Raw genomic sequence first — 46729 nt, 5'->3', positions numbered from 1 at the left:
CAAAATCTGTACAGCGTATTCTTCAATATTTCCTGCTATAAAAGATTTATGTACTAACAAATCTCTGGGTTTGTTAATAGCTACAAGATACTTATCCTGATATAGTATTTCCAACATCTGACAAAGATAAAAGTATTCCGGTTGATATTAGAAATTGAATCTCACAGAAAACAAAACCTGTGTCGGTCTTAATTTAAACCAAGTAGTCGACGTTTGAATATTGTTGATGATTACCTCTTCATATTCTTTGGTATTCAAAATGTTTTGCCATTCAATTTCAAAATCTATTTTCTTTTTATCCCATTTAAACCGATACATCAGATCCATAAACCGATTGGCAAATGCTTGATGATTAAACCTGTTTTCCTGATAATCCAGCTTCCAAACAAGGCTGTGATTTTTTATCGGAAAAGCATCTATCCTCGCATTATGGCTTCCTGAATAGGTGTTGGTATTTCTATTAAAATCTTTTCTCTGCGATTGCCTGTAACTGAAATCATATGTAAAGTTTAACCAATCAAAGTGATTGTTTGTCACCTGAAATCCGTATGTATAATGGTACATTTTTACTTTTCTCAGCATTTGATTGAGCAAAACATCTGCTTTGTTTTTGTTTACTCCAAAACTTCCTTTGACATTGGTGCTAAATTCGCTAAAAAATTTTCCAACATTGATATTTGCCGTCTGTGAAACGGTTTCGTTTTTTTGTTCTAAAGCTTCGATAATCTGCTGTCCGTTTTCGTCAATCTGGCTTCCGTATAATAAATTATTTTTAACAATGCTGTAACTTGTGCCTCCGTTTATAAAAATCCCGTTAAAGGGATTTTTAAATTCAAAACGCAAACCCGAAGTATAACTTTTTGAGTCTTCTATTTTACTTTGATAAGCCGTAAAATTCAATCCGCTAAAAATATAATGCGGGTAAAGCTGATTCAACGGAGTAAAATCCGTCTTCACATTAGCATATCCTCTCAAAGTGAGCATATGTGATAATTTATATGAAGTATAAAAAGACGGTTGAAAAACGGCTCGGTTTACAGTTTTTTTTGCATTTGATGTATTATCTTTTAACGAAATTGCTACCCAATAAACCGGCAAACCTATATTCAAATCCCATTTTACACCTTTGTAGTTCAGGCTGGTATTGGCTACATTGGAAAACTTACTATAATTTAAATCATTTTGATATAATCCGCCAATTTGTATTCTTTGCGCTTCAAAACCGTACAAATCAGTTTCTATTTTACTGTTTTCATACAACACACTGTATTCTTCCGTAAGCGTCCACTTTTTTATTTTCCAAGACATAGATAAAGCATTTTGTGTATAAAATGTATTATCTGTATAAGTTTGCTCCATTCCGATATATTGGTTGATGGATTCATCCGGAAAATTGAGAATATCCGTGGCGTTGACACCGTAATTTTGTCTGTCGCGCGTAAAGTCAATAATAGATTTAAAGTTGGCAAATTTGTTGTTCCCAACCGGAATTAACGTACTGATTGAGTTTTGAATATCAAATGAGGGCGACATTACACTTTGCGCCAACGAATTGTCGTTTAACAATAAGTTTCCTCTGCTTTTTTGTTTTTGAACAGATAGCAAAAGAACGTTTTTTAGATAATTGTTTTCGGTATTTTTTGTCAGCGTCAAATACGTCTTAAAATTTTCGGAAAACCTAAAACTGTTATTTTTTCTTCCATATCGAATGACTTTGCCTTCATTTTCTCCGTCAAAAGCGTTTTTAACTTCTGTGTATTGCTCACCTGTGCGTTCATTCTCGTCGTTGTAATAATACGCATTTATCTTCAATTCCAGTTCTTTGGACAAATTAGTTAAGACATTTCCGGATATCAAATGCGATTTGTTAAATAGGTAGCGAGTTGATGAAATAGACGGCAAAGCGGTTTCTGCAATTGCCAATTCATTTCCGGTAGCTTTGTGATACGTATAAATATCAAAACTACTAAAAACACCGTAATTATTAAGTTTTGACGCTACATCATCACCTGTATTATTGGTTTCATAATTAATCAGATATTGTAATTCTTTGCTAAAAAGCATGGGAGATACCGAACTTTTCCACAAAAACGGATTTCCGCCAACTCCTACTTTCCCGCTTCCACTAAAACTTATATTTTGTTTTAACCGAATGTTTATCGCCGGATTTTCGGAAGCCACTTTATTCTGAAGCATTTTTATCGGCTGATGATTTTCCAAAACTTCCAATTTACTCACGTGCATATTGGGCAAAGCTTTGGTTATTGAAGTATATTTTCCGCCCATTAAATCTTTGCCTTCTACATAAAACTTATTGATTGGCTTACCCTGATAGGTAATTTGTCCACCCAACCCAACTTCTATTCCCGGCATTTTTTTGAGCACATCTTCCAAAACTCTGTCATTTTTTCCGGCAAATGCATCTAAATCAAACACAATAGTATCGTTGCGCTGCGTAATTACAGAAGCTTTAACAAAAATTTCTTCCAGTTGAGTGGCTTCTGCTTTAAGCTCAAGAATCAACTCCTGTGAATCACTTTTAATCAATTGATTAAAAACAGCATAATTAATCGCTGTAACTCTGATATTTACTTCGTCTAAATCGGTTTTTAAAGCAATTTCAAAATTCCCTTTTTCGTTGACTAATTCATAAGCCAATACTACTTTTGTAACCGGATTTTCGACAGAAACCGTAGCGTAGTTGACTGGATTGTTTTCTTCGTTTACAACTTGCCCTTTGAATACAATTTGTCCGTGTACAAACACGGAAAGTAACCCCAAAAGTCCGGCTAATAAATATTTCATTCAGCATTTTTAAATTAATACAACTCTATTGGATTAGGTTCTTTTCCAATTTTTTTGGTCATATGTTCACGCACTTTGACATCTTCTGTAGGGTTTGCCCAGCGACTGCCTCTTTCTTCTATAATTTGAAGCAAATTTTTATTTGCGTTGGCTTCTTTAATGCGTTTTAGCTGTTTATCTGTAACTTCTTCTGCTTGCGGGAATTCTGTAAGCAAAAATGTCGATGCTTTTTCGCTCTTTAAAAATTCAAACAGATAATCCTTGTCGCTGTCAACCGCTTTTACCACAAATCCTGGTAGGTTTTTAAATTTATATGGTCCGTCAATCAACGAAATTTCCTGCGTAAACCAAACCGTCCAATGACGTCCACCAAATTCGGCTTCGGCTTTTTGTACTTTCAATCCGTTATAATCTCCCTGTTCTGGCAAAATATTCCATTTTATCAAGTTTACATCTTGTTTTACGGCATATATTTGCAATGAGTTCAGTTTTTCAACCGTTGTCATATTTTTATTTTCTTTAAACACTGCCAACCACTTAAACTGAGATTCCGGAACATCTGCTTCTTCATCTTTAATCTCTGCTTCTATGTCAATCAACAAGTATTCGGGCATAAACCGAGATTGTGTATCCAAAACATCCAAAAATATTTTTTCAGTTATTTCAGCTGGTTCTATTCCTTCTATTTTTTCAAATGGTTTATATGTCAGTTGATATTCGTAACGCATTACGTTTTGAAATTCCTGTGCGTAACTAATTACAGTAAAGCACATAACTGCTAAAATGATAAATATTTTTTTCATTATAATCTTTCGATGTAATTAGTATTATCTCCTTGTTTTTGGTTTAACTGTTGTTCGCCTTCCGGGTTATTTTCCAGATTTATTTTGATTCCCTGCTCGTCCAGTATTTGTTTAAATGTTTTTTGTGCATTGAGTTTTCTTGCCTTTTTTAATCCAGAAGCTGGTACTATACTTGCTTTTTCATAACTCTCGTATTGCAAAATAGTTTGCGCTTTTTCACTTTTGGCAAACTCAAACAGATAATCGTTTTCGCTATCAACGGCTTTTACCACAAATCCCGGCAGGTTTTTAAATTTATACGGTCCGTCAATCAGCGGTATTTCCTGCGTAAACCAAACTGTCCAATGGCGTCCGCCAAAATCAGTTTCTGCTTTTTGAACTTTCATCCCTTCATATTCCTCTATTTCGGGAAAAATTTCCCATGTGATAATACCTATCGGTTCTTCGGTTTTCATAAAAGAAGGACCTACTTTGGTAAAGTAATACATCTTAGCTCCTTCTTTGGTTACCACCCAATTTCGTCCCGTTGTTGGGGTATCGGGAGTTCCTACAGATTCGTTTCGGTAGATAGCATTTTTATCATCGGCGACAAATTCAATAAAGGTTACTCTTTCCTCAGAAGCAAACCGGGAATTGTTATCCCATACGTCCAAATAAACATTTTCCTTTATAAATTCATCTGGATTCAAAACAGATCTGAATGTCATCGTATATTCGTAACGCATTACATCTTTAAATTCCTGTGCATTAAGAATAAAAGTGAAACAGCATATAAAAGCAGATAAGATCTTTTTCATAAAATTTTATTTTAAGTTTTATATAAAAACAAACATACACCTATTAAATTAGTTTTCAAAAATTGAAATAATAATAGTTTGATAATTACACATAAAAATCAGATTTCCCGCTGTGTTGTACACAGCGGGAAATCTGATTTTAAAGCTTATACTTTATATAGGTTTAGATTATTATAGCAAAACCACAGGGTTCTGTTTTGCTTCAATTTTAGAAGTGTCAAAACCTCCAAATTTTTTTAGATAAGTTCCAATCGAAGTTCCGAAACCATCTCTAAAACGGCTTTGTCCGCCACTGTATAAAAACTTTTTTACAGACCCTGCTCCTCCTAAGTGAGCCGCAGCTAGAATTCCTGATTCTGTAATAGAAATGCCGGCGATAGTTTTACCGACAAACTTCTGAATTTCATCCTTTAAAATCCATTTATTTTTTGCTAATAAAGCATCAAATGCTTTTTCCTGCAACAAAGGATCTCTTAAAAATTCCTTTGTATCAATGACACCAATTGCTTTTAGAGCTGTTTTTCCAAATTGATATTTCCCCATATATCCGTAAGGATTTACAATATCATACAATCCGTACGATTCTCTGATTCCAATTGCTTGCTTAAACCCTACATAGGTTTTACCGGTAAAAGGTACTTTTATCCAATCTCCTCCATTTTCATTGGCATGAAGTGAGGGTAAATCGTAGGTAAGGCATTTATCCGAAATTAGTTTATATTGCTCTAACCGCAATGTTTCATATTTTTTAAATCCCGAAATTACTCCTCCGATTACAAGCACTGTACCGATAATTAAAGAACATTGTTTTCTCATTAATTACAATTTCTCAAGCCCTGTCACCACTTGAAATTTCTAACCGCAAATGTACTGCGTTTTTTTATTCGTACTATTAATTTACAACATATTCTTTGTTTTTTAACTTTTAAAAAAACGTAAAAATCACTAAAACAACAACTTAACAAAAATAACTTTAACTGAATTAAATTTGGTTTTATTAATAATCCTTAATAAATTAAAGGGCAAAAACTAATTTTTAACGTATAAAAAAGCTATTATTCTTCCATTTTTGAAGAAAGTTCAAACCATTTTTCTTCTTTTTCTTCTAATTGATGTATCACTTTTTGGAGTATTTTAGCTTGCTTTTCTATTTCATCATCTCCTAATTTTCCTTCTGCAAACAACTTCTCTATTTCTGTTTTTTCTTGCTCAAGTTTAGCTATTTCCCGTTCCAGTTTTTGGAATTCTTTTTGCTCTTGAAAAGTCAGTCCGTTGCGGACCTGATTTTCTTTCCAATTTACTTTTTCTTTGGGTTGTTCTTCTTTAACAGGTTCAATACTGTCTTCATATATTCTGAAATCAGAATAATTTCCCGGAAAATCTTCTACCACTCCTTCTCCCCTGAAAACAAATAGGTGATCTACAATTTTATCCATAAAATACCGATCGTGAGAAACCACCACCAGGCATCCGGGATAATCCAGTAAAAAACTTTCTAACACATTGAGTGTTACAATATCCAAATCATTAGTGGGCTCATCCAAAATAAGAAAATTCGGATTTTGAATAAGAACGGTACACAAATACAACCTTTTGAGCTCCCCTCCACTCAGTTTTTCAACAAAATCGTATTGTTTTTTACGGTCAAACAAAAAGCGCTCTAATAATTGAGCTGCCGAAATAAAACGTCCTTTAGTTAAAGGAATATATTCGCCGAACTCTTTAATAACGTCAATTACTTTTTGCTCCGGCTTCACTTCAATTCCATTTTGCGTATAATAACCGAGTTTAATAGTCTCACCAATAACTACTTTTCCACTGTCCGGCTGAATAGCCTGTGTCAGAATATTTAAAAAGGTAGATTTTCCGGTTCCGTTTTTCCCGATAATCCCTACTCTTTCTCCTTTGGTAAATGTATAATTGAAATCTTTGAGAATTGTTTTTTCGTGAAACGATTTGTTGAGCTTATGGAGCTCTACAATCTTGCTTCCTATCCGCTCCATATTTATTTCCAGTTCTACCTGATGTTCCCTTCTTCTGCTGTGCGCCTTTTCTTTAATGACATAAAAGTCGTCAATCCTAGATTTTGATTTAGTAGTACGGGCTTTGGGCTGGCGACGCATCCAATCCAGCTCTTTTACATATAAATTTTGCGCTTTGTCTATACTTGCATTTTCAGCTACAACCCGCTCTTCTTTTTTTTGAAGGTAATAGGAGTAATTTCCTTTATATTGATATATTTTTCCGTTTTCAAGTTCGACAATCTCGTTGCAAACCCGCTCCAAAAAAAAGCGGTCATGCGTAACCATAAACAGTGTTATATTTTCTTTGGCAAAATAATTTTCGAGCCATTCAATCATTTCTAAATCCAAATGGTTGGTAGGTTCATCCAGTATCAGCAAATCGGGCTTATTGATCAATATAATTGCCAGCGCCAATCTCTTTTTTTGCCCTCCCGAAAGGTTTTTAACTTTTTGTTTGAGATCTTCCAGCTTTAATTTTGACAATATCTGCTTGTATTGGGTTTCGAAATCCCAGGCATTATGCAGTTCCATCTGCTCAAAAGCTTTTTGATACGCTTCTGCATCTTCCGGATTTTCTAAAGCTTTTTCATATTGCTCAATCACTTTTAAAATATCGTTATCCGAAGCGAATATGCTTTCTTCTACTGTTAGTTCGTCCTGTAAATTAGGTTCTTGAGACAAAAATTCCATACGGATTCCCTTGCGCATTACTACTTGTCCACTATCAGGCGAATCTTGTCCGGTTAATATTTTTAAAATTGTTGTTTTTCCTGAGCCATTTTTAGCAACAAAAGCAATTTTTTGGTCTTTGTTGATCCCAAAAGAAACATCTTCAAAAAGCGTACGCGCCCCAAAAGATTTGGCTATATTTTCAACTGATAGATAATTCACGTCATTCTATTTTGCACAAAAATAGGCTTTATTTTAATATAAAGATTAGTATCTGTAAACTCGGTAATTTGTAAAGTTTAAGTGAAACCTAAAAGGAAATATCCGTTCCAACCTACATCAAATCTCCAAAGCGATCTCTATAAATCTTTAACTCTTTTTCACTATTATGCAGCAATTTTTCCAACAAAATTATTTTGTCCTCATACAGCTTTTTTAAAGTTTCTTCATCCGACTTAGTAATATTGCTATTGATATTACTTTCTTTGATTGTATTAAAACTATTAAAAATACCTTGGGTATCATACGCTACCAAATCACTTACATCCATTTCAAACACTTTAGCAATGTCTTCAAGTTTGCTCATAGTCAATCTTGTGCTCCCATTTTCAATTTTGCTGTACGCTGCCTGAGTCATTCCCAGCTGTTCTGCCATATATTCCTGCGTATAGTTTTTTAATTCTCTGATATTCCGTATTTTTTCTTCTACATTTTTCATATTTATAACTTTTAAGAATAATATACAACACAAATATAACCAATTATAACTAAGGGAATTTTTTTTTTGTAAAAATTTTAATAATACTTTATGAAAGAAAAACGAAGTAAAACCAGAACGGTGATTGTGTTTTCATAAACAGGATTTTAATTTTTTAATGCTTCTAACAAAACTATCAATAAAACTAAAATTTAAACCTTATAAACACCAACTCAATTAACTTTTAAGTATATGAAATTTAAAATTATTTTTAGTGTACTACTACTTACATGGACAGGTTGTACAGACAAAAAATCAAATAGCCCCTCTACAGAAGATTTTCAAAACACTGAAAATCATTCAGAAAATATTATAAAAAATGATTTGACAGAAGAAAACTTAAAAGGTAATATTAAATATATTAAATTATCGGAATATGAAGCTGTAGAGAAATTTGGAAAAATAATAAAAGGAAAATCAAAAAGTTAAGTTATAGAAGATTCTAGAGGTTACATACACGATACTGACGGAAACAGTTACTCTATAATGGGACAGTATACCCAATATACGGAAACTATATACAACAAAAGGGGAAATATTTTAGAAATAAATATATATAACTCAAAAAACATACTGTTCAATAAGACTCTTTATCACTACGATGAGAAAGAAAAATTAATAGAGATAAATTCCTATGATAATTCATATCAAACGACATCACATAATACAACATTTTTAAAATATGATGAAATAAGAAATACAATTACAGAATATGTTTATGAAAATGACAGATTATCTCAAAAAAATGTTTATCATATTAATAAGTATAAAAACAAAATGAAAATGAAGGATGAATTTTACAATACTTATGGAGAAGTATTTTTAACTACTACTTATCAGTATAACAACAATGAGCAGATAATAGAAGAGAAATATAGTAGTAATAATTTTAGTTCTAAATATTTTTATCAATACAATGAAAAGGGACAGTTAATAGAAAAAATATTTGAATCAGAAAAAACAGTACGTCCACCTCATAAAATAACAACTTATCAATATGATAAAAGAGGAAATAAAATAAAAGAAAACACTTACAATTCCGATGGTAGTTTAAATTTTAAGCTAAATTATATATACGACAAAAAAGAAAGGCTGATAGAAATTAAAGAATATTATCCTCATTATCAAAATTCGTTTTTTAAAAAAACTTATGAATATGATGATAAAGATAATTGGATTAAACAAATAGAATACCATAATAATACTGCAACAGCAATTACAGAAAGGCAAATCGAATATTATTAATTGATTTATTTAATCAATGGTAAAGATCACTAAAATAAAAATATATTACTAATTCTAATTATTATAAACCCTTAAATTAAAAAATATGAAAATATTTAAAATTATTGATTGCAACAATAACGAACATGACGTATTATCCGACTTTATCTACAAATTTACGCAAATAGATCCAGCTTTTGGAGAGAAGAAATCTATAACTCAAGTACATATTGCACATAAAGAAAATGAAAACAATTTAGAAATTATAAAAACCTATGAGCCGATTACTTCCATAAAAAAAAGATTGGAGACCCATCTCAAAAACTCCTAACTAATTGTTAACATAAAAATCTATGGTTAAATCATAAAATATATTATTCTCAATAAAATTTATTTTTATTGTTAGCTCTAATACAGTCGGTGATGAAGAAGAATTATCTGAAATAACTCCTCTTACCACAAAAGTAGCTACTTGTACCGGAAGCAGTAATTGCAAAGCTTGTAAAAACTGCAAATATTGCAAACACTGTTCTAAAGACAAGGGAAACTGTGGAGTTTGCAAGTAAAACAACTATCAACAACCTTTAATCTATTACAATGACAAAGTATTTTTCACATATCATCTTGTGCGTTTTTTTGGCTACGGCATTTAGCAGTTGCAATAAATACAGAAAAAACTCCGAAGAAGTTTTTAGCAAAAAAGTTTTTATAGATGCAGATACTTTGTTAACCAAAATACCAGAGGAAATAGCAATTGATGATATCCAAAACTCTAAACCAGAAAGAAGATATCCTGAACACAAGTTTTTAACGGATAGTTATCCCAAAAAGTCAAGAAAAATAACGGGAAAATTTAAAAACCCGCATACGGTTAATACGCTTTATTTTCACTATTACAGTGCTGCATACCAAAAGCATATCCAAAATCCTGAGCCTTCTGTGTCTATGCCTAGCAGTTTTTACAGCGAAGATGATTTTTACAGGTGGATAAAAGATGTTAAGCCCGTGGCGTTTGCAACTTTTAGCAATAAAACGATAGATACGCTTTGGTTTTCCAAAGAAGAGGGTTTTCCTTTGTTAGAAATCATCTATTTACACAATGACGGAGATTTAGACGGAGACGGATTAGATGAAATTTCTTTTGTAAACGGATCGTATTTTATGTCAAACTCATATCAATTTCATATGGTCTCTTTAAACCAAGGCAAATGGAAAGAGATATACAGCGCCTTTATAATGAATTGGATGCTGCCACCGGCAAAAAAGAACAAAGAAAATAACCCTTTTGTAAAAAAGATAAAAGACAAAGTATTTAAAGTTCCCAACTTCAATACGGAAGTAGAAAATGACAGTATCATAATTAAGATTCCTTAAAACTAAAGCACACTATTATAAAACACAATTGATGTAACAAGAATCCGTTACTTTCCTCTTTCATTTTATATAGAATGTGTATACAGAGTTTTTGGCGCAGTGTTTTTATTAAACAAAAAAACCATCTAATTTAAGATGGCTTTTTCAAGGTTTATACTATTTCTGCGCTTAATCCTGCATCCAACAGTTGCAGGCACTGAGGTTTTAGCACTTTAAATTCGCCCGTTTTCACCGTACACTTTCCGGTGTAATGTACCAAAATAGCACATTGTTCTGCTTGTTCCGCGGAATGATCGCATACTCTTATCAGTGTTTCTATCACATGATCAAATGTGTTAACATCATCATTGTAAAGAATTATCTCATTGTTACCGTTCAATAATTCCAAAACATCAATCTCTTCCTGAACCTGTTCGTGAGTACTCATAATCTTTTTGTCAAAATTTATTTTTTTATCATTTTCAAAGATACCCAATTATTTTTTTCTAGCCGGTTTTCCAGCGATAAACCATTTTTTTCAGCACATTTTTGGATTGCCGGAATATCTTCGGTGTAAAATCCACTAAAGTAAATTTCGCCATTATTATTTAAACATGCAACATATTTATCCATATCGTTCAGCAATATATTTCGATTGATATTTGCCAAAATCACATCATATACAGGCTGCTTGCTTAAAATTGAAGCATCCCCTTCAAAAACCGTTATATTGTCCCGGTTATTTCGGGCTGCATTTTCTATAGAGTTTAAATAGCACCAATTGTCAATATCTACTGCATCAACTTGCTTTGCTCCTCTCATTGCTGCTAAAATTGCTAAGATAGCCGTTCCGCATCCCATGTCCAGTACTATTTTATCCCTCATTTCATTGTTGAGAATTTGTCGGATCATCATAAAAGTAGTTTCGTGATGCCCTGTACCAAAGCTCATTTTGGGTTCTATAACAATATCATATTTAGCTTCTGTCTTTTCGTGAAAAGGAGCTCTGACATAGCAGATGCCCTCTACATCAATCGGATCAAAGTTTTTTTCCCACTCCTCATTCCAGTTTACCTGTACGATATGCTCTTTTGTATACGTAATTATAAAATCTTCAGACTGTAAAATAAATATACCATCTAAAATATCAGACGTCCACAGTACCTCCTGTACATAAGCACTAATACCGTTTTCGGTTTCTTCGAAGCTCTCAAATGCTTTTTCACCCAATTCGGCAATTAATATTTCTGCTCCCGGATTTTTAGGCTCAATTGTAAAGTGATAAGCTATATACGACATAATTATAATTTCATTTTAAATCTGACTTAACTATTTAATAACATTAAAATCATCTATCAATAACAAAAAACAGACAGACGGCAAGCAAAAATAACATTAGTTTTGCGCAAATTTATATTTTATATCATGAAAAATGTTTACACCTTAGTATTATTATTGATTTCTCTGGCCGCATTTTCTCAAGAAACAGAAAAAACGGAAAATAATGACCTCAAATTATCTCAATTACCTTATTACAGTTATGGAAAAGGATTGGGTATGACCTCTGCTGACAGTATTTTTCAATTAAATATACGCTTCCGCATGCAAAATCGATTAAGCATTATGAGTAATGAAGACGAAAAAACAAAATATGAAGGTGAGATTAGACGTCTTAGATTGCGCTTTGACGGTTATGTCGGAAATCCTAAATTTTTATATGTAATTCAGCTTTCATTTGCTCCAAAGGATATGGGTACTGCCAAAGAAGGCGAATCTATAAATATAATTCGAGACGCTGCTTTAACCTATCGTCCAAATCAACACTGGAGCTTTATATTCGGGCAAACCAAACTTCCGGGCAACAGACAACGAATTAACTCGTCCGGTGCTTTACAGCTAACTGACCGCTCTATCAACAATGCTAAATTTAATATTGACCGGGATTTTGGAATTCAGGCATATTATCTTAACGAAGACAAAAACAAATTTGGATACAATATAAAAACTGCGGTAACAACAGGACGTGGAAGAAACTGGACAGGCACAGAAAATGACAGCTATGCCTTAACCGGCAGAATCGAGCTTTTTCCTTTCGGAAGTTTTACCGATAACGGAGCTTATTTTGAGGGAGATATTAAAAGAGAAGCCGTACCCAAATTAATGCTTGCCAGTACATTTTCACACAATAATAATGCAGAAAGATCACAGGGACAAACCGGCGACAAGCTTTTGGAACCAAAGTCCTTTAACTCACTGATGTTTGACGGTATTTTAAAATATAATGGTTGGTCGGCAATGGTTTCGTATATGAATAGAACGTTAAGCGATCCTATTACCTATACAGTAGCAAATGATTTGTCAGAACCTTATTCCTACGTTTTTTCGGGTTACGGAACGGATTATCAATTAAGTTATTTATTTCCGAACAATTACGAAATTATCGGAAGGTTTTCGTCTCAAAAAGTAAAGGACGATTTACATCGACAAATTAATCTTCCGCATACAATGGAATACACTTTGGGGGTAACCAAATATTTATGGGAGCACACATTTAAACTTCAAGCAGAAGTGACATATGATAAGCTTAATTTTTATCAAGGAAATAGCAAAAACAATCTTTATTTCAGATTTCAATTTGAGATAGGCATTTAAAACGTTTTTGCTGTATTAAAGATGAATATCTTAAAAAAATAAATTGTTCATAAAGCATATTAGCTCACTTTTTACATATAAAACTTTATTATTGTGTTAGTTATATTATATATATTTTATAACTTTGTTATATTAACCAATAATTAAACAATTAAATATGAAAAGATTACCTCTATTATTTTTTAGTAGTTTGTTTCTGGTGTTAGGGATTGTTAGCTGTAATGATAAAAACAAAACAAATAACAAAACTTCTGACGATAATTCAGAAACTACTAAAACCGTACCTAAACCAACAGAAAATGTTGAAGAATTTCGTTTAATTGATAGTAAAACAGTGGAAGAATTAAACCTATTAATCACTTCAAAAAAAATCAACTCCGAAGAAGATATTATGAGAGAATATTCTCCGGAAGACAAAACGGCTGAAGGTGAATATTCTTATGTTATTAAACAGATTAACACGAGCGACTCTAATTCTGTTATAATTTCTCTTTTGGAGGACGGAATTAATGACGATTCTATCAAAGCAAGGAAGGTTATTATGACTTTAATCAGAAAAGACGGACGATTTGTTGTAAAACAAATTAAGGAAAGCTATAAATGCTGGAAAGAAAGAGGACATGAAAACTGGAGTTCCGCCTTTTGTATGTAATAATTTTATTTTTACAAAAGAAACGCCAAGTAACTAAAAATACTTGGCGTTTCTTTTCTTTATTCTGCTTTGGCAGTTTCGTCTTTTTTGCCGATATTCATATTTGGAAATTTTTTTTGAATTGATTTTAATGCAAATTCATTTATTTCGTTCATGGCTTCCGGCGAAGGTAATTTCATTATTTCTGCATTGTGTTTTAATACTTCCTCTAACAAAATTTGCGTTCTAAGCAATTGAAAGTTCAAATCAATAATTTCTCCGACTACGTCTATGTCTCCTAATTTCATTTCTGTCTTATTTTTTATATTTATTTTTCCAGACTAAAATCAAATTTAAAGAACTATTTTAAAAGGAGTGCTATTATTCTTTAAAAAAATAATCAAATTCTTGTCGAAGATTGTATCGCATTGACATAACCTCTCCGTAAGCCCCTGCAGAACGAATAGCTATTAGATCTCCTCTTTTTAGCTTTTGCAAAACAACATCTTTACCAAAACAGTCGCTACTCTCACATATTGGACCAACTATATCATACTTTTCTGGAGCTAAATTCTCTGAGTTTTCTTCTACTTTCTCAATCTTATGATATGCCTGATACAAAGCCGGGCGCAATAGTTCTGTCATACCAGCGTCTAAAATAGCAAAGTTTTTCTTTAACCCATTTTTTATATATAAAACCCTGCTTATTAAACTTCCGCAGTTTGCTACAAGTGCTCTACCTAATTCAAAATGGATTTCCTGATTCTTTCTCGCTTCTAAAAATTCGTCAAAAAGTTGAAAAAAGCCAGCAAAATTAACTACAGACTCTTTGTCAGGTTCACTGTAGTTGATACCTAATCCTCCGCCTAAATTCAAAACAGGAATATCGTATCCTCGCTCATAAAACCACATATTCCATTCATTTACTTTAACACATAAGCGCTTAAAAACATTTAAGTCCGTAATTTGAGACCCTACATGAAAATGCAAACCGACTAACTGTACAAAACGGCTTGTTTCAACGATCTGTAAACAAGTATCTAATTCATGCGTCATGATACCGAATTTATTTTCATCTAACCCTGTAGTTATGTACTGGTGGGTTTTTGCATCTACATTCGGATTAATCCTAAGGGCTATTTGAGCATTCTTTTTCATTTTTTCAGACAATTGCACAATAACTTCAAGCTCCTGAACAGACTCTACATTAAAAGTCATTATTTCACAATTTAAAGCCGTTATTATTTCCTTGTCCGTTTTGCCTACACCGGCAAAAACAATTTCATTTTTATTAAATCCATTTTGAATTGCCACTTCAATCTCATATCCACTGACACAATCCGCCCCAAACCCTAGTTTGCTAATTTCTCGTAAGATTTCAGGATTGTTATTTGCCTTAATTGCATAGTGAACTTTATATCTGTATTTATCTGCTTCTGCTTTCGCAGTGTTTAACGTTTTCCTCAACAAAGGAAGATCGTAATAATATAAAGGCGTCTCTTTATTTTGTAATTGCTTAATTATTTCTTTCTCCATTGTAACTAATTAAAATAATCTGTTGTGTAAAGATCTCAGAGCTTCTATTTTATAAGAAGTGGGGACTAATAATGATATATTGTGTTCGCTCCCTCCATAAGAGATCATCCGTACAGGAATGTGTTTAACCGCTTCTGACACAATCGTGGCATGACCATTTTTATTACTTCTGAAGTCCCCTACAATACAAACTATTGACTGTTCTTCATCAACTTCAACTGTCCCGAAATATTCTAATTCCTGAATAATCTGAGATAAATGATCAGTTTGATCAATAGTTAATGATACGGCTACTTCGGAAGTAGTAATCATATCTATCGGTGTTTTATAGCGTTCAAAAACTTCAAAAACTCTTCTGAGAAATCCATATGCCAGTAACATTCTTGAAGAATTAATTCTGATAGCTGTAATACCGTCTTTTGCTGCAATTGCTACAATTTGATCTCTATTATTTACTTTTTCTGAAATTAAAGTACCCGGGGCTTCTAACTCCATAGTGTCCAGCAATCTCACAGGAACATTAAATTTCTTTGCCGGAAAAACACTTTGGGGGTGAAGTATTTTAGCCCCAAAATACGCCAACTCTGCTGCCTCATCAAAACTTAACTGAGCAATTGGTTTTGTATTTTTCACACAACGGGGATCATTATTGTGAAAACCATCAATATCTGTCCAAATCTGAACTTCTTCTGCTTTCAATACTGCACCTAATAAAGAAGCAGTATAATCCGATCCTCCGCGTCTTAAATTATCTATTTCTCCAAAGGCATTTCTACAAATATACCCTTGTGTTATAAATAAAGTTTCCTCCGGATATTCTGCTATTTTTTTTTCAATATTTTCTTTTATAAAGACAATATTGGGTTCGTTTTCTTCATCCATCCGCATAAAATCCAATGCCGGTAAAAGCACAGCTGATACTCCTTTTTCTTTCAAATAAAAATAGAATAACGTTGTAGATAGTAATTCTCCTTGTGCCAATACGGTTCGTTCCTCTACAGAGGTAAACAAATCATTTCCTAAACTGAGAAGCAATTCAAAATGATGATCAATCACTTGTTTTCCCCAACTTATCCCCTCTTCAGTTTTAAATAGTTTTTTTATAAAAATATTATACTCATTATAAAGAACCTCTATCTTTTTTTCAGCTTCTCCCTTAAATCCTTGTTCATAGAGTGCTGATATAGAAACCAGATCATTTGTAGTTCCAGAAACTGCAGATAATACTACTAAGTGCTTGTCCGAAACTTGCGATTTAATAATCGGCAACAATTGCTCCATTCTTTCCGGACTTCCCACCGAGGTACCCCCAAACTTTAAAACTTTCATAAATACAATTAATTTTTAATATGATTATCATCAAAAAAAAGAGCTTGTCGTGATGACAAGCTCCTTTTTATATTTTTAGTTTATACCTAATAAGAAAGCCTCTCACGATGTCCAACGCAAGTTATTCTTCTTTTCCTTCTTTAGATTAGATATGATCACTATTTTTTATTTTGAAGTCACAAATATAGCAACTCTTGTCAAAAAACAAAGATTTTTTTACTAAAAAAGCGGACTATATGTAAAATTACAGTCCGCTCATAAATAATCATAAAAACTTTTAATTATTAATTCTTCTTTTTTAAAATATAATAATCTGCCAGTTCTCCCTTTATTTCATTATTTTCTTGATCTAGATATTTTATAAAGTTTTCTCCGGCAAAAAGTCCTTGAATTTCTCCCGATTCTGAATCTTTCAAAGTAATTATATTCTCTTTTATCATCCAAGTACCATTTTCCACAAACTCGGTATTATCTTTATCTTTATAAACGGATATTTCTTTATAAGTTTTATCTTCATTCAAGATAAGAGTCCTTCGTATACCTTCGCAGTCTGCACAAGGCAAAGTTCCTTCGTAAGTTCCGCTTATATCTAATGACATTTCTGCGGTATGGTCATCAATAATTTCTACATTTTCCTCTATAACTGGCTTATCTTCTTTTGGAGCTTCTTTACAAGCTACAAACAAAATCCCGATAAATAATAGAGGCAACACAAACTTTTTCATAGCATTTTTTATTTATTAAAAATTATATAACAAAATTTATACCAAAGATATTTTTAGACATCATTATCTTTTTCTGCCCTTCTGTCTATCTCAGAAACTGACTCTGCCTTGCCATATTTCCAATAGGAATAAGCGTATAGCTCATCTTTTTCCCACCTTTTATCTTTTCTGAGATAGCTTCTCAATTCCTTAACTGTCGAAAATTCTGCTGCTATGTACGCAAATTTAGTTAACATATTGTCCTTTGTTTCTACAATATGTTTCACTTTTTGAGCTAATTCTGAATTTTTGCCCGGGGTAGAATTTATTAGCCATACAAAATCAATATCTGCTAAGGTAGTTAAATTTTGGATATCTTCTTCTGTTTCTACTTCTATTACAGCATGCCCCTTAACAGAGGCTGGGAGAGCTTCTAAAATCGAAGCTAATACAGGAATAGCTGTAGCATCTCCTACCAAAAGGTAGGTATCTGCTTGAGGAAATAATTCGGTAGAATCACATCCCATAGCAATACCCAATTCCGCTCCTATTGGAGCATTTAAAGCAAAATCAGATGCGGGTCCTTCATCGCCATGTGCAACAAAATCAATATACAATTCATTTTTTTTCAAATTAATTCCACGATGAGTATAAGTCCGTATAGTCGGTTTAATAGACAAATCCATCGGTTTCCAGGTGCCTTTTTCAAAATCAAATTCCGGCAAATAAACTTTATCACACCCTTCAGGAGCTATAAATATTTTATTATTGACACCTACCGTCGTATTTTTAAAATCACTTACTTCATCGTTTCCAAGTGTCAATCGAATAAAATGAGGAGTTATAAACTGTCTTTCCTTTAATTTAAATACCTTTCTTTTTATATTTTTTTTTGCCATATCACATATTTCATATATTGCAAATATAATAAACTTATTTAGACTTATTATAAATTACTTGATTTATTAGTACCTTTTGTATTAAAAACTATTATTAAACGACAGTTCTTGTTTACTTTTTATAAAGCTGATAGATTAATTCATATTTTTGCTAAAAATATATCTTTATTATGCTTGTCATAGGAATTGCAGGTGGTACAGGAAGTGGAAAAACAACAGTAGTACATCAAATCATAAATGAATTGCCCGAGGCAGAAGTTGGTGTTATCTCACAGGATTCATACTATAAAGCTACGGATAATTTAACTTTTGAAGAGCGTACTTTAATTAACTTTGACCATCCTAGATCAATCGATTTCAGCCTATTAGTGCAACACCTCAAAGAACTAAAGACAGGAAATAGCATCAATCAGCCCGTATATTCTTTTGTAAAACACAACAGAACAAGCGATTCAATATTGACGCATCCTCGAAAAGTAATGATAGTAGAGGGAATCTTAATCTTGAGTCATCAGGAACTCAGAGATATGTTTGACATCAAAATATTTGTGCATGCAGATTCTGATGAAAGGTTAATCCGACGCTTAAAACGAGATATTTCTGACAGAGGTCGAGATATGACAGAAGTTTTAGATCGTTATCAAAATACGCTAAAACCAATGCATGATCAATTTATAGAACCCTCTAAAGCATATGCAGACATCATTATTCCTAATGATACGTATAATACCGTTGCTATTGATATTGTACGCACAGTTATTAATGAAAAAATAGGCTAAATATAGTATGAAACTCTCAAAAAAATTTAAATATTTAAGCATCTTAAAAAACCCGTTTTTTTTAGTTACTGTTTTTTTTGTAACTTGGATTGCCTTTTTTGATAGTTATTCTTTACTAGAACATCGTTCTATTAATAAAGAAATCGATAAGTTAGAAGACAATAAATCTTATTTTGAAAATGAAATTTCAAAAGATAAACGAGCCATTAAAGAGCTGAAAAACGGAGATGCAACTGAAAAATATGCCAGAGAAAAATATTATATGAAACGAACTAATGAAGATACATATATTATTGAGTTTGATACCATAGAACAAAAATAAACTTACAATCCAAAAGATCATGAGCAATCAACTGTTTGAAGAATTTAATAAAGTATCTTCAAAAGAGTGGAAAAACAAAATCCAATACGAGCTAAAAGGCATCGATTATAACGAAACTTTAGTATGGGAAAGTTTAGAAGGAATAAAAGTACGCCCTTTCTATCACGACGATGAAGATTATCGTCCGCTCAAAATAGATACAGAAACCACTGCTTTTGCAATCACTCAACGCATTTATGTTTTTAAGGCAGATCGCGCTATTGAAAAAACAAAAGAAGCGCTTCAAAAAGGAGCTGAAGTAATCTATTTTACCATTGATAATCCAAAAATAGATTGTTTAAAGTTTTTGGAAGCTCTTCCTAAAGAAAGTTTTTATTTTTTTACCTTTAATTTTTTGAATGCGGATTATGTCAACCTCCTCTCATTATGGGCTGCAGAACACTCTTATAATATAAAAATTCTCTTAGATCCTGTTTATCATCTACTAACTGAAGGCAACTGGTATAAAAACCTGGACAACGATTTTAATCAGCTTGCTCAATCCATTTCACAATCAGGTAATGTTTCCTTGCAAATCAACAATACTGTTTTCCAAAATGCAGGTGCCAACATGGTCCAGCAAACAGCTTATACTATTGCTCATTTACACGAATACCTGCATCGTCTTCCCAATTTAAGCGGAACGGTTTATCTGCAAGCTTCGGTCGGAACAAACTATTTCTTTGAAATAGCCAAACTCAGAGCTATGCGTATGCTTGCAAATTTAATAACGAAAGAATATAACTCAGCAATCGATTTTAAAATCATAACTATCCCTACAAAACGGAACAAAACTCTATACGATTACAACGTAAATATGTTGCGGACTACTACCGAATGTATGAGTGCTATTTTAGGAGGCGCTGATTTTGTGAGCAACCTTGCTTATGATGAAATATACCATAAAGAAAATGAATTTGCCGATCGTATTGCGCGTAATCAACTGTTAATTTTAAAACAGGAAAGCTACTTCAATGCCGTAAACAATCCAACAGAAGGAGCATATTATATCGAAAATATTACATTGCAAATCGCCGAACAAAGCTTATCTATTTTTAAACAAATAGAAAAAGGCGACGGACTTATTTCCTCACTGATAGAAGGAACAATTCAACGAAAAGTAGCAGAAGCTGCCCAGAAAGAACAAGATTTGTTTGACAACGGAAAAGAAGTATTGGTAGGAACTAACAAATATCCTAATCCGCAAGACAATATGAAGCACGATTTAGAACTGTATCCGTTTGTAAAGCAAAATCCACGAAAAACATTAATTACTCCTATCATCGAAAGACGATTGGCCGAGAAATTAGAAAAAGAACGATTGGAAAAAGAAAAGTAATCATGACAGCTGAACAATATATAGACAGTCTTTCTGAAAAAGATCAGAATATCATTAGTTGTTTTAGACACATTATTTTAAAAAATGATCAGTCTGTTTCGGAAAAGTTTGGAAAATTAATGAAAAACCCTAATACTTTTTGTTATTATGAGCAAGATGTTTTTAAATATGGATTAACAGTTTCAAAAAATCATTTCTCATTTCACTCTTTAGTACTATACAGCAATCCTGAACTAATGGAAGAATTAACAACAGAGCTTCAAAAAGTAAAATTTCAAAAAGGCTGTATCAATTTTAAAAACTTAGATAACTTCCCTATACCGAATTTTGAAAAGCATATAAAAGCTTCTGCCGCTATTGATTTTAGTCCTGTTATTCAACATTATCAGAATAAAAAGTAAAAAATGCGAAAAAACATACAACATATAAGTATTGAGAATAAAAATTCTAAAACAAAAAATCAAAAGTCAGATGTGGAACAAAATTTTCTTACTGCAGAAGGGATTGACATTAAAAAGACTTATTCCGAAGCAGATTTAGAAAACTTAGAACATCTTGGTTTTGCTGCGGGATTTGCGCCTAATTTGCGTGGACCGTATACTACAATGTACGTGCGTCGTCCATGGACAATCCGTCAATATGCAGGATTTTCTACCGCAGAAGAAAGTAATGCTTTTTATCGCAGAAACTTAGCTGCCGGACAAAAAGGATTATCTGTTGCTTTTGATTTGGCTACACATCGAGGCTATGATTCAGATCACGAACGCGTAGTAGGTGATGTAGGAAAAGCCGGTGTTGCTATTGATTCTGTAGAAGATATGAAAGTACTGTTCGACCAGATTCCGCTCAATGAAATGTCTGTTTCAATGACTATGAACGGAGCCGTTTTACCTATTATGGCTTTTTATATCGTTGCCGCAATGGAACAAGGTGTTGACCCAAAACAGCTTTCCGGAACCATACAGAACGATATTCTAAAAGAGTTTATGGTTAGGAATACATATATTTATCCCCCAACACCATCCATGAAAATTATTGCTGATATATTTGAATATACCAGTCAGAATATGCCAAAATTTAATTCCATTTCCATTTCAGGCTATCACATGCAGGAAGCAGGTGCTACGGCAGACATCGAATTGGCATACACCCTTGCAGACGGATTGGAATACATACGAACAGGGCTTAATGCTGGCATGAAAATAGATCATTTTGCTCCTCGCCTGTCTTTCTTTTGGGCAATTGGAATGAATCACTTTATGGAAATTGCCAAAATGCGCGCAGCCCGAATACTTTGGGCAAAACTGCTCAAGCAATTCAAACCGGAAGATGAAAAATCCTTAGCATTACGTACGCATTGCCAAACATCGGGATGGAGCTTAACCGAACAAGACCCTTTTAACAACGTAGCAAGAACTTGTATAGAAGCAGCAGCAGCGGCATTTGGAGGGACACAATCGCTCCACACCAACGCGTTAGACGAAGCAATTGCACTGCCTACAGATTTTTCTGCTCGTATTGCACGAAATACGCAAATATTTTTACAGGAAGAAACTAAAATATGTAAAACTGTCGATCCATGGGCAGGAAGTTATTACGTAGAAAATCTAACGGCTGAAATCGCTCAAAAAGCTTGGGCATTGATTGAAGAAGTCGAAGAACTTGGCGGAATGACTAAAGCTATTGAAGCGGGAATTCCAAAATTGAGAATAGAAGAAGCTGCAGCCAGAAAACAGGCTCGCATTGACAGTGGTCAAGACATCATTGTTGGCGTCAACAAATATCGTTTGGAAAAAGAAGATCCTTTACATATCTTAGAAGTAGATAACCAAACAGTAAGAAAACAACAAATTGAGCGTTTAAATCAAATCAAAAACAGCCGAAATAAACAAAAAGTAACAGAAGCTTTACAAAAGCTAACCCACTGTGCTAAAACCGGAAACGGAAATTTACTGGAACTAGCTGTAGAAGCAGCCAAACACCGTGCTACATTGGGTGAAATAAGCGATGCTTTGGAAAGTATTTTCGGAAGATTTAAAGCACAAATTCAATCAGTCAGCGGAGTGTATAGCAAAGAAATTAAAGACGATAAAAGTTTTAAAACAGCTCGTGAATTAGCAGATAAATTTGCCGAAACCGAAGGTCGCCGCCCACGGATTATGATCGCCAAAATGGGACAGGACGGACACGATCGCGGAGCAAAAGTAGTAGCAACCGGATATGCCGATGTTGGATTTGATGTGGATATAGGTCCGTTATTTCAAACTCCTGCCGAAGCCGCCAAACAAGCCGTTGAAAATGACGTTCACGTTTTAGGCGTATCTTCACTGGCTGCCGGACATAAAACCTTGGTTCCGCAAGTAATTGAAGAATTAAAAAAATACGGACGAGATGACATCATGGTTATCGTTGGAGGAGTAATCCCGGCGCAGGACTATCAGTATTTATTTGATGCTGGAGCAGTGGCTGTGTTTGGTCCGGGAACTAAAATCAGTGAGGCAGCTATTACAATATTAAAAATCTTATTAGAGGAATAAACAATTTAACAAGAGGATGTTTAATTTATAAAAGCATTCTCTTTTTTTAACTTTCACCATCTTTTTACAAATCCATTTTATGACTTTTGAAGAATTAAAACTAAATAAAACCATTTTAAGAGCAATTGACGAATTGGGTTATGAAGAACCTACTCCGATTCAAGAAAAAGTCATTCCTGTGATTATGGTAGAAAAAGATATAATAGGTTGTGCTCAAACCGGCACAGGAAAGACAGCAGCATTTGCCATGCCCATTATTCACTATCTCCACAAAATAGGAAATGTAAAAAACTCCAAAAAAGCAAAGGTACTTATCATAACGCCCACTCGCGAATTAGCGCAGCAAATAGCCGATAATTTCAAACTTTTTGCAAAATACACCAACATTACTCATCTTACCATTTACGGCGGAGTATCAATAAAACCGCAGATTGAACAGTTAAAGAAAGGTGCCGATATTATTATCGGTACACCTGGGAGATTACTTGATTTACACAAACAGAACCATCTTGATTTAAACCATTTGCACTTTTTGGTTTTAGACGAAGCAGATTTAATGCTGGATATGGGCTTTATTGATGATGTTAAAAAAATTATACACTTAACCCCAGAGACTAGACAAACACTGCTATTCTCAGCAACGATGCCATTACCGGTGCGCGAGCTGGCTCATCAATTTTTAAAACAACCGCAATACATTACTGTTGACTCTGTTTCATCTACAGCTAAAACCGTAAAGCACTACATTTATTTTGTAGAAAAAGGCGATAAAAAAAAGTTGTTATATCATCTTATCCGCAATGAAAAATTAAAAGATGTATTGGTTTTTACCCGTACCAAAAACGGAGCTGATATACTTGCTGAATTTTTGATAAAAAACGGAATAAACGCTACTGCTTTCCATGGCGATAAATCTCAATCTGCCAGACAGGAAGCTTTAGAAGCGTTTAAGCGAAAAGAAACGACAGTATTAGTCGCTACAGACATTGCAGCAAGAGGAATTGATATTGACTCTCTTCCTATTGTTATCAATTACGATTTGCCTAATATTCCCGAAACTTTTGTTCATCGAATCGGAAGAACCGGAAGAGCCGGAAACGAAGGAAAAGCTATTTCTTTTTGTGATAAATCTGAAAAAACATATTGGGAAGCTATCGTCAAATTCTCAAAACTATATCCAAAAACAATAACCGACCACCCTTTTCCATGGAAAGAAAAACCTAAAAAAGGAGAAGTTATGTCCAAAAAAGATTTGAAAAATAAATCTAAGAATTCAAGTTCGCGCAAATCGGAAAATTCTAAAAAAAATAAAAAACGCTGGTATTAAATCATATTCTTAAAGAGTCTAAACGGCAAATGACACATTTAATAAAACGAACTTATATAACTCTTTATCTATATAAAATGACATTCTTATTTCTCAGAAGTTTATTTTGTACAAAGATTTGTTAGAGCCTGTTTTTGCTTTGTTTTCAAAGTTCTTCGTATCTTTATAAACAAAAGATGAAACTTAAAGATTTAGCAAGCCAGTTAGGAATTTCCTTAGAAAGCCTTCAAAACTTTATTTACGACTTTAATATAGACTTGGGATTTTGCATTGATGAACACTTTGAGGTAACAGAAGCCTTTCAAAAATTTGCTCTCAAAAATAAATCATTTTTAGAGAAATATGCCTTAGATCATTCCAAAATAAAAACCGTAGCAGAAATTGCGCAAACTATTGGTGTCAAAGAAGAAGAAGTTTTGAATTTTTTCATCTCTAACGGCATTCCTGAGGAAACCGCAAAACAACTTAAAACCAATCTATCCAGCTATTTAATTCATTTATATATCGGCGGAGAATATCCTTTTATCAACGAAGCTTTTCCGGAAACGGAGAATTATGCTGAAAAAACTTTAATCGGGTACACTGATTTGTACTTTTATCTTGCCGATATGCTAGATCCTTTTATCAACAAAGATCAGCTGCAAACATGGGGAATTTCAAAACCTGCAGGAATGGTACTTTACGGACCGCCCGGAAGCGGAAAAATTTATTGGGCAAGAAGAATTGCTTCCATGATTGGGTATGAATTTGTACATGTATACAAAGATTACCTGGCAGGAAATTTTAAAACAAGTTCAAGTTCGTTTTCGCGTTTTTTGACAAAAAAAATGGAACAGCCTAAAACCATGCTGTTCATTGACGCTTTTGACGAACTGTTTAGCAGCACTTCTGAACGCAACTTTTTTTCGGAAACAGTAGAGCTTATTCACACTATCTTGCGTCATGTACAAAAAGACAATCACAAAGAATTGTTGATTGTTGGATCAGCAGAAATTTTAAATCTCCTCAATAGTGACATTCTCGCACCGGGACGTTTTGATATGCAGATTCCTATCTTCCCTCCTAACGAAGACGAAAGAGCCCAACTGATTGTCTACCACCTTACTTGCCATTTGGTTCCATCCTCACCTTTGCTGCAAATTTTAAAAAATCAAAACGCTTTATCCAAAGAATTCTGGCAGCCAATAGCTGCACAGATGAAGTTGTTTTCCAATACAATGATTATTGACTTTACGCAATCCCTAAAAAAAAGACTTTATGCTCTGTATAGGAAAGATGAAACCAAAAATATTGAGCTGACAGAGAAGATTTTACTGGCTGCATTTAACGAAGCTAAATCCAAGCTTACATTGGAATATTTAAAAAAATGTGCCGTTTTTATTATGGAAGCTAAGCAAAATATTGGTCAGGATTTTCCACATCGTATCTTAGGTTTGGAATCGGATTTTGAATTTTATCAGGCCAAAAAGACACCTGTCAATAAGATTGGTTTTAAACAGCCCGATGCTATAAAAGAATCTAACGGAACTGCAAGCAGCAAAGAAACTGACTCTCCTGATATTGTAGATAATATGCTGATTATATAAATCCTGATTTATTTATCTCCAAAGAGCATATACTGCTATAAAATGCTCCAAAATACGGGTTCTTATTTTGGAGTTAGCTGATAAGATAATAAAACATTTAAAAAATAGGATGAATACAACCGACAAACATATCATTTATACAATTGGTCATTCTACTTGCAGTTTAAATGATTTTTTGATCCTGCTTAAATCTTTCAAAATCCAAACATTGGTAGATATACGCAGTTTTCCCGGCTCTCGGAAATTTCCGCAATTTGACAAAGAAAACTTAAAAGTTTTCCTCGAAAAGCATGGAATACACTATATCTATTTAAAAGAATTGGGCGGTAGAAGAAAACCCGATAAAAAATCTAAAAATACTCGTTGGAAAAATACTTCTTTTCGTGGTTATGCAGATTATATGGAAACCGAAGAATTTTCTAAAGGCATAGATACATTAGAAAAAGCAGCTTTGCAATCAACAACCGCCTACATGTGTGCAGAAGCTGTATGGTGGCGCTGTCATCGTTCTATGGTTTCTGACTATCTGAAAGCAAAAGGCTGGATGGTATTTCATATTATGGGAATCAACAAACAAAAAGAACATCCTTTTACTTCTCCAGCAATAGTTATCGACAAACGAGTATTTTACTCTGACGAAAACTTTCTTGATCAATAATGTTTTTTTATATGAATACAAAATTTAAAATAGGCGACAAAGTAAGTTGGAACTCGGAAACGGGGCATATTTTTGGTACTATTATAAAAATACATACAAAAAACTTTAACTATAAAGGCTACATACATCACGCTACAGAAACCAACCCGCAATACGAAATAAAAAGCGATAAAACAGATCATATTGCCGCACATAAAGGAAGTGCATTGACAAAAATTAACTATTAGTCTTCTATAAACCAGGTGAAAAACTTTTAAAAGTATAATCTTCTCCTATAAATTGATATTGCATAAGCAAGATTAAATAACAAAGCTTTTACCATTTCTTTAGATTAAAAAAATTAGCTCGTAAAATTTGAGTTTTTTATTTTTCTATCTCAAAAAATTCCAAAGCTGAGCAACTGTAAAACACACTACAATACCAAAAAGTATAGGCAAAAAAGTAGCTACGGCAGTCCATTTAGCACTGTTAGTTTCCTTATAAATTGTATAGATTGTTGTACTGCATGGATTGTGTAGCAAACTAAACAACATCAGATTTACACCTGTTAAAGTAGTCCATCCTGCCACCTGCAAAATAGAGGCAATTTCGCTATCCGAAACTTCAAACATTACTCCTGCCCCTTCCCCAATAGCAGCATTGCCCAGTACCATTGCTGTAAGCATTAACACCGTTGGTATGACAATTTCATTAGCAGGAATTGCAACAATGTATGCCAGCAGAATTACTCCGTTTAAGCCCAATAAAACACCAATAGGATCCAAAGCTTCGATTGTCCACAAAGCAACACTCTTATCTCCTATTAAAACATTGGAAATCAACCAAATTATTGCTCCTGCTGGAGCCGCAAACACAACTGCACGCCATAACACAATCAAAGTCCTGTCTATCAAAGAAGTATATATTGTTTGCCAAATTTTTGGGGGGCGGTATGGCGGTAACTCCAAGGTAAAAAAGGAAGCATGTCCTCTCAGCATAGTTTTGGATAACAGCCACGAACTAAAAAATGTAAATGCTATTCCTAAAACTACTATTCCTACTACAGCCAAAGTTGAAATAGTATGTGCCATATATGCCGGAACTAATGCACCTACAAAAATAGTCGCCATCAATATTTGGGTTGGCCAACGTCCATTGCAAAGCGAAAAATTATTAGTAATAATTGCTATCAGTTTTTCTCTTGGACTATTTATAATCCTTGTCGAAACTACTCCTGCTGCATTACAACCAAATCCCATACTCATTGTAAGTGCTTGTTTTCCATGCGCTCCTGCTCCTTTAAACAAGCGATCTAAATTAAATGCAACCCGAGGCAGATAGCCAAAGTCTTCCAAAAGGGTAAACAGTGGAAAAAATATAGCCATGGGCGGAAGCATAACCGCAATAACCCAGGCCGTTGCCAAATATATTCCATCAATTAAAAAACCACTCAACCACCACGGAAAATTCAGCATTGTCGCACCGTTCTTCAACAACGGATATAGCTTTTCCAGCAACAGGTAAGACAGGGCGTCCGAAGGGTAATTTGATCCCGCTATAGTCAGCCACAAAATCCCTCCTAATAGCAAAAGCATAATGGGGAAACCCCATCGTCTACTGGTTACGATGCTGTCTATTGTTCTATCTATTCTAAAAGCTCTTTTATGTTCATCAGACTTAACTGTACTTTTTACAGTTTGGGATACTTGTTCAAATATGGCTCCTGCCACATTGTCCAAATAATCTATTCCTAAAGCGGTATAATATGCATTTGCTTTTCCTAAAACAGGCAGTATATTTTCGGGAGTAATTTTATTGGATAAAGCTCCATCTTGTAAAGCTTTTACAATATTTTGATCCTGTTGGATTAACCGCATGGCAATCCAAGAAGCACTTGGCAATTCAGAATCCAAGACAAGCAGATCTTTTGTGATATCCTGTGCCGCTTTTCTGGATTCGCCCGATATTCCTCTTATTGTCTTGTATTCCGGTACATATTTTCCGGTAGCAACCTGATCTATTGCCAACAATAAATCTGAAATTCCCTCTTTATTTCTTGCAGACGTAGGAATAACAGGAACTCCTAAATCTCTGGATAAACCTCTTACATCAATTTCTACTCCATGTCGCTTTGCTTCATCCATCAAATTCAAACAGACAACCACTTTCGGTGTTATTTCCTGAATTTGTACAACTAAACTCAAATGTCTTTCCAACCGACCGGCATCCACCACAACCACAGTTACATCGGGTTTGCCAAACAAAATGAAATCTCTGGCAACTTCCTCGTCTTCAGAAGTCGACATCAGGGAATATGTACCAGGTAAATCTATAATTTTATACTTACTGTCTTTATACTGAAAACTTCCTTCCGCTCTGGTGACTGTTTTCCCAGACCAGTTACCAGTATGTTGTTTTAATCCCGTTAAAGTATTAAATATTGTACTTTTACCTGTATTAGGATTGCCTGCTAGAGCTATCACGTGATTAAACTTACCGGACTCACCTCCCATTTTTTTTAATTGGGCAGCAGTATTTAAATCACAAATATCACAGGCGGTATGTGTCCTTGCCATTTTCCTTTCTCTATTTTAATTAACCTTAGAAATCAACACCATTTGGGCATCTTCGTTTCTGAGTGAAATAATTGTATTGTAAATTAAATAAGCTACTGGATCTTTTAGCGGACTGATATTGTGCACAGCAATAATTGTACCTGATACAAATCCCAAATCAAGGAAGCGCTGATGCACTTCTGCAGGACATTCTCTTTTAATTCCGTTGATAATTGCCGTTTCGCCTATTTTCAATTCCGCTAGATTCATTAAAAACCTTTAATTTAGATTTACAAAATTACAAATTTAGACGAATCTAATAATTATTTTAGTGTTAAAAATAGCTTGACAATTTTAACATTAAAATTGTCAAAGAAATATTTTGGATGTGAGGCAAAAATTCTAAACAGCTTTAAAAGCACTTTCAAATGGAACGCGATGTATCAGGCTTCTGCCAAGCGTTACCTCATCAGCGTATTCAAGTTCATCACCTACAGATATTCCTCGGGCAATGGTAGAAGTTATAATTTCAAAATCTTTTACATGCTTATAAATATAAAAATTGGTAGTATCGCCTTCCATAGTAGAACTTAAGGCAAAAATAATTTCTTTCACTTCTCCTTTTTTGACTTTATCAATCAAAGACTGAATATTTAACTGGCTGGGTCCGATACCGTCAATAGGAGATATTTTTCCTCCCAAAACGTGATAAATCCCCTTAAACAACCGCGTATTTTCAAGTGCCATTACATCACGGATGTCTTCTACAACACAAATCGTCTGATGGTCACGCGCAGGATTACTGCAAATATCACATATTTCTTTATCGGAAATATTGTGACAGCTTTTACAAAATATAATGTCTTGGCGCATTTTTGTCAGCGCTTCAGTCAGCCGATTGGTTTGGTCTTCGGGCTGTTTTAATAAATGTAACATTAAGCGCAAGGCTGTGCGCTTTCCTATTCCGGGAAGCTGAGAAATTTCATCTACTGCTTTTTCTAATAATTTTGAAGGAAATTCCATACGGCAAAGATATAAAAGTAACGCTTTATTCCATGATTTTTCAAAAGGGGTTAATTTAATTTTTATTCTTTAAAAGAAGCTTTCTTTGGAAGTGAAATAAAAAAAGATTTACATTTGAAAATTATCAGTCCAAATACAATACACAAATTATGACTCCTTTAACCATTATTACAATTATTGTCGTTTATTTTGGAATACTTATTGCAATTTCTCAATTCGTCAGTAAAAAAGACAGTAGTAATAATGCTTTTTTCAGTGCAAACAAAAATGCTAAATGGTATTTGGTTGCTTTTGGAATGATTGGTACGGCGCTGTCGGGAGTTACCTTCATATCCGTTCCGGGAGAGGTAGGCTCACCTGGCGGCGAACAGTTTAAATATTTTCAGTTTGTATTGGGTAATGCTGTGGGCTTTATCTTGACAGCGACTGTTCTTTTACCCTTGTATTATAAGTTTAATCTTATTTCCATTTATACTTATATCGAAAAAAAACTAGGTTTTTACAGTTACAGATCGGCTGCTCTTATCTTTTTGCTCAGCCGTACTATTGGATCAGCATTCCGATTATATCTGGTAGTTATTGTATTGCAGCGATATGTTTTTGACTATTATGGAATTCCATTTTTTGCGACGGTATTAATTGCTCTTTTACTCATTTATGCCTACACCTACAAAGGAGGGTTGAAAACCATTATTATAACTGATACGCTACAGACTTTTTTTTTAGTATCTTCGGTTATATTCACTATTTTCTTTATCTGTCACAGTTTGGATTTAGGCATAGTAGAAGCTTTCGACACCGTTAAAAACAGCAACTATTCTAAAATTTTCTTTTGGGAAGACTTTATTTCTAATCGCTATAACTTTTTTAAGCAATTTATCGGCGGTATTTTTGTTACCCTTGCTATGGTAGGACTCGATCAGGATTTAATGCAAAAAAACCTCAGCTGTAAAAACATCAAAGAAGCTCAAAAGAACATGTATTCTTTTACCGTAATTTTTGTCATTATTAATCTGTTTTTTTTAGGTGTAGGCGCTCTACTTTATATCTATGCCAACAAGTTGGGTATAGATATTCCTCTGGATACTATAACAGGAAAACCAAGAACAGATTTGCTGTTTCCCGAAATTGCATTTCATCATTTTTCAATTATTCCTGCAATCATATTTTTACTGGGACTTACCGCAGCAACATTTGCTACAACAGATTCGGCTCTTACGGCACTTACTACCTCTTTCTGTATTGACTTTTTGAATATGGATAAACAAAAAGAAAATCCTGCAAATGTTTTAAAACGAAAATGGGTACATTTTGGCTTTTCATTTTTGATGTTTCTAACCATTATTTTGTTCAATGCTCTTAACAATGCTTCAGTAGTGAGTATGATTTTTAAAATTGCCTCTTATACCTACGGACCGCTTTTAGGATTATTCGGCTTTGCCATCTTCTTTAAAAACAGAACGATTAAAGATAAATTAGTTCCTTATATCTGCTTGGCTTCACCATTTATAACACTTTGGCTAAGCAATAAGTCAGAAAAAATATTTAATGGATATGTTTTTGACAATGAATTAATTTTAATTAACGGAACTCTTACTGTTATACTTTTATTTGTCATCAGTAAAAAATCAAAATTGGTTAGTGCGCAGCAAGACTAACGTACAGGCTTCTTCAAAACAGATTCCATTCTGTTCTAGCAAAGTATAAAAATCTGTATTTTCAGTACCGGGATTAAATATTACGCGACGTGGTTTTAAGCCAATAATATAATGATAAAAATCCTGTTGCCGTTTGGGGTTGATATATAAGGTTACAGTATCTATATTTCTAAAATCAGGTTGACCAGTTTGTATTTCAACATCGCCTACTGTTGCTATTTTTAATCCCACGGCAACCACTTCATGATCATACTCTCTTAGCATATTAATTGCTTTAAAAGAATACCGCTCCGGATTTTTGGAAGCTCCTATTACTAGTGTTTTCATCTTTAAACTCTTTTATTTTTACGATTAAAATTCCTTTATAGACAATTATAAATATAACTTATTAATTTTTGAAAATCAAATGATAAAAATCATTTTTATCCCTGTTTATTACTCCAATATTTGCAGTAGTTAAAAACAGAAAATATGAAAAGATTATTTTTATCACTGATTGGAGCAACTTTACTGTTCGGCAGTTCTGCATTTGCTCAAGAAACAACAACAAACAAAGAAACTTATAAATGGCAGATGCGTCTTCGCGGTGTCGGAGTAATTCCGCACAACAAGGCTGACATCAGTTCTATTGGAGGACAAATTGACGTGAACAACAATTTTATTCCTGAATTGGATTTTACCTATTTTTTTACTGAAAATCTAGCGGCTGAGTTAATTTTAGGGACATCAAAACACACTGTAGGAACTATAGGGTCTACTTTGGATTTACCACCTGTTGTTAATGGTCCGGCTACTGCCAATGTAGATTTAGGCAGTGTTTGGCTGCTCCCTCCCACTTTAATGATTCAATACCATCATAAATTTGGTGATATTTTTAAACCTTATGTCGGAATTGGAGCAAACTATACTATTTTTTACAATGAAAAATCAGGTGCTGCTCAAGATATCAAATATGACAATAAATTTGGATGGGGGTATCAGTTTGGATTTGATATTGATTTAACAGAAAAATTCTTTATCAACGTTGACTTTAAAAAACTGTTCTTAAAAACAGACGTAACGGTTGATGCATCCAATTTATTATCTTCGGAAGCACCGATAAATGAATTAAAAATACCGGCAAAGGTAAAATTAGACCCAATGTTGATAGGGTTTGGTGTAGGAATGCGTTTTTAAATCTTTATAAAAAACTTTTTACACCTCTGCACTCATCTTGCAGAGGTGTTTTTTTATTGGTCTATTTTTAGCGAGCTTTGTATTTCTTAATATTAGATTAATTAAAAGTGATTTATAAAATTACATTCCGAGATATTAATAAGTTAGCCATTCCCGCTATTTTTTCAGGTATATCAGAATCTATTATTTCACTAACGGATATCGCTATTGTTGGCAATATCAAAGAAAATAGCGTTGAAGCTTTGGCTGCCGTTGGTTTGGTAGGTTCTTTTCTTTCTGCTGTAATCTGGATTGTTGCACAAACAAAGACTTCTATCTCAGCAACGGTTTCTCACCATTTGGGAGCACAAAGGATTTTTGCTGTTAAAACGCTTGTTCCTCAGGCTATTCTTTTCAATTTTATATTGAGTTTACTCTTGTTTTTCTCTACTACATTTTTTGTTCATGAAATTTTTACGGCATACAACGCAGAAGGACTGATTTTGGTTTACGCTAAAGAGTACTATCTCATCAGAGCATGGGGGTTTCCGCTTACGTTAATTACTTTTGCGTTATACGGTGTTTTCAGAGGTCTTCAAAATACAATTTGGGCTATGAAATGCAGCTTAACCGGAGCACTTTTAAATGTTGTTTTGGATATAATACTCGTATATGGAATAGATGGCATTATACCTCCTCTGCACGTAAAGGGTGCGGCGTATGCCAGTATAATTTCGCAAACGGTTATGTTAGGTATGGCTTTTTACTATTTTTTTACCAAAACCCCTTTTAATTTAAAAATAAGAAAGAAAATAAACCCTTCTCTAAAACCATTAATTATAATGAGTTTTAACTTTATCATTAGAACGGCTACTCTAAATCTAGCTATTTATTTGGCAAATGCTTATGCAGCCGATTATGGAAAAAACTATATTGCGGCACAGAGCATTTTAATGAATATATGGCTGTTTTTTTCTTTTTTTATTGACGGTTATGCCAGTGCCGGCAATGCTTTTTCGGGTAAATTACTAGGAGAAAAAAACTATAAAACAATGTGGACTATGAGTAAAGATATCAGTAAATATGCGGTAGTGATTTCGTTTATACTTATTGCTATATGTCTTATCTTTTATAAACACATTGGTTTGATGTTTAATCAAAATCCTGACGTCAATATTTTATTTACATCCATCTTTTGGCTAGTGCTCTTAATGCAGCCTATTAATGCCTTGGCTTACATTTATGACGGAATTTTTAAAGGAATGGGAGATGCTAAATTTTTAAGAAACAATCTTTTGTTTGCTACTTTTTGTGGTTTTATTCCTACACTGCTTCTCTTAGATTATTTTAATTTTAAACTATACAGTATTTGGATTGCCTTTGCTGTTTGGATGCTGTGCAGGAGTTTTCCTTTAATGTACACATTTAAAAAGAATTATGTAAAGAATTAAATATTGCAACAGCATTGCAAACATTCTCGCATATTATTTATATCGGTTATAAGGGTGTATTTTTGATAAAAATAATCGATAATCATTTTTACAATGTCACATCAACATACATGCAGTTGCGATACTTCTAATCACAATCAGGACCACAACCACGATCACGGTAAAATGAATAATAAATTCACAACAGGCATAAGTTTATTTATTCTCTTTTCCGGATTATTTATTACACACATTCTAAAAGCCGATTGGTTTATTCAGAACAATACTTTACAGCTTATTTGGTATAGTTTAGCTTATTTGCCAATTGCTTTTCCAGTACTCAGACAAGCAATAGAATTATCAATCAAAAAAGATTTCTTCAATGAATTTTCACTGATGAGTATTGCAACGATCGGTGCTTTTATCATTGGCGAATACCCTGAAGGAGTAGCGGTAATGTTGTTTTATACCATTGGAGAAATTTTTCAGGAAACAGCTGTTAACAAAGCTCGCGGAAATATAAAAGCCTTATTAGATATCAGACCTAACGAAGCCTCTGTACTCAGAAATAACCAATATATTATTATAAATCCTGAAGAAGTTGAAATAGGAGAAGTCATTCAGGTAAAAGCGGGTGAAAAAATCCCTTTAGACGGAGAACTGTTGTCAGAAAAAGGAAGTTTCAACACCTCTGCTTTGACCGGAGAAAGTAAACCTGCTTCGCATAAAAAGGGAGAGAGTGTACTCGCGGGAATGATTAATCTGGAAAGTGTTATAGAAATAAAAACAACTAAATTATATCAAGACAGCTCTTTGTCTAAGATACTTGAAATGGTACAAGAAGCCAGTGCTCGAAAAGCTCCGACAGAACTGTATATTCGCAAGTTTGCCAAAGTGTACACGCCAATTGTCTTCTTTCTGGCTATTGTTGTTGCTTTTCTGCCTGCCTTATTCGTATCCGATTACATCATGAAAGACTGGATATACCGATCATTGGTGTTTTTAGTTATTTCCTGTCCTTGTGCATTGGTTATATCAGTTCCATTAGGCTATTTCGGAGGAATTGGAGCAGCATCACGAAACGGTATCTTGTTTAAAGGTTCTAATTTTTTAGAATTGATGAGCAAAGTGGATATTGTAGTTATGGATAAAACAGGAACGCTAACTGAAGGTGTTTTTAAAGTTCAGAATATAGAAAGTTTAATTGAAAAAGAGAAATTCACGCAACTCGTTGGCTCAATCGAAAAACAATCTACTCATCCTATAGCCAAGGCAATTGTTGAAGCATTTCCTACTGAAATCATAGCGCAGAATGTACATGAAATCTCAGGAAAAGGATTAAGCGGGGAGATTAATGGTCAAATTGTTTTAGCAGGTAACACTGCGCTTTTAAAGCATTTTAATATTGATTATCCGACACAAATAAACCAGATTACAGAAAGCATTGTCATCGTTGCTCTAGATAATCAATATATCGGTTATATTACTATCGCCGATCAGATTAAAGAAGATTCTCCAAAAGCTATCGAACTAATGAATCAAATGAATGTCAAAAAAACGGTAATGCTAAGTGGAGATAAAGATACTATAGCTCAAAAAATAGCTCAGCAGTTGAATATAAGCTTTGCCAAAGGTGGACTTTTACCTGAACAAAAAGTCAAAGAAATAGAAAAGCTAAAATCCGATAATCCAAACTATACCTTAGCTTTTGTTGGAGATGGAATTAATGACGCTCCTGCATTAGCTCTGAGTGACGTAGGTATTGCCATGGGAGGACTTGGCAGCGATGCTGCTATAGAAACGGCAGATGTGGTCATCCAAACCGACCAGCCTTCAAAAATTGCTACAGCAATTCATATTGGAAAAGAAACACGCAAAATTGTAATTCAAAATATTACGCTTGCATTGGTAATTAAAGTTATCGTATTGATTTTGGGCGCCGGAGGTATAGCTAATATGTGGGAAGCCGTATTTGCCGATGTAGGCGTAGCTCTTTTGGCAATTTTAAACGCAGTCAGAATCCAAAAGATGAAGTTCATAAGTGAATCTGAATAGTAAGTGTTAACAAACATTTCAAAAAGGAAGTTGAGCACTTTTTTAAAGTTTACAAAGATCTTGAAAACAAAACAGTGACAACAAATGGATTTGGAAATAAAGCAGCAGCTGTACAAATGATAAAAGAATGCAAAGAGCGCTTTGACAATCTTGAAAACAAAAAAGAGGGACTTTTTAGTATCTTAAATAAAAAAACCATAAACAAACATTTATAAGCAAGAGGAAACCGAATTTGGTTTCCTCTTGTGTTTTTATTTTACTTTCTGTCTTAAGTACCTTTCTTCAAGTATATCCATATGATGGAGGCTATGCCCCGCAATTATTCTACCCATGGTTTCTACATTTATTGTATTTCCGGCAACTGCAACGGACCGCTTTAATTCATTTTCGTCAAAGTTTTTATACATTAAATAAGTGGCTGTCATCAGACATTCATATTCCCTAAATAAATCATACTGAGATTTTAAAGTCACATCAGCTTCCTTTGCATATTCATTTTCGTCAAACAAAAATAGCGGGTTGTCATCTTTTCTTGCAATATGCATCGCTCTAAAACTAAAAATCCGCTCGCAATCTATCAAATGCTGTACTATTTGTTTAGCTGTCCATTTGTTTTCTGCATAGCAGTAATTCCACTTATTTTCTTCTTCAACCTTTTCTAAAACTTTGGAAATCAAACCCACTCGACTACTCAAGGCGTCTGATACACTTTTATTCTCTAAACGAGAAATATATTGTTCATAAGACATAATTTTATATTGTTACATTAGTTGTTACACAAAAATAAATGATAAAACCTATATCTTTACTTTTCTCATATTAAATATTAAATATTAAATACTATTTATTTTCAAACAATTATTAATTTGTTTGTCTCTATCGATTAAAATTAAAAAAATAGTGTTTATAACTGAATGTAAGGTTTAGTAACTTTGCCAAAAGTAAAAGCAAAATATATGAGTGTAACAATCAGACGAGCCAAAAAAACAGATTTTGATATAGTTCCGAAGCTAATGCTCCAAGCAATGGAAGACATTGTCTTTAGTTTTATACAAAAAAATGATATAGAAGAAGCTATTTATTTTTTAACCAGACTTTTCCAGCAGCCTTCTAACCTGTACAGCTATGAGAACACTTTTGTAGCTATAAACGAAGAGAATGAAATTTTGGGGTCTATTACAGGGTATAACGGCGATTATTTTCATCAACTGCAACAGCCTGTTTTAGATGTAATGAATAATCATTATAACAATCCTACTATTCCTGAATCTGAAACAAATGGTGGTGAATTTTATTTGGATACGATTGCCGTTTCCCCGATGTCACAAGGTAAAGGGATAGGTACTCAACTTTTAAAATACGTTATCGACTATGCACGCGATGAAAATTTTCAACAAATAGGACTTTTGGTAGATATAAAAAATCCGGACGCAAAAAAACTCTATGAAAAACTAGGTTTTAAACAAGATCATAAAATTACTCTTGCAGGAAGTGAATACGATCACTTATCTATTTTATTTTAAACACTATTTCTACTTCTCCAAAATCCTTTAAATTGTATTAGAATAATTATATTTGGCAAAAAAATAAAATGTCTGACAATATTACCCCCTATAAAGAATCTGAATTAGGTAAAAAAAAGCAGGTAGAACAAATGTTTGATACTATTTCAGGCAATTATGATAATCTTAACCGCATGATTTCGCTAGGCACAGATCAGGGTTGGCGAAAGAAAGTGTTAAAACTAGTTGTAGAAACAAACCCAAATACTATTTTGGACATAGCAACAGGAACTGGAGACCTTGCTATTCTATTATCTAAATCCAACGCTGAAAAAATCACTGGATTAGATCTTTCTGCGGGAATGTTAGAAGTTGGAAAACAAAAAGTTAAAGCATTAAACCTCCAAAATCGCATAGAAATGATCCAGGGAGATTCAGAAAATCTTCCTTTTGAAGACAATACCTTTGATGCCATTACAGTAGGTTTTGGAATCAGAAATTTTGAAAATTTAAAAAAAGGTTTATCAGAAATTTTAAGAGTATTAAAACCAAACGGAATTTTTGTTATCTTAGAAACCTCGGTTCCGACAAAATTTCCTTTCAAACAGGGGTACTTTTTTTACACACAAAATATCCTTCCTTTTATGGGAAAACTATTTTCGAGGGATCAAAAAGCATATAAATATTTGTCTGACTCTGCTAAAAATTTCCCTTTTGGCGAAGAGTTGAACAATATTTTGAGACAAGTTGGGTTTAAAAATGTAAAACACCAACCTCAAACTATGGGAATTGCAACGATTTATTCTGCATCTAAATTATGAAAAAACTTTTTGTAGTATTACTGTTTTTATTGATGAGTGCCAATTCATTTGGTCAGTGGATATTTGGAAATAAACCTTTGATAAATAAACCTGAATGGGATAAACAGCGTGTGCATTGGGGCTATTATTTAGGTTTTAACTCTTTTAATTTTCATTTTGATTATGACAAGGCATACTACACCCGACTTCAGGAACTCAAACAACAATATCCGGGAGGTTATTCAGAAATACAGGTAAACTCTTCGATCGGATTTAACGTAGGTCTTGTCGGGAATCTCCGCATTATGGAATACATTGATTTACGATTTGAGCCCGGGTTGGCATATACAAAACGCGATTTAACCTTTCCTCAACCGTTAATTCACGACTATTATAACAATCAGCTAAACAGAGCTATTCCATCCCCAGAAGAAATCAAAAACTCTTCTACCAAAAGTATTGGCTCCACCTATCTGCATTTCCCTTTACTTTTGAAATTTTCGGCACTCCGCACCGGAAATATCCGTCCTTATGTTTTAGGTGGTTTCTCTGTAGATTTAAACCTCAGTAGTAATCACGGATCTTCTGACGACAATTATGAAGGTATTTGGCGAATGAAGCAATGGACCACCAATTATGAAGTAGGCGTGGGAATAGATATTTATTTTGAATATTTTAAATTCTCTCCTTCCATCCGAGGAGTTTTCGGCATAAACGACGAATTAATCAGAGATTATAATTCAGATAGTCCGTGGACGGGTAATATTTCGTCCATGAAAACAAGAGGAATTTTCGTAAACTTTACATTTCACTAAAAATTTATACGTCTAAATTCGCTTAAAACAATAGAAGCAGCCATTGCCACATTTAAGCTCTCCGTTTGCTGTAGATCTCCAAAACGCGGAATTGTCAGTCTTTCAGTGATTAACTGCTGAATTGAGTCCGAAATGCCATTGGCTTCATTCCCCATAACTATAATTCCCTTTTGCGGCAATTTTATTTGTTTATAAATATTTTTCCCTTCCATAAAAGTCCCGTAAACGGGTAGGTTTTTAGTTTCATTTATCATTTGATGTAAATTCCCGTATACAATATTTACTCTGGAAAGAGAGCCCATCGTTGCCTGCACGACCTTTGGATTATATACATCTACTGTTTCCTCAGTACAAAAAATATTCTTTATTCCAAACCAATCGCATAACCTGATTATGGTACCTAAATTTCCGGGATCTCTTATATCGTCCAAAGCTAAAATAAGATCACTATAATCCGGCTTTTCTACTTCGGGTATCTTAAATATTCCAAGACAATTTGAAACTGTTATTAAGGCAGATATCTTTTTCATTTCTTCTGTAGTAATCATCTTTTTAGGAAAAGACAAAGCTTCAAAATCAATTTCTTCTGTACAATAGACACATTCTACTTCTAAAGAAGAGTTTACTAATTCGCGGATTACCTTGATTCCTTCTGCAATAAATAGCTTATACTGTTTCCTGTATTTCTTTTGATGCAAGCTTTTTATTAATTTTATTTGGTTTTTTGTAACCATAAAAACTGTATTTTTGAACAATAATTGAATACTACCTTGAGCAAATTTTTATCAAAAATAGCATTAATTATACTAATCTGCATGACTTTTTTTTCGTGCTCGTTAACCAAACGAGTACCGAAAGACAAAGTATTGCTTATGGAGAACTCCGTTTTTGAAAACGAAAAAAAAACAAGTAAAGAGGATGTTCTCAGCCAATTATACCAGCGTCCGAACAGTTCTTTACCGCTGATTGGCTTCAGATTGCGATTGCATCTTTATAATCTCGCTAAACCCAATGCAGATTCTACTTATCATTTATGGCTGAAAAATCACCCAAAAAGTGAAAAAGCGCTAACTTCTATTTTGTCAAAAAAACAAGTAAACCGATTGGGAGAATCTTTTGCTATCTCAGGGTTTAACAATTTTCTGATGAGAACAGGCGAAGCTCCTGTTTTATATGACAGTTTAAAAACTGAGAAATCACTGGTAAGATTAAAAAACTATTACTTTAACAAAGGATATTTTGACACGAAAGTTGAGAATAAAATAGATTCTATTAATATACAAAAAGTAAAATCAACCTATTTAGTTAAAACGGGGGAACCATATTTTATCGATAGTCTGAGTACTTCTATACAGACACCTGCACTTGCTGAATTATATGAAAAAACAAAAACACAAAGTATTATCAAGCCCAATACCGCTTTTAATGTCAAAAACTTTGAAGCAGAACGGACAAGACTAACTAACTATTTCAGAAACAGTGGAGCATATTACTTTCAGGAGTTAAATATCCGCTATGAAGTTGACACTATTATCAACAAAAAAAACAAAGCTAATATCAATCTGATTATAGATCAGCAAACGGTAAAATCTGGTGATACGCTAACTCGCGTTCCTTTTAAATTATACAATATCAGCGAGGTTAATATTTTTACAGATAACTTGTCCAAAGAAAAAGAATATGTCTTAGACAGTGTACAATATAACAATTTTAATATTTATAGCTTAGGCAAATTAAAATACAAACCAAAAGCTCTTACAGATGCTATTTTTATCAATAAAGATACTCGGTTTAGTGATTTCAGACGCATTCTCACCTCCCGCTCTATTAGTAATTTAAGAATTTTCAATTATCCATCTATAGAATATGTTGAAGACAAAAGAGACTCCACCGGTCAGTCTTTAATCACCAACATTTATCTTACTTCGAGAAAAAAAATGACGTTTAATCCTTCTTTTGACATCACTCATTCCAATATTCAGGATTTCGGAATCGGAGGAAGTATGGGATTATTTTTTAGAAATATCTTCAGAGGAGCTGAAGTTTTAGAAATTGGACTAAGGGGAAGTATCGGTTCATCAAGGCAAATGAATAATCCTAATGATGTTTTCTTTAATGTTACTGAGTACGGAACCGATGTAAAACTCACATTTCCCCGCTTTTTGTTTCCTATAGCAGCAAACAAAATTATTCCTAAATCAATGCTCCCGACGACCTCCATGAGCTTCGGGCTTTCCAGACAAAAAAATATAGGTTTAGACAAAAATAACTTTACGGGAATTGTAAACTATTCATGGTATCCTTCGCGGAAAAACAGTTTTAGTCTAGATTTATTAAATGCACAATACGTTAGAAATACCAATCCAAACAATTATTTTTCGACCTACAAATCCTCCTACAACAGCTTAAATCAAATTGCAGACAAATATGATGTAGATTCTTCATATTACAATGAGGACGGAATGCTGACCATACAAGATGGTGGAGCAGACTCTTTTATTTTTGACGCTTTAAATCCGTCAGATCCCTTAAATATAAGTGATGCAGATTATGATTTAGTAAAAAGTATTTACGAAAGAAAAGTAAGACTTTCCGAAAACAACCTCATCCTTGCTTCTAATTTAACATTTACCTCTTCTACGCGCACTAATATAGATGACAATAGCTTTCACACTATTAAAGCAAAGGTAGAATCCGCAGGAGGACTAATGAGTCTGCTCATGAGTAATTCAAAAGTGGGGTCAACAGGGAAAAAAACTTTTATGGATGTAGAATTTTCGCAATACATCAAAACCGAACTTGACTTTATTAAATATTGGGATTTAGGAAAACAGCAGGTAATTGCCCTTCGTGCATTTGGAGGTATTGCCATTCCTTACGGGAACTCTAATTCCATTCCGTTTTCGCGAAGCTATTTCACAGGTGGCTCCAATGACAACAGAGGGTGGCAACCTTATCGTTTAGGTCCGGGAAGAAGCGGTGGAGTTCTTGATTTCAACGAAGCAAACATGAAAATATTTTTCAGTACAGAATACCGTTTTAACATCACAGGAAAATGGTATGGCGCACTGTTTGTTGATGCCTCCAATATCTGGGATATTTTTAGCGATATAGAAGATAAAGATTATACTTTTAACGGTATTTCTTCTCTCAAAGACCTGGCTTTCAGTTCTGGTTTTGGTATCCGCTATGATTTCAGTTTTTTTGTCTTCCGCTTAGACATGGGCTTTAAAACGTATAATCCATCTATTGAAACCAATCGCAAATGGTTTGAGGAATTTAACATCAAAGAGTCCGTCTTAAATGTTGGAATCAATTATCCTTTCTAATTAAATAATAATTGTATTTTTGTAAAAATTAATCACACAACAACTATGGCTCATAATATTAAACCCGGTGTTGCATTTGGCGATCAGGTGCAAGAAATTTTTAAATACGCAAAAGAAAAAGGGTTTGCATTACCCGCTGTAAACGTTACCAGTTCAAGTACTATCAATGGAGTATTAGAAACTGCAGCAAAATTAAATTCGCCTGTTATAATCCAGTTTTCTAACGGAGGAGCTGCTTTTATGGCAGGAAAAGGATTATCTAATGAAAATCAAAAAGCAGCAATTGCCGGAGCAGTTGCCGGAGCAAAACATATACACACTTTAGCAGAAGCCTACGGTGCCACAGTTATTCTACATACTGATCATTGTGCTAAAAACCTATTGCCATGGATTGACGGTTTGTTAGAGGCAGGAGAAGAGCACATGAAGCAATTTGGAAAACCTCTGTTCAGCTCGCATATGATTGATTTATCTGAAGAACCTATAGAGGAAAACATATCCATCTCAAAAAAATACCTGGAGAGAATGGATAAACTCGGAATGACTTTGGAAATAGAGTTGGGAATTACAGGCGGCGAAGAAGATGGAGTTGATAACACCGATGTAGATTCTTCAAGGCTTTATACACAGCCGGATGAAGTGGCTTATGCCTACGAAGAACTTTCTAAAATCAGTCCACGTTTCACTGTAGCAGCAGCATTTGGGAATGTTCACGGAGTATATAAACCCGGAAATGTAAAACTGACTCCGATTATTCTTAAGAACTCACAAGAATACGTAGCTAAAAAATTTAATTTGAAACACAATCCTGTTGATTTTGTGTTTCACGGCGGTTCAGGTTCTTCTTTAGAAGAAATAAGAGAAGCTATTTCGTACGGAGTAATTAAAATGAATATTGATACTGATCTTCAATTTGCATATACCGAAGGAATCAGAGATTATATGACTTCCAAAATTGAATATTTAAGAACACAAATAGGCAGCCCTGACGGAGCAGATGTACCTAATAAAAAACACTATGATCCGAGAACATGGGTTAGAAAAGGCGAGCTGACTTTTAACGCAAGATTAGAAGAAGCGTTTAAAGACTTAAACAACGTAAACACGCTGTAATATTCAGTTATTGTCAAATTACTATCAACAAAACAAAACATTTTATGGCTTGGTTTAAGAGAAAAGAAAAAGGAATTCAAACTCCAACAGAGAACAAAAAAGACACACCAAGAGGATTGTGGTATAAATCTCCTACTGGAAAAATAATTGATTCTGACGAGTTAGAAGAAAATTTATGGGTAAGTCCGGAAGACGGATACCACGTTCGAATCGGCAGTAAAGAATATTTTGAAATCCTTTTTGACGACAACGACTACAAAGAGATAGCCAAAAGTCTTACTTCAAAAGATATTTTAAAATTTGAAGACACTAAAAAATATGTAGATCGCTTAAAAGAAGCTACCAATAAAACACAGCTCAACGATGCTGTTAAAGTAGCAGTGGGAAAATCTAAAGGAGAAAAATTAGTAGTTGCGGCAATGGACTTTGCCTTTATCGGAGGTTCGATGGGATCTGTAGTAGGTGAAAAAATAGCTCGTGGAATTGATTATTCTCTAAAACACAAAATTCCTTTTTTGATGATTTCCAAATCAGGAGGTGCACGTATGATGGAAGCAGGTTATTCATTGATGCAAATGGCTAAAACTTCTGCAAAGCTAGCTCAATTAAGCGATGCCAAAATCCCTTACATTTCACTGTGTACAGATCCAACTACGGGAGGTATTTCTGCTTCTTTTGCCATGTTGGGCGATATCAACATTGCGGAGCCCGGAGCTTTGATAGGCTTTGCAGGACCACGCATTGTTAAAGATACTACAGGAAAAGATTTACCGGAAGGATTCCAAACTTCTGAGTTTTTATTAGAGCACGGGTTTTTGGATTTTATCACCCACCGCAAAAATTTAAAGAAAAACGTTAACTTATATTTAGATCTTATTCTGAACAAACCTATCAGACATTAATTAATAGGACAATCCCAAAAATATTTTTTAATAGCAGATTGATTTTAAATATTAGAATATCTTTATTAATAAGAAAGCCGACATTTTATCATGTCGGTTTTCTTATTAATATTAGATTTAACTTTTTTTTATCGTCAAAACAAATACAACAATAAGTTAGTATTGTATGTTCTTTACTTTTTTACATCCCTGTACGAATAGCCTCAACCGGATCTAATTTTGCTGCTGAACGCGCAGGCAGCACCCCGGATATTAAACCGATAAATGCAGATAAACTCAAGCCAATTAAAGCATTGGAGAAACTGAGCACAAACTTAAAATCTACCAGTGCAGAAGCTATTTTTGTAATTGCAAAAACCATCAACAGTCCTATAGCACCGCCAATCAAAGCCAAAATAACTGCTTCAAACAAAAATTGAAATAAGATAAATCTATTTTTAGCTCCTATGGATTTTTGAATCCCAATTAAATGCGTTCGCTCTTTAACAGACACAAACATGATATTGGCAATTCCGAAACCACCAACCAGCAATGAAAAACCACTGATTATCCAACCCACTACATTCATTTGAGCAATAATTTTATCAACAAACTCCAATAAGCCACCAAACACATTGACAAAAAAATTGTTATCATCCCCTATCTTCAATCCTCTGTAGAGTCTTAATTTCACGCCTATTTCTTCTTCAAACTGCTTTATATCCACGTTTTTAAGTGGTTTTACAATAATTACAGGAGTCATAAAAGTACTATTATCCCCATACATTTGCCGCATCAGATTTACCGGAAAATAAGCACTGCTATCCTGGTCGCCTCCAATATTAATCGATCCTTGCTTTTCAATCACCCCGATAACCGTAAAGTTCCGTCCGTACATTCTTACCTCCTTCCCAATCGGATCTGTATTTTTAAACAGCGTTTTTGCCACCTCAAAACCGATAATTACTACCGGAGCGCCTTTGGCAGATTCGGCTTCATTAAAAAATCTTCCTTGCGAAATTTTTACATTATCTAAATACTGCATATCTGAACTGCAAGGACGAACGGAAATCTGATTGACATAATTGTTTTCATATTTCATCGTTTCAGACTGGGCAAACAAATTATAAGAGATATATTCCACGCCATTTAGGTTTCGCTTTAAATAGTCGTACTCTTCATACTTCATCTTCGGAAATTGCTCCACTTTCCATTTAGGCACCTCTGTAGGGCCGAAAGAATGGTTAAAAACATAAATCATATTGCGGTCAAACCCGCTCAATTCAGATTTTATATTTCTATCCATAGAATCAACCGCAGCCAAAACAGCTATAATAGAAAAAATACCGATAGTTACTCCTAAAAGAGAAAGTAGCGTTCGCAGTTTGTTTGTTCGCAAGGCGTTGATTGCAAACCTAAAACTACTAACCAATAATCTAAAATACAAAATCACTACAAATATTTTTCTAAGTAGATAGCTAACAAATTAGTCGTTTTTTTTCGTTTTTGTTACACTTTACAAATAAATATTTTTAATCTACTTATTTTTGATGATCAATTCCATTTATAACCCGTGGTGCATTTGTATAAGTATTGAATAAAAGTTGTGCAATTTACTAAAAAACAGTAAATTGCAGTTACCACACAAACAATTCAATGCACAA

The 46729-nt window shown here is 33.8% G+C and carries 47 protein-coding genes and 1 pseudogene; 26 read left to right on the top strand and 22 right to left on the bottom strand.

Annotation, left to right across the window (positions count from 1 at the left end):
- From C8P70_RS14195 to C8P70_RS10740, 7 genes and pseudogenes are all read right to left on the bottom strand, one after another.
- Window positions 1-117 (bottom strand): annotated as a pseudogene (locus C8P70_RS14195) (pseudouridylate synthase); the annotation flags it as partial.
- A 30-nt stretch (window positions 118-147) separates the two neighbouring features.
- On the bottom strand, window positions 148-2805 hold the full coding sequence (locus C8P70_RS10765) for a peptidase associated domain and porin domain-containing protein (RefSeq protein ID WP_133713331.1): 2658 nt from the start codon (window positions 2803-2805) through the stop codon (window positions 148-150).
- A 14-nt stretch (window positions 2806-2819) separates the two neighbouring features.
- Complete coding sequence (locus C8P70_RS10760; protein WP_133713330.1) at window positions 2820-3608, bottom strand: GLPGLI family protein; 789 nt, start codon at window positions 3606-3608, stop codon at window positions 2820-2822.
- Window positions 3608-4405 carry a GLPGLI family protein gene (locus C8P70_RS10755; protein WP_133713329.1) on the bottom strand — a complete coding sequence of 266 codons (798 nt, stop codon included), beginning with the start codon at window positions 4403-4405 and terminating at the stop codon, window positions 3608-3610. The genes C8P70_RS10760 and C8P70_RS10755 overlap by 1 nt, the downstream gene beginning before the upstream one ends.
- Before the next feature lie 171 nt (window positions 4406-4576).
- A complete protein-coding gene (locus C8P70_RS10750) occupies window positions 4577-5221 on the bottom strand; it encodes a peptidoglycan-binding protein LysM (protein ID WP_133713328.1) in 645 nt (214 codons plus the stop codon).
- 239 nt (window positions 5222-5460) lie between these two features.
- Window positions 5461-7320, bottom strand: a complete 1860-nt coding sequence (locus C8P70_RS10745; protein WP_133713327.1) for an ABC-F family ATP-binding cassette domain-containing protein — start codon at window positions 7318-7320, stop codon at window positions 5461-5463.
- Window positions 7321-7432: 112 nt separating this feature from the next.
- Window positions 7433-7816: a helix-turn-helix domain-containing protein gene (locus C8P70_RS10740; protein ID WP_133713326.1), complete on the bottom strand. Its 384-nt coding sequence runs from the start codon at window positions 7814-7816 to the stop codon at window positions 7433-7435.
- Window positions 7817-8047: 231 nt separating this feature from the next.
- Here C8P70_RS10740 and C8P70_RS10735 point away from each other — a divergent pair, with 231 nt between their 5' ends.
- From C8P70_RS10735 to C8P70_RS10725, 3 genes are all read left to right on the top strand, one after another.
- Window positions 8048-8284: a hypothetical protein gene (locus C8P70_RS10735; RefSeq protein WP_133713325.1), complete on the top strand. Its 237-nt coding sequence runs from the start codon at window positions 8048-8050 to the stop codon at window positions 8282-8284.
- Window positions 8285-8341: 57 nt separating this feature from the next.
- Window positions 8342-9100 (top strand): hypothetical protein, encoded by a 759-nt coding sequence (locus C8P70_RS10730; RefSeq protein ID WP_133713324.1) that lies wholly within the window; start codon window positions 8342-8344, stop codon window positions 9098-9100.
- Window positions 9101-9185: 85 nt separating this feature from the next.
- Window positions 9186-9410 (top strand): hypothetical protein, encoded by a 225-nt coding sequence (locus C8P70_RS10725; RefSeq protein ID WP_133713323.1) that lies wholly within the window; start codon window positions 9186-9188, stop codon window positions 9408-9410.
- On the opposite strand, the gene C8P70_RS10720 is transcribed toward C8P70_RS10725, so the two are convergent.
- Window positions 9411-9593, bottom strand: coding sequence for a hypothetical protein (locus C8P70_RS10720; RefSeq protein ID WP_133713322.1), 183 nt, complete (start codon window positions 9591-9593; stop codon window positions 9411-9413).
- Between the two features lie 83 nt (window positions 9594-9676).
- On the opposite strand from C8P70_RS10720, the gene C8P70_RS10715 reads away from it, so the two are divergent.
- A complete protein-coding gene (locus C8P70_RS10715) occupies window positions 9677-10453 on the top strand; it encodes a hypothetical protein (protein ID WP_133713321.1) in 777 nt (258 codons plus the stop codon).
- A gap of 151 nt (window positions 10454-10604) precedes the next feature.
- On the opposite strand, the gene C8P70_RS10710 is transcribed toward C8P70_RS10715, so the two are convergent.
- Both C8P70_RS10710 and prmA read right to left on the bottom strand, forming a co-directional pair.
- A complete protein-coding gene (locus C8P70_RS10710) occupies window positions 10605-10880 on the bottom strand; it encodes an ATP-dependent Clp protease adaptor ClpS (protein ID WP_133713320.1) in 276 nt (91 codons plus the stop codon).
- Window positions 10881-10897: 17 nt separating this feature from the next.
- Window positions 10898-11731: a 50S ribosomal protein L11 methyltransferase gene (prmA, locus tag C8P70_RS10705; RefSeq protein WP_133713319.1), complete on the bottom strand. Its 834-nt coding sequence runs from the start codon at window positions 11729-11731 to the stop codon at window positions 10898-10900.
- 126 nt (window positions 11732-11857) lie between these two features.
- Here prmA and C8P70_RS10700 point away from each other — a divergent pair, with 126 nt between their 5' ends.
- Together C8P70_RS10700 and C8P70_RS10695 are read left to right on the top strand one after the other, a co-directional pair.
- Window positions 11858-13084: a porin gene (locus tag C8P70_RS10700; RefSeq protein WP_133713318.1), complete on the top strand. Its 1227-nt coding sequence runs from the start codon at window positions 11858-11860 to the stop codon at window positions 13082-13084.
- Between the two features lie 157 nt (window positions 13085-13241).
- On the top strand, window positions 13242-13736 hold the full coding sequence (locus tag C8P70_RS10695; RefSeq protein ID WP_133713317.1) for a hypothetical protein: 495 nt from the start codon (window positions 13242-13244) through the stop codon (window positions 13734-13736).
- Window positions 13737-13795: 59 nt separating this feature from the next.
- On the opposite strand, the gene C8P70_RS10690 is transcribed toward C8P70_RS10695, so the two are convergent.
- The 5 genes from C8P70_RS10690 to C8P70_RS10670 all read right to left on the bottom strand — a co-directional run bounded on the left by C8P70_RS10690 (window position 13796) and on the right by C8P70_RS10670 (window position 18183).
- A complete protein-coding gene (locus C8P70_RS10690) occupies window positions 13796-14023 on the bottom strand; it encodes a hypothetical protein (RefSeq protein ID WP_133713316.1) in 228 nt (75 codons plus the stop codon).
- A gap of 73 nt (window positions 14024-14096) precedes the next feature.
- A complete protein-coding gene (gene lysA / locus C8P70_RS10685) occupies window positions 14097-15251 on the bottom strand; it encodes a diaminopimelate decarboxylase (protein ID WP_133713315.1) in 1155 nt (384 codons plus the stop codon).
- Between the two features lie 9 nt (window positions 15252-15260).
- The gene (locus C8P70_RS10680) at window positions 15261-16580 is read right to left on the bottom strand and encodes an aspartate kinase (RefSeq protein ID WP_133713314.1); all 1320 of its coding nucleotides are present in this window, start codon (window positions 16578-16580) and stop codon (window positions 15261-15263) included.
- 284 nt (window positions 16581-16864) lie between these two features.
- Window positions 16865-17305: a copper resistance protein NlpE gene (locus C8P70_RS10675; RefSeq protein ID WP_133713313.1), complete on the bottom strand. Its 441-nt coding sequence runs from the start codon at window positions 17303-17305 to the stop codon at window positions 16865-16867.
- A gap of 53 nt (window positions 17306-17358) precedes the next feature.
- On the bottom strand, window positions 17359-18183 hold the full coding sequence (locus C8P70_RS10670; RefSeq protein ID WP_133713312.1) for a siderophore-interacting protein: 825 nt from the start codon (window positions 18181-18183) through the stop codon (window positions 17359-17361).
- A 170-nt stretch (window positions 18184-18353) separates the two neighbouring features.
- Between C8P70_RS10670 and udk the strand changes: the two genes are divergently transcribed.
- The 9 genes from udk (at window position 18354) to C8P70_RS10625 (ending at window position 26997) form a co-directional block, all read left to right on the top strand.
- Window positions 18354-18962, top strand: a complete 609-nt coding sequence (gene udk / locus C8P70_RS10665) for a uridine kinase (RefSeq protein ID WP_133713311.1) — start codon at window positions 18354-18356, stop codon at window positions 18960-18962.
- Window positions 18963-18969: 7 nt separating this feature from the next.
- Window positions 18970-19284 carry an FtsB family cell division protein gene (locus tag C8P70_RS10660; RefSeq protein ID WP_133713310.1) on the top strand — a complete coding sequence of 105 codons (315 nt, stop codon included), beginning with the start codon at window positions 18970-18972 and terminating at the stop codon, window positions 19282-19284.
- A gap of 19 nt (window positions 19285-19303) precedes the next feature.
- Entirely contained in the window at window positions 19304-20662 is a 1359-nt protein-coding gene (locus tag C8P70_RS10655) for a methylmalonyl-CoA mutase subunit beta (RefSeq protein ID WP_133713309.1), read from the top strand.
- A gap of 2 nt (window positions 20663-20664) precedes the next feature.
- Complete coding sequence (locus C8P70_RS10650) at window positions 20665-21063, top strand: DUF1801 domain-containing protein (protein WP_133713308.1); 399 nt, start codon at window positions 20665-20667, stop codon at window positions 21061-21063.
- A gap of 3 nt (window positions 21064-21066) precedes the next feature.
- Window positions 21067-23199, top strand: coding sequence for a methylmalonyl-CoA mutase (scpA, locus tag C8P70_RS10645; protein WP_133713307.1), 2133 nt, complete (start codon window positions 21067-21069; stop codon window positions 23197-23199).
- Between the two features lie 79 nt (window positions 23200-23278).
- Entirely contained in the window at window positions 23279-24526 is a 1248-nt protein-coding gene (locus C8P70_RS10640; RefSeq protein WP_133713306.1) for a DEAD/DEAH box helicase, read from the top strand.
- 176 nt (window positions 24527-24702) lie between these two features.
- Window positions 24703-26112 carry an AAA family ATPase gene (locus C8P70_RS10635; RefSeq protein WP_133713305.1) on the top strand — a complete coding sequence of 470 codons (1410 nt, stop codon included), beginning with the start codon at window positions 24703-24705 and terminating at the stop codon, window positions 26110-26112.
- Window positions 26113-26221: 109 nt separating this feature from the next.
- Complete coding sequence (locus C8P70_RS10630; RefSeq protein ID WP_133713304.1) at window positions 26222-26770, top strand: DUF488 domain-containing protein; 549 nt, start codon at window positions 26222-26224, stop codon at window positions 26768-26770.
- An 11-nt stretch (window positions 26771-26781) separates the two neighbouring features.
- Complete coding sequence (locus C8P70_RS10625; RefSeq protein WP_133713303.1) at window positions 26782-26997, top strand: hypervirulence associated TUDOR domain-containing protein; 216 nt, start codon at window positions 26782-26784, stop codon at window positions 26995-26997.
- Between the two features lie 144 nt (window positions 26998-27141).
- Here the strand turns inward: C8P70_RS10625 and feoB are convergent, their stop codons facing one another.
- The 3 genes from feoB to recR all read right to left on the bottom strand — a co-directional run bounded on the left by feoB (window position 27142) and on the right by recR (window position 30327).
- The gene (feoB, locus tag C8P70_RS10620) at window positions 27142-29325 is read right to left on the bottom strand and encodes a ferrous iron transport protein B (protein WP_133713302.1); all 2184 of its coding nucleotides are present in this window, start codon (window positions 29323-29325) and stop codon (window positions 27142-27144) included.
- Window positions 29326-29340: 15 nt separating this feature from the next.
- Window positions 29341-29574 carry a FeoA family protein gene (locus C8P70_RS10615; protein WP_133713301.1) on the bottom strand — a complete coding sequence of 78 codons (234 nt, stop codon included), beginning with the start codon at window positions 29572-29574 and terminating at the stop codon, window positions 29341-29343.
- A 132-nt stretch (window positions 29575-29706) separates the two neighbouring features.
- A complete protein-coding gene (recR, locus tag C8P70_RS10610; RefSeq protein ID WP_133713300.1) occupies window positions 29707-30327 on the bottom strand; it encodes a recombination mediator RecR in 621 nt (206 codons plus the stop codon).
- 149 nt (window positions 30328-30476) lie between these two features.
- Here recR and C8P70_RS10605 point away from each other — a divergent pair, with 149 nt between their 5' ends.
- On the top strand, window positions 30477-31985 hold the full coding sequence (locus C8P70_RS10605; RefSeq protein ID WP_133713299.1) for a sodium:solute symporter: 1509 nt from the start codon (window positions 30477-30479) through the stop codon (window positions 31983-31985).
- Here the strand turns inward: C8P70_RS10605 and C8P70_RS10600 are convergent.
- Entirely contained in the window at window positions 31956-32312 is a 357-nt protein-coding gene (locus tag C8P70_RS10600) for a CoA-binding protein (RefSeq protein WP_133713298.1), read from the bottom strand. The two genes, C8P70_RS10605 and C8P70_RS10600, sit on opposite strands and share 30 nt — an antisense overlap.
- Window positions 32313-32456: 144 nt before the next feature.
- Between C8P70_RS10600 and C8P70_RS10595 the strand changes: the two genes are divergently transcribed.
- The 4 genes from C8P70_RS10595 (at window position 32457) to C8P70_RS10580 (ending at window position 36840) form a co-directional block, all read left to right on the top strand.
- Window positions 32457-33161 (top strand): OmpW/AlkL family protein, encoded by a 705-nt coding sequence (locus tag C8P70_RS10595; protein WP_133713297.1) that lies wholly within the window; start codon window positions 32457-32459, stop codon window positions 33159-33161.
- A 107-nt stretch (window positions 33162-33268) separates the two neighbouring features.
- Complete coding sequence (locus C8P70_RS10590; RefSeq protein ID WP_133713296.1) at window positions 33269-34591, top strand: MATE family efflux transporter; 1323 nt, start codon at window positions 33269-33271, stop codon at window positions 34589-34591.
- A 93-nt stretch (window positions 34592-34684) separates the two neighbouring features.
- Entirely contained in the window at window positions 34685-36625 is a 1941-nt protein-coding gene (locus tag C8P70_RS10585) for a heavy metal translocating P-type ATPase (protein ID WP_133713295.1), read from the top strand.
- Window positions 36622-36840, top strand: coding sequence for an inorganic diphosphatase (locus C8P70_RS10580; RefSeq protein WP_243832699.1), 219 nt, complete (start codon window positions 36622-36624; stop codon window positions 36838-36840). The genes C8P70_RS10585 and C8P70_RS10580 overlap by 4 nt, the downstream gene beginning before the upstream one ends.
- 36 nt (window positions 36841-36876) lie before the next feature.
- Here C8P70_RS10580 and C8P70_RS10575 read toward each other — a convergent pair whose 3' ends face one another.
- On the bottom strand, window positions 36877-37374 hold the full coding sequence (locus C8P70_RS10575; RefSeq protein WP_133713294.1) for a DinB family protein: 498 nt from the start codon (window positions 37372-37374) through the stop codon (window positions 36877-36879).
- A 207-nt stretch (window positions 37375-37581) separates the two neighbouring features.
- Here C8P70_RS10575 and C8P70_RS10570 point away from each other — a divergent pair, with 207 nt between their 5' ends.
- The 3 genes from C8P70_RS10570 (at window position 37582) to porT (ending at window position 39742) form a co-directional block, all read left to right on the top strand.
- Entirely contained in the window at window positions 37582-38148 is a 567-nt protein-coding gene (locus C8P70_RS10570) for a GNAT family N-acetyltransferase (protein ID WP_133713293.1), read from the top strand.
- Between the two features lie 68 nt (window positions 38149-38216).
- A complete protein-coding gene (gene ubiE, locus C8P70_RS10565; RefSeq protein WP_133713292.1) occupies window positions 38217-38948 on the top strand; it encodes a bifunctional demethylmenaquinone methyltransferase/2-methoxy-6-polyprenyl-1,4-benzoquinol methylase UbiE in 732 nt (243 codons plus the stop codon).
- Window positions 38945-39742, top strand: a complete 798-nt coding sequence (porT, locus tag C8P70_RS10560) for a type IX secretion/gliding motility protein PorT/SprT (RefSeq protein ID WP_133713291.1) — start codon at window positions 38945-38947, stop codon at window positions 39740-39742. The genes ubiE and porT overlap by 4 nt, the downstream gene beginning before the upstream one ends.
- Here porT and C8P70_RS10555 read toward each other — a convergent pair.
- Window positions 39739-40476 carry a TrmH family RNA methyltransferase gene (locus C8P70_RS10555; RefSeq protein ID WP_133713290.1) on the bottom strand — a complete coding sequence of 246 codons (738 nt, stop codon included), beginning with the start codon at window positions 40474-40476 and terminating at the stop codon, window positions 39739-39741. The genes porT and C8P70_RS10555 overlap by 4 nt on opposite strands.
- A gap of 24 nt (window positions 40477-40500) precedes the next feature.
- On the opposite strand from C8P70_RS10555, the gene tamL reads away from it, so the two are divergent.
- Genes tamL through accD form a run of 3 tightly spaced genes read left to right on the top strand, consistent with a single transcriptional unit; the run spans window position 40501 to window position 45086 of the window.
- Window positions 40501-43071 (top strand): translocation and assembly module lipoprotein TamL, encoded by a 2571-nt coding sequence (tamL, locus tag C8P70_RS10550; protein ID WP_449406721.1) that lies wholly within the window; start codon window positions 40501-40503, stop codon window positions 43069-43071.
- Window positions 43072-43116: 45 nt separating this feature from the next.
- The gene (gene fbaA / locus C8P70_RS10545; protein WP_133713289.1) at window positions 43117-44184 is read left to right on the top strand and encodes a class II fructose-bisphosphate aldolase; all 1068 of its coding nucleotides are present in this window, start codon (window positions 43117-43119) and stop codon (window positions 44182-44184) included.
- Between the two features lie 44 nt (window positions 44185-44228).
- Window positions 44229-45086, top strand: coding sequence for an acetyl-CoA carboxylase, carboxyltransferase subunit beta (gene accD, locus C8P70_RS10540; protein ID WP_133713288.1), 858 nt, complete (start codon window positions 44229-44231; stop codon window positions 45084-45086).
- 181 nt (window positions 45087-45267) lie between these two features.
- Here accD and C8P70_RS10535 read toward each other — a convergent pair whose 3' ends face one another.
- Window positions 45268-46518 (bottom strand): ABC transporter permease, encoded by a 1251-nt coding sequence (locus tag C8P70_RS10535; protein WP_133713287.1) that lies wholly within the window; start codon window positions 46516-46518, stop codon window positions 45268-45270.
- Between the last annotated feature and the right edge of the window lie 211 nt (window positions 46519-46729).

Origin of the sequence: Myroides indicus, assembly GCF_004364575.1 — a bacterium.
Taxonomy (GTDB): Bacteria; Bacteroidota; Bacteroidia; order Flavobacteriales; family Flavobacteriaceae; genus Flavobacterium; species Flavobacterium indicum_A.
This window is presented reverse-complemented; position numbering and strand designations above follow the sequence as displayed.

Bases quoted from the DNA above. Each gene is read 5' to 3' on its own strand.
- C8P70_RS10765 (WP_133713331.1), bottom strand. From the start codon at position 2,805: ATGAAATATTTATTAGCCGGACTTTTGGGGTTACTTTCCGTGTTTGTA.
- C8P70_RS10760 (WP_133713330.1), bottom strand. From the start codon at position 3,608: ATGAAAAAAATATTTATCATTTTAGCAGTTATGTGCTTTACTGTAATT.
- C8P70_RS10755 (WP_133713329.1), bottom strand. From the start codon at position 4,405: ATGAAAAAGATCTTATCTGCTTTTATATGCTGTTTCACTTTTATTCTT.
- C8P70_RS10750 (WP_133713328.1), bottom strand. From the start codon at position 5,221: ATGAGAAAACAATGTTCTTTAATTATCGGTACAGTGCTTGTAATCGGA.
- C8P70_RS10740 (WP_133713326.1), bottom strand. From the start codon at position 7,816: ATGAAAAATGTAGAAGAAAAAATACGGAATATCAGAGAATTAAAAAAC.
- C8P70_RS10735 (WP_133713325.1), top strand. From the start codon at position 8,048: ATGAAATTTAAAATTATTTTTAGTGTACTACTACTTACATGGACAGGT.
- C8P70_RS10730 (WP_133713324.1), top strand. From the start codon at position 8,342: ATGGGACAGTATACCCAATATACGGAAACTATATACAACAAAAGGGGA.
- C8P70_RS10725 (WP_133713323.1), top strand. From the start codon at position 9,186: ATGAAAATATTTAAAATTATTGATTGCAACAATAACGAACATGACGTA.
- C8P70_RS10715 (WP_133713321.1), top strand. From the start codon at position 9,677: ATGACAAAGTATTTTTCACATATCATCTTGTGCGTTTTTTTGGCTACG.
- C8P70_RS10710 (WP_133713320.1), bottom strand. From the start codon at position 10,880: ATGAGTACTCACGAACAGGTTCAGGAAGAGATTGATGTTTTGGAATTA.
- prmA (WP_133713319.1), bottom strand. From the start codon at position 11,731: ATGTCGTATATAGCTTATCACTTTACAATTGAGCCTAAAAATCCGGGA.
- C8P70_RS10700 (WP_133713318.1), top strand. From the start codon at position 11,858: ATGAAAAATGTTTACACCTTAGTATTATTATTGATTTCTCTGGCCGCA.
- C8P70_RS10695 (WP_133713317.1), top strand. From the start codon at position 13,242: ATGAAAAGATTACCTCTATTATTTTTTAGTAGTTTGTTTCTGGTGTTA.
- C8P70_RS10690 (WP_133713316.1), bottom strand. From the start codon at position 14,023: ATGAAATTAGGAGACATAGACGTAGTCGGAGAAATTATTGATTTGAAC.
- lysA (WP_133713315.1), bottom strand. From the start codon at position 15,251: ATGGAGAAAGAAATAATTAAGCAATTACAAAATAAAGAGACGCCTTTA.
- C8P70_RS10680 (WP_133713314.1), bottom strand. From the start codon at position 16,580: ATGAAAGTTTTAAAGTTTGGGGGTACCTCGGTGGGAAGTCCGGAAAGA.
- C8P70_RS10675 (WP_133713313.1), bottom strand. From the start codon at position 17,305: ATGAAAAAGTTTGTGTTGCCTCTATTATTTATCGGGATTTTGTTTGTA.
- C8P70_RS10670 (WP_133713312.1), bottom strand. From the start codon at position 18,183: ATGGCAAAAAAAAATATAAAAAGAAAGGTATTTAAATTAAAGGAAAGA.
- udk (WP_133713311.1), top strand. From the start codon at position 18,354: ATGCTTGTCATAGGAATTGCAGGTGGTACAGGAAGTGGAAAAACAACA.
- C8P70_RS10660 (WP_133713310.1), top strand. From the start codon at position 18,970: ATGAAACTCTCAAAAAAATTTAAATATTTAAGCATCTTAAAAAACCCG.
- C8P70_RS10655 (WP_133713309.1), top strand. From the start codon at position 19,304: ATGAGCAATCAACTGTTTGAAGAATTTAATAAAGTATCTTCAAAAGAG.
- C8P70_RS10650 (WP_133713308.1), top strand. From the start codon at position 20,665: ATGACAGCTGAACAATATATAGACAGTCTTTCTGAAAAAGATCAGAAT.
- scpA (WP_133713307.1), top strand. From the start codon at position 21,067: ATGCGAAAAAACATACAACATATAAGTATTGAGAATAAAAATTCTAAA.
- C8P70_RS10640 (WP_133713306.1), top strand. From the start codon at position 23,279: ATGACTTTTGAAGAATTAAAACTAAATAAAACCATTTTAAGAGCAATT.
- C8P70_RS10635 (WP_133713305.1), top strand. From the start codon at position 24,703: ATGAAACTTAAAGATTTAGCAAGCCAGTTAGGAATTTCCTTAGAAAGC.
- C8P70_RS10630 (WP_133713304.1), top strand. From the start codon at position 26,222: ATGAATACAACCGACAAACATATCATTTATACAATTGGTCATTCTACT.
- C8P70_RS10625 (WP_133713303.1), top strand. From the start codon at position 26,782: ATGAATACAAAATTTAAAATAGGCGACAAAGTAAGTTGGAACTCGGAA.
- feoB (WP_133713302.1), bottom strand. From the start codon at position 29,325: ATGGCAAGGACACATACCGCCTGTGATATTTGTGATTTAAATACTGCT.
- C8P70_RS10615 (WP_133713301.1), bottom strand. From the start codon at position 29,574: ATGAATCTAGCGGAATTGAAAATAGGCGAAACGGCAATTATCAACGGA.
- recR (WP_133713300.1), bottom strand. From the start codon at position 30,327: ATGGAATTTCCTTCAAAATTATTAGAAAAAGCAGTAGATGAAATTTCT.
- C8P70_RS10605 (WP_133713299.1), top strand. From the start codon at position 30,477: ATGACTCCTTTAACCATTATTACAATTATTGTCGTTTATTTTGGAATA.
- C8P70_RS10600 (WP_133713298.1), bottom strand. From the start codon at position 32,312: ATGAAAACACTAGTAATAGGAGCTTCCAAAAATCCGGAGCGGTATTCT.
- C8P70_RS10595 (WP_133713297.1), top strand. From the start codon at position 32,457: ATGAAAAGATTATTTTTATCACTGATTGGAGCAACTTTACTGTTCGGC.
- C8P70_RS10585 (WP_133713295.1), top strand. From the start codon at position 34,685: ATGTCACATCAACATACATGCAGTTGCGATACTTCTAATCACAATCAG.
- C8P70_RS10575 (WP_133713294.1), bottom strand. From the start codon at position 37,374: ATGTCTTATGAACAATATATTTCTCGTTTAGAGAATAAAAGTGTATCA.
- C8P70_RS10570 (WP_133713293.1), top strand. From the start codon at position 37,582: ATGAGTGTAACAATCAGACGAGCCAAAAAAACAGATTTTGATATAGTT.
- ubiE (WP_133713292.1), top strand. From the start codon at position 38,217: ATGTCTGACAATATTACCCCCTATAAAGAATCTGAATTAGGTAAAAAA.
- porT (WP_133713291.1), top strand. From the start codon at position 38,945: ATGAAAAAACTTTTTGTAGTATTACTGTTTTTATTGATGAGTGCCAAT.
- C8P70_RS10555 (WP_133713290.1), bottom strand. From the start codon at position 40,476: ATGGTTACAAAAAACCAAATAAAATTAATAAAAAGCTTGCATCAAAAG.
- fbaA (WP_133713289.1), top strand. From the start codon at position 43,117: ATGGCTCATAATATTAAACCCGGTGTTGCATTTGGCGATCAGGTGCAA.
- accD (WP_133713288.1), top strand. From the start codon at position 44,229: ATGGCTTGGTTTAAGAGAAAAGAAAAAGGAATTCAAACTCCAACAGAG.